We start from the raw sequence: 57,268 nt of genomic DNA, 5'->3' as shown, positions 1-57,268 counted from the left end.
ATGATTTCATCGGCATTGCCAATTATGTGCAGTTGCTCGCCGATCCGCCGTTCTGGAATGCCTGGTGGCATACGATCTGGTTCACCGTCGCCTCGACCACGCTCGAAACCCTGATCGGCCTCGCCATGGCACTGATCCTTTGCGAGGCCTTCGCCGGCCGTGGCGTCATCCGTGCTGCGATGCTAGTTCCCTGGGCGATGCCGACGGTGGTCACCTCGAAAATGTTCGGCTGGCTGTTTGACGGCCAGCACGGCATCATCAATTTCATCCTGCTCCATCTCGGGCTGATTGATCAGAACGTAAACTGGTACGGCTCGCCCGATACGGCGCTGACGACGATCATTCTCGCCGATGTCTGGAAGACGACGCCCTTCATGGCGCTGCTGCTGCTGACCGGCCTTCAGACTGTGCCGAAATCATTGATCGAGGCCGCGCGTATGGACGGCGCCAGGGCCTGGACGATCTTCTGGAACATTCGCCTGCCGCTACTGCTGCCGACATTGCTAATCGCCGGCCTCTTCCGGGCGCTGGACGCCTTCCGCGTTTTCGATCTGGTCTATGTGCTGACCGGCGGCGGGCCGGCCGATTCCACGGAAACGCTGTCGACGCTGTCCTACAAGGTTCTCTTCTCAACATTGCAGTTCGGCTACGGTTCGGCCGTTTCGACCGCAATGTTCATCACCGAAGGGCTGATCGCCGTGGTGTTCTGCCTCTTCCTCATCCGTCAGATCAGGAAGACGACATGAACGACACCCGCTCCCCTTTTCAAAGCGTGATGATCTATCTCGGCGCGCTACTTATTCTCATCTGGTCGGCCGGCCCGTTCCTCTGGCAGTTCTCGACATCGTTCCAGCTCGACAGAGCACTGACGGAGGGAACGCCGTCTTTGGTCCCGAGCCCGTTCACGCTGGAGCATTACTACAATGCCTTCGTGGAAAAGGGCCTGCATCATTATCTATGGAATTCGCTGGTCGTCTCGCTGGCGACCACGGCCCTTTGCCTGATCGTCGGTTCGCTCGCCGCCTTTGCGCTGTCGCGCCTTGATGTGAAGGGACGCTTCGGGATCCTGACGGTGATCCTCTCGGTCTCGATGTTCCCGCAGATCGCGCTCGTCGGCCCACTCTATCTGCTCGCGTCCGACCTCGGCCTTCTGGACACCTATACGGCACTCATCATCACCTATCTGGCGCTCGGGCTGCCGCTGGTGACCTGGGTTCTGTTCGGCTATTTCGAGACGCTGCCGCGCGAGATCGATGAAGCCGCGCGCATGGATGGCGTCGGCGTTATCGGCCTGCTCTGGCACATCATCTTGCCAATGTCGCTGCCGAGCCTGGTCACGACGGGTCTCCTCGCCTTCATCACCGCCTGGAACGAGTTTCTGTTCGCGCTCGCATTCACATCGGATAGCGGCACCCAGACCATACCGGTCGGCATCGCCAATTTTACCAACCAATATTACGTGCCCTGGGGAGACATCGCCGCAGCCTCGGCTGTCGTCACCGTGCCGCTGATCGTGTTGGTCCTCTTCTTCCAACGACACATTATCGAAGGCCTGACACAGGGCGGAATCAAGGAATAGTGACATGACTAGCGATCTGAAGGTCGGCTGCCAGACGTTTACATGGGAAATGCTCGGCAAGGCCTGGACCGGAACACCCGACGACCTGCTTTCGGCAATTTCCGCCGGCGGTTATTCGGGCATCGAAATCACCGACACGATGATCAGCCACTACGCGGCAAAGCCAGGTGACTTCGCCAAGGCCCTCAAGGATAACGGCTTGCAGCTGGTCTCCTTCGCCTTCGGCTCGAAGAGCGGCTTTACGGTTGCCGAGGCGATCACCGATGACCTAGCGACGACGCAGCGCTGGATCGACTATGCCGCACAGTTTCCCCGCGCGCTCGTCTCTATCGGATCGGCAACGGTTGTCTCGGAAGGGCCACGCGCCGATAAGTTCGCCATTGCGGCCGAGTTCTACAATCGCGCCGGCGCGCTCGGCAAGGCGTCCGGCGTCGATGTCGCCGTTCATCCAAGCTCGCACCACAACACCCTGCTCTTCGACCGCGCCGACTACGACCGGATCTTCGCGCTTCTCGATCCCGCGCTCGTCGGTTGGGTGCCCGATACCGGCCATATCCTGCGCGGGCACGAGGACATCCTCGACACCATGCATACCTATCAGGATCGCATTCGCTACCTCCACGTCAAGGACGTCGATGCGAACGACCGCTGGGCAATGCTCGGCAAGGGCGTCCTCGATACGCCGGCGGTGATCAATCTCGTCGCGAAGGCACCGCGTTTCAATGGCTGGCTGGTGCTGGAAGAGGAATCCGAGACGGCCGGGGAAAATCCCGCTGCCGCGGTGAAGACCAATCGCGACACCATGCGCAGCTACGGAGCCTGAGGAAGAAGACCATGATCCAGAAGGAAAATCGCCGTCTTCGCGTTGGTGTGCTCGGTTGCGGGCCGATAGCCCAGTTCGCGCATCTGGAATCCTGCGTGAAAGCACGGAATGCCGATCTCTACGCAATCTGCGACGCAGCACCCGATCTGCTGGCGCGCATGGGTGCCACCTACGAGCCGCAGAAGATGTTCAGCGACTATGACGCCATGCTGGCCGACCCCGAGCTGGAAGCCGTGATCGTCGCCACTTCCGACGCCTATCATGTGCCGATGTCGATCAAGGCGCTTGAAGCCGGCAAGCATGTGCTCTGCGAAAAGCCGATCGGCGTATCCGTCGAGGAAGGACAGCAGCTTGCCGATGCCGTCAAGCGCTCCGGCAAGATCCTGCAAGTCGGGCATATGAAGCGCTTCGACCCGACGCTGGAAGCCGCACGCGATTTCGTGCGCGACGATATCGGTGAGATTTTCGCGCTGAAGGCATGGTATTGCGACTCCACACACCGCTACACCAACACCGACGCAGTACAGCCGCTGCCAATCACCAGCAAGCTTGCGCGCAAGCCGGGCGGCAATCCGAAGGCCGATCTCAGGCAATATTTCATGCTGGCGCATGGTTCGCATCTGGTCGACACCGCCCGCTTCTTCTGCGGCGATATTGTTGCGGTACGCGCGCGCCTGCTGGAGCGTGCCGGTGCCTATTGCTGGTTCGTGGAAACCGAATTTACCAATGGCGCCCTCGGCCATCTCGATCTCACCGTTGCCGTCCGAATGGATTGGCACGAGGGCTTCCAGCTCTATGGCGAAAACGGCTCCGTACTCGCGAAAACCTTCAATCCCTGGTACTTCCGCTCCAGCGAAGTCGAGATCTTCCATGAGAAAGATGCGACGAGCCGGAAGCCGCTCGGCGCCGACGGGCACTTCTTCCGCCGGCAGCTTGAGGGTCTCGCCGATACAGCGCTGAACGGCGCACCGATGCGCGGCGCGAATGTCGAGGACGGCATCGCTTCCATCCGCGCCATGGTCGCAATCGCACGATCGGTGGAGACTGGCGAGCGGGTCGAGCTTGCATCCGTGACGGGGGCCGTTTGATGCAGCTCGGGATCTTCGCCAAGACCTTTCCGGGGACAGATCCCCTGAGCGTGCTGTCAGCGGTGCGCGACAGCGGCTATGCGGCCACCCAGTTCAACCTCGCCTGCTGCGGGTTGCCGTCCATGCCCGACGTGGTGCCTGGCTCTGTCGTAACGGCGATCCAGACAGCAGCGGAAACCACCAATGTTTCGTTGGTCGCCCTTTCCGGAACCTACAATATGGCCCATCCGGACATTTCGGTGCGGCAAACGGGTTTGCGCCAGCTTGCCGTCGTGATCGAGACGGCGGTGGCCCTTTCCATTCCGCTCGTCACGCTCTGCACGGGTACGCGCGACCCAAAAGACCAATGGGCGCATCACCCTGACAATACCGACCCCTTAGCCTGGGCCGACATGGCAACGGAGATGTCGAAAGCCCTGGCGCTAGCGGAAAAGCACGGCGTCGATCTCGGCATCGAACCCGAACAAGCCAACATCGTCACCTCAGCCGAGGACGCCAAGCGGCTGATCGTCGAGATGGGATCGAAAAGACTGCGGATTGTCCTCGACCCGGCCAATCTTTTCGAAAGCGCAACGCCGCCGGAAGCCCGAGATATCGTCGAGCGCGCGGTCGAAACGGCGGCTGGGCATATCGCCATGGCACACGCCAAGGATCGCTATGCCGACGGACGTTTTGCAACTGCCGGTCAGGGCATTGTGGATTTTCCCGATTTCATCGCACGACTGAAAGCCGTCAGCTTCGATGGTCCGCTCGTCACCCACGGACTGTCTGCAGCCGAAGCGCCCGCCGTCGCCGCCTTTCTCAGGGACTTGGTCTGATGGGCGGAACGGCAACTCTCATCCGCGACGATGCCAGCCTGTCCGTCTTCGACGGCGGGCAAGGGCTGCCAGTCGCCTTTCAGCACGGCCTTGGTGGGGATGAGGCACAGGTTGCGCAAACCTTTCCACCAGCCGACAGCGTTCGGCGGGTCACGGTGGAATGCCGCGGACATGGCGCGTCGTCGCTTGGCTCAGCGCGGCCCTTTTCACTGCAAATGTTCGCCGAGGATGTGTTGGCTGCGGCGAGCGAGCGCGGATTTGATCGCTTTGTCGTCGGCGGCATCTCCATGGGCGCGGCACTTGCCCTGCATCTCGCTCATCATCATCCGGAGCGCATAACCGCACTCGTTCTCGTCCGCCCCGCCTGGACCTTTGCCGCATCGCCCGACAATCTCGAGCCGATCCGCGCCGTTGCGGCTTTGCTTCGCTCACATCCGATCGATGAGGCACGGGCGCTGTTTGCCGGCTCCAAAATCGGCAAGCGGATCAAGTCGGATGCGCCCGATAATTTCGCGTCCCTGCTCGGCTATTTCGACCGGCCGGATGCAGTCACTTTCGCGTCCGTGCTGGCCGACATCGCGGCCGATGGACCTGACGTGTCGCAGACGGCCGCAGCGGCTATTGCCGTCCCCACCCTCGTCATTGGGAACCAGCAGGACGCGATCCATCCGCTTTCCTGCGCACAGGTGCTCGCCGACATCATACCCGGCGCAAGCTTTGTCGAAGTCACCCCAAAGGCTGCCGACAAGCTGCGCCATTTTGCCGAAGTCCAAGACGCCATCACTCATTTCCTCGCATCCAAGACAATCCGGAGCCTCGTGCCATCATGACGTCCAAAACCCTTTCCGGCCCGGCGGCCATCGCCGCCCTGCCCCGCAACCGGCTGCTGGGCGAATTCTCCCTCTGGTCGGCTGATCTCGCCAATATGGAAACCGACCTCAAGCGCATCGAGCCCTATGTCGACCTGCATCATATCGATGTCGCCGATGCGCGTTTTACGCCGGGCTTCCTGTTCTTTCCGGATTTCGTCGCGCGCATCGCCAAATCGACCGCCAAGCCGATCCATGTCCATCTGATGGTCGAAGCCGAAATCGTCGAGGAGCAGACGCGCCAGTTCATCGAAGCGGGTGCCGACCTGATCAGCGTTCACGCCGAAAATGGCGAAGCCGGTTTGCGTGCGGTTGCGCTTGCAAAGAAGCTCGGCGCTGAAGCCGGCGTGGTGCTGCGGCTGGAAACGCCCGTATCGGCGATCAAGCCGTTCATCGACCATGTTGCCTTCGTGACCCTGCTTGGCACCTCGATCGGCGTCAAAGGACAAAGCCTTTCCGAAAAGGCATGCGGCAGGCTGATCGAGGCGCGGGCGTTGTTGAAGCAGGCGAGCCGGGAGGATCAGGTGATCCTGGCAGCCGATGGCGGTATTCGCGAGCAGACCGTGCCGGACCTGCGTGCGGCTGGGGCACAGACGGTCGTTCTCGGGTCGCTGGCCTTCGGCGACAAGGACCTGGGCAAGCGGATGGAGTGGCTGCATGGACTGGAGAGCCGGCTTCCGTGAAAAAAGTCGCTCTTGCCTTCGATCTCGGCGGAACCGAGCTTCGCGCCGCATTGGTGGACGAGGAGGGAAACCTTCTGTCGTTTTCCGCCGTGCCGACGCGGGCGGCCGGAGGGCCGGATGCGGTGATCCGGCAGATCGAGTTGCTGGCGGCTACGGTTCTGGCAGAAACGCCTGATCTTCTGCCCATCGGCATCGGGATCGGTGCCCCCGGCCCTCTCGATCCGGAAGCCGGCGTCGTCATTGCGGCGCCGAGCCTGACCGGATGGAGCGAGGTTCCGCTGGCTGACATTCTCTCCAGCCGTTTCCAATTGCCGGTGCGGCTCGAAAACGATGCGAACGCGGCGGCGGTTGGCGAATGGCGATATGGCGCCGGCCGCGGCGCAAGGTCGATCGTGTTCGTCACAGTCTCGACCGGCATCGGCGGTGGGGTGATCGCCGATGGCCGAATCCTGCACGGCAGGCGTGGCCTGGCTGCCGAAATCGGCCACATGACGATTACCAACGAGGGCGAACGATGCTTTTGCGGCGCGGTCGGCTGCTTCGAAGCCGTCGCCTCCGGCACGGCTCTCGGCAGGCGAGCAACCGCTCACACCCGGCAATCCGACGGCTCGATGTTGCGCGCACTATCGGCTGACGCTGATGTGACCGGGCGGCACGTCGTCGATGCCGCACGAAACAGCGATGCCTTGGCGCTGGAACTGTTACATGCCGAGGCGCGATGGCTGGGGATCGGCTTCACCAACCTGCTCCACCTCTACTCACCCGATGTTCTAGTAATGGGCGGCGGCATATCGCACGGTTTCGATCTTCTCCACGACACCATCATGGCGACGGTTCACGACCGGGCCATGCCAGCCTATCGCGACGTGCCGATCGTTCCGGCACAGCTTGGACGACATGCGGGCCTGATTGGCGCGGCCAGCCTCATCCTCGGAAGCGAGGCGCAAGCCAGCTCCGAACCATCGAGCTTTCTGGGCTCGAACAACCTTGGCGCGGATACCTCCGCCGGCAAAAAGGAGGCCAGCAATGGCTAATCTCACGCTCCGCGACGCTCGTAAGACCTACGGCGCCCTCGAAGTGATCAAGGGCATCGATCTTGATGTGGACGACCGCGAATTCGTCGTCTTCGTCGGCCCTTCCGGCTGCGGCAAGTCCACGTTGCTGCGCATGATCGCCGGTCTGGAGAAGATCAACGGCGGCGATCTGGTGATTGACGGCACGCGGTCCAACGACATCGATCCATCGCAGCGTGGCCTGGCGATGGTGTTTCAGTCCTACGCGCTTTATCCCCATATGACGGTCGCCGATAATATGGGCTTCGCGCTCCGAATTGCCGGCGTCCCACTGGCCGAGCGCGAGCGGAAGGTCAAGGACGCCGCCCAGATTCTGGAACTGTCGCATCTGCTCGACCGCCGGCCGAAGGATCTGTCTGGCGGCCAGCGCCAGCGTGTCGCCATTGGCCGGGCGATCGTGCGCAATCCGAAAATCTTCCTGTTCGACGAGCCGCTTTCCAATCTCGATGCGGCGCTGCGCGTCAACATGCGGCTGGAGCTGATGCGCCTGCACGAAAGGCTGGCCGCAACGATGATTTACGTCACCCATGATCAGATCGAAGCCATGACCATGGCCGACAAGATTGTTGTCCTCAATAGCGGCCGCATCGAGCAGGTTGGCTCGCCGCTCGAGCTTTACAATCGCCCCGCAAACATCTTCGTCGCCGGTTTCATCGGCTCGCCAAAGATGAATCTTCTACCGGTAACCGTCGAGAAGACCGGCCCGAGCGGCACCTCGGTCGCTCTACCTGGCGGAAGCACGATTACCGTTCCGGTCGCCGCTGGTGCCGCAAAAGCCGGCTCGACGCTGACGCTGGGCATCCGCCCCGAGCATATCCGTATCAGCCAAGGCGGCCAGTTCACCGGGGAGGCGATCCTTGCCGAGCGGCTTGGCGGCCTAACAGTTCTTCACGTCGACATCGCATCCGACCAGTCTCTCGTCGTGCAGACGGAAGGCACCGATGCCACCCCGTTGCACACGCCGATTTCCCTCCAGATCGACCCGGCCGCCTGTCATCTCTTCGACCAAGAGGGAAGAACGCTTGCCAGGCTGAACTGATCGGTGAATTGTACGCGGGCGCGGACCGGCATGCTTCTTGCGTTTTAGTTCGCGTCCGTGATCGGCCGCCCCGACCGATCTGGAGCACAGGCAGACATTCCATGCAAAGGAAGGCTCCCCATGACGCAGATCGATGCCGCTCAACCCTCAAAGATCGAGGCCGTTCTCTCCGTCAAGAACCTGACGATCAGCCTACCCAGAGCCATGGAGCGCGCGCATGCGGTGAATGATGTCTCCTTCGATCTGATGGATGGCGAGATCCTTTGCATCATCGGGGAATCCGGTTCGGGAAAATCGGTGACCGCCAGCGCGGTCATGGGCCTGCTACCGTCGATTATCCAGGTGACGGCGGGCTCGATCTGGTTCCAAGGCGTGGACCTGGTGAGCGCGGACGACGTGACGCTTAGAGGTCTGAGGGGACGGGCCGTTTCGATCATCTTTCAGGACCCGCTGTCGGCGCTCAACCCGCTGATGACGATCGGCGACCAGATCATCGAGGTGCTGGATGCCCATAAAGTCGGCACACCGGAGAGCCGGCGGCAGAAAGTGAAGGAACTGCTTACGGAAGTCGGCCTGCCGGATCCCGATCTCCTGCAGCATCAATATCCCTTCCGGCTGTCCGGCGGGCAGCGGCAACGCGTGATGATCGCCATGGCCTTGGCACTCGATCCGGACGTGCTGATCGCCGACGAGCCGACCACCGCCCTGGACGTGACCACGCAGGCTCAGATCCTCGAGCTGATCCGCAAGATCCAAAGGCGCAAGAAGATGAGCGTCATGTTCATCACCCATGATTTCGGGGTGGTGGCAGAGATCGCCGACCGGGTGATCGTCATGGAAAAAGGCCATCTCGTTGAGCAGGGAACGGCAACACAGGTGCTGAATGCGCCCACCCATCCCTACACGCAGCGCCTGATTGCCGCTGTGCCGCGGATGACGACGAGGGATCGCGATGCCATCGCCGACACGCCCGTCGTGCTGGAAGTAGAGAAGCTCAACAAGACCTACCGCTCCGGCGGCGGCTTCCTGTCCAAGGGGCGGACGGTTCAAGCGGTGAACGATGTCAGCTTTTCGATCCGCAAGGGACGCACGCTCGGCGTCGTCGGCGAATCCGGTTCCGGCAAATCGTCCCTCGGCCGGGTGCTGCTGAAACTTCTGAAATCCGACAGCGGCAGGATCCTGTTCGATGGCCGCGACATCGCAGCCCTGACGGACGAACAGTTCCGGCCGCTGCGTCCCTATATCCAGATGATCTTCCAGGATCCGTTCGCCTCACTCAATCCACGCCACACGATCGGCCGGATCCTGACCGTCGGGCCGATCGCGCATGGCTTGCCGATGCATGAGGCAAAGGCCAAGGCGTTGCGGCTTCTGAAGCGCGTCGGGCTTGACGAAGGCGCCTTCGACCGCTTCCCGCATGAGTTTTCCGGAGGCCAGCGCCAGCGTGTCGGCATCGCCCGGGCCTTGATGTTCGACCCCGTGCTGTTGGTGGCGGACGAAGCAGTGTCCGCTCTCGACGTCTCCATCCAAGCCCAGATCCTCAAGCTTCTCGCGGAAATCCAACAAGACACGAAGGTGGCGATGATCTTCATCACCCACGACCTGCGCGTTGCAAGCCAGATCTGCGACGAGGTCGCGGTCATGTACAAGGGCGAGATCGTCGAATGCGGGCCGCCCTCGCAAATCTTCTGTGCCCCGGAGCACGCCTATACACAACGCCTGCTCGCTGCCATTCCCGGCAGCGATTGGGAGGCGACGGGCTGACCCGCAAAATCCGCCACCGGTTATGCGGATGATGCACAATTACTGTCGCCAATGCCTGCGTCGAGAGAGCTGCTTGTCTTAGAAATAGGCACCTTCTCTTCCTGCCTAAAAACTTATCGCGTCACGAAAGAAAATAGTTGCATTTGTCCACTATCCGTCCTTTCATACGATCATAAGTTCCTGCGACGATCCGCCGCCCACAATGAGGAGCCTGCTGCCCTGAAGGGCCTGCGGGAACGGTATTTTGTTGCCTGTTGAAGGTTCCGAGCCATGCCGCCGACCAAAGTCCCGCCGACTTCCGTGAAGGACATCGATATCGACGTCCTTGAGGATACGCTGAGCTTTTACATCCGCAGCATCAATCTGGCGGTTTCGCGCGATCTGGACGAAAAGCTCGAAGGCTTGGACGTTGCCCGTGGAACGGGCAAAATCACCACCCTTTTACTCGTCGACGGCAACCCCGGCATCCGGCCCTCCATCATCGCGAAGCTCATCATCAAGGACCGCTCCGCGACTGGCCGGCTGATCGACCAGATGGAGGAGCACGAGCTTCTTTTCCGCGAGACGTCGGCGGACGACAGCCGGGCGCAGGAACTCTACATCACCGAAAAAGGACACGAACTGGCCGAGCGCGTGCGTGGCATCGTCACCCGGCAATCGCGCGAGTTTTTTTCCGACATCAGCGACGAGGAACACAAGCTCCTCATCGACATCCTGCGCCGCACCTACCGGCGCATCGCTGCACAATCGTGAACGGCCTGGCCATGGAGAACGGGCATGAATGAAGAACGAGTTGCCATGATATCCGGAGCCAGCCGGGGGATCGGCGCAGCGCTCGCCGAGGAGCTTGCCGCCAGGGGCTGGCGCCTGTCACTCGGCATGCGCCAGCCGGTGATGCCCGCCTGGGCTGATCCCGACCGTGTCCGCGTCTTTGCCTATGATGCGATCGACGCAGATGCTTCGGTATCATGGACCGAAGAGACGCTCAGCGCCTTCGGCCGGATCGACGCGGTCGTCGCCAATGCCGGCATTATCGTCGCGAAAAACGTGATCGAGGCCGACGATACCGACCTGGACGATCTGCTTGAGGTGAACGTCAAGGCGCCGCGACGGCTTGCAAAGTCCGCGTGGAGCGCGCTTGCTTCAAGCGGCCGCGGCCGGGTCATCATTGTCGCCTCTCTCTCGGGAAAACGGGTGAAGTCCGCAAACTCCGGGCTCTATGCCATCTCCAAATTCGCAGCTGTCGCGCTCGCCCATGCAATACGCCACACTGGCTTCGATCTCGGCATTCGCGCTACCGCCATCTGCCCCGGTTTCGTCGCAACCGACATGGCGCGCGCCCTCACGAGCAAGGCCGACAGCGAGATGACCGATCCCCGCGATCTTGCCCGCGTCATTTCCATGCTGATCGAGCTGCCGAACGAGGCGAGCGTCGCGGAATTTTCTATCAATTGCCAGCTAGAGGAGTCTTTCTGACCATGCCCGGCCCCTATGTGGTCCCCGTTCACGGGGACGCTGAACTGCCCAAGGAAGTCGACGTCGTCGTTATCGGCGGCGGCATCATCGGCACGTCGACCGCCCTGGAACTCGCCGAGCAAGGCCTGCGCGTCGCATTATGCGAGAAAGGCGGCATCGGCCAGGAACAATCGAGCCGCAATTGGGGCTGGGTACGCATCTCCAGACGCGATCCGCGCGAAGTGCCGCTAATGGCGGAAGCCCTGCGCATCTGGAGCACGCTCGACACACGCATCGGCCGCGACACCGGCTACAAGCGCGCCGGCATCATCTTCACCTGCGCCAACGACAAGGAATATGCCGACCACGAACGCTGGAACCGCAATCTCGAGGGCTATCAGTTCGAAAGCCGCATGATCAGCGGTGCCGAGTTCAGGAACCTCGTTCCTGGCTCGCAGATGGATATCAAGGGCGCGCTCTATACCGCCGCAGACGGCCGCGCCGAACCGCAGCGCGCAGCGCCGGCGATTGCCGAAGCCGCCCGCGACAAGGGCGCCTCCATCCTCACCGAATGCGCCGTGCGCGGCATCGAGACGGCGGCTGGCCGGATCTCCGGCGTGATCACCGAGCGCGGCTCGATCGCCTGCAAGGCCGTCGTGCTTGCCGGCGGCGCCTGGTCGAGCCTGTTTGCCGGCATGTTCGGGCTCGACCTGCCGCAATTGAAGGTGATGAACTCCGTGCTGCGTACCAAGCCGCTGGAAGGCGGCCCCGAGCAGGCAATCTGGGCCAACGGCTTTGCCCTGCGCAAGCGCCAGGATGGCGGCTACACCATCGCTTCTGGCCACGAGAACATCGTCGACATCGTGCCGAAATCCTTCCGCTATGCCGGCAAATTCTTTCCGGCGCTGCAAAAGGAATGGCGCTCGCTGAATTTCCGCCTCTCCGGTCGCTTCTTCGATGAGATTCGCATTCCCGACCGCTGGGCGATGGATGAGGCCAGCCCCTTCGAATATTGCCGCGTTCTCGACCCGAAGCCGTCGACCAAGCTTTCCAATACGGCGCTCGTCAATCTCAAGAAAGCCTTCCCGGTGTTCGAAAAGGCCGAGATCGCCCAGCGCTGGGCCGGCTATATCGACGTCACGCCGGATGCCGTGCCGGTGATCGACGCGATCGACAGCATTCCAGGCTTCCACATCGCCACCGGCTTTTCCGGGCACGGTTTCGGCATCGGTCCGGCCGCCGGGCGGCTGATGGCCGATATCGTCACCGGCAAGCCGCCGATCGTCGACAGCAAAAACTTCCGTTTCTCCCGCTTCCACGACGGTTCGAAGATCGAACTGATCAGCGGTTTCTGACCTGCCCGCCAAAAGAAGGCAGTAAAAACAACAAGAGAGAAGAACAGCCAACGTCCTACCAACAAAAAGGGGAACCAACATGTCCGATGCAAACGACACTATCCTCCTGAAACCCACCCGCCGTCAGGCACTGACCATGATGGCGCTTGGCGCCTCCGGGCTGATCATGCCCAATATTCTTGGTCGCAGCGAAGCGTTCGCGGCACCGCCCGCCAAACCGACCGGCCAGCTCGTCATCGGTTTTTCGCAGGAGCCGACCGTCTTCAATCCGCACCTGATCCACATCGAAGTCGATGAGGGCATCCATTTCAGCGTCTTCGATCCGCTCTTCGTCGTCACCCCGGAGGGCAAGTTCTCGCCTTCCCTTGCAACCGAAGTCCCGACCGTCGAAAACGGCGGCATCTCGGCTGACGGCCTTCAGTGGAAGATCAAGCTGCGCGACGGCGTGAAATGGCATGACGGTACGCCGTTCACCGCCGAAGACGTCAAGTTCACCCTCGAACTCATGGTCGATCCGGATTTCCGCAGCTGGCGCAAGACGGGCCACGAACTGGTGCGTGACCTCACCGTGGTCTCGCCGACGGAAATCACCTGGCGGATGGAAAAGCCGTTTGCGCCCTACCCCTCGATCCTCGCCATGACCTTCATCGTGCCAAAGCATATCCTCGGCGCCGAGAAGGACAAAAACACCGCCCCCTTCAACAATGCGCCCATCGGCACCGGCCCGTTCAAATGGGTCGAGCGTATCCCCGGCGATCACATCACGCTTGCGGCCAATGCGGACTATTTCGGCGACGGCCCCTATCTCGAAACCCTGGTCTACAAATATGTTCCCGACCTGACGGTGCTTTATACGCAGTTCAAGACCGGAGATATCGACGTCGTCGGCCTGCAATGGATCACGCCGGATCACTACGAGGAGGCCAAGGCGCTGGACGGCAAGGCCGTTGCCGTCGTTCCCGCCGCCACTGTCGAATCCATTGGCTTCAACATGGAGCGACCGCAGTTCAAGGATCCGGCGGTGCGCGAGGCGCTCTACCACGCGATCGACAAGCAGACGATCATCGACGCGCTCTATTACGGCCTGCCGACGCCGACCGAGAGCTACATTCCGCAACAGTCTTTCTATTATAATCCGGACCTGCCGAAGCAGGAATTCAGCACCGACAAGGCCAAGAAGATCCTCGACGATGCTGGCTGGAAGCCCGGTGCCGACGGTATTCGCGCCAAGGATGGCGTCAGGCTTGCCTTCACGAACTCCACCACCGCCGGCAACCATATCCGCGAGCAGGTGCAGCAGTTCATGCAGCAGACCTTCAAGGATATCGGCGTGGAGCTCACCATCTCCAACCTGCCGCCGGCGGTCATGTGGGGCGACTATTGGACAATGTCGAAGTTCGATTCCGTCGTCGTCGGCATCAACTTCCAGACCGGTTCCGATCCCGACACATCGGATTATTTCCGCTCCACCGCGATCACCGCCAAGGGCGGAGCCGGTCAGAACTCCTGGCAATATGCCAATCCAGAAGTCGACAAACTCCTGGCTGAAGGCGGCCAGCTATTCGTGCCGGAGGAGCGCAAGAAGGTCTACCAGAAGATCCAGGAAATCATGCGCCACGACCTGCCCTTCCTGCCGCTGTTCCAATATGCGACCGTACGCGGCCACAAGGTCGGGGTAGAGAACGTCACCCCCAACATCAACGTGCGCATCGACACATGGAACGTCGGCACCTGGTATTGGGCTAAGGCCTGATCACCCCGTTCAGCCCTTCGATCCATGAGGGGTCGAAGGGCTGGCTGCTTCCCATCTCGCAACCATCGGAGACGAAAGCCATGTTGCGCTATCTCCTCAGTCGCCTGTGGCAGAGCCTGATACTGCTGCTGCTCGTATCGATGATCGGCTTTGCCGTTCTCACCCTCGCACCCGGCGGTCCGCTATCGCAATTTACGCTGACGCCGGGCATGACCAAGGAGGCGCTCGACCGGATCGCCGCGCAGATGGGCCTCGACCGGCCGCTACCCATCCAGTATCTCGACTGGCTGCGGCACATGCTGATGGGCGACTGGGGTCACTCCTATCGCGATAACCAGCCGGTGCTGTCGATCATTCTCGGCCACCTCTTCGCGACGCTGCTGCTGATGGGCACCTCGATGGTGATCGCGATCGCGGCCGGCACCTGGATCGGCATCAAGGGCGCGACCAAGCGCTATTCGATCTTCGACTACAGCGCCACCATCGGCGCCATGGTGGCGCTGTCGATCCCGACCTTCTGGTTCGGCCTTATCGCCATCTATATTTTCTCGCTGAAACTGAAGTGGCTACCAGCCGGCAACATGTACACGGTCGGCAACGGCTCGTTCAGCGACTATGCGATCCATCTGATCATGCCGAGCCTGGTGCTCGCTCTCGTCAACATCGCCGTGTGGAGCCGCTATATGCGCACCGCCACGCTCGATGTCATCAATCAGGATTTCGTCCGCACCGCCAAGGCCAAGGGCCTGTCGCCCCGGCGTGTCTTGATGCGGCACGTCGTCGGAAACGCGCTGCTGCCGATGATCACGCTTGCCGGCGTGCAATTGCCGACGATCCTCGGCGGCGCGCTGGTGGCCGAAACGGTCTTCACCTGGCCTGGAATGGGGCGGCTTTTTCTCGATAGCCTCGGCTACAGCGATTATCCCGTTGTCATGGGCCTCCTGATGTTCTCGGCGGTCTTCGCCCTGATTGGCAATCTGCTCGCGGATCTGCTGGTCGCCTTCGTCGATCCGCGCGTCCGGCTCGGTTAGGAGAAACACCATGTCTTCCTCTTCCCCCGCAACTCTCTCCCCGCCGGTCTTCGCGCATAACCGCTGGTGGCAGAACCGCACGCTGCGCCGGTTTGCCCGCCATAAGCTCGCCCTCCTCGGCGTTGCCATGATCACGACCATCATCCTTGCCTGCCTGATCGGGCCGTCGCTGCTTCCCTATGACGAGCTCTTCATCGACCTGCGCGCCCGTTTCGCGCCGCCCTTTACGGCCGGCTACCATATTTTCGGGACAGATCCGCTCGGGCGCGACGTTGCCGTGCGCCTGTTCATGGCGGGCCGCATCTCGCTTCTGGTCGGCTTCTTCGCCATGGTGCTCAGCACCTTGATCGGCACCACGATCGGTGTCGTCGCCGGCTATTATGGCGGCCGCGTCGGCATGCTTTTGATGCGCTTCGTGGATGCCTTTCTGTCCTTCCCCAGCATCTTCCTGCTGCTGGCGCTCGCCGCCTTCATCAAGCCGAGCCCTTTCATGATCACCGTGATCATCGCAGTGACGAGCTGGATGGAAACTGCGCGCATCGTCGAGGCCGAGGTGCGCTCGTTGCGTGAACGCGATTTCGTGCTCGCCGCACGTATGCTCGGGCTTACCAACAGATGGATCATGTTCCGCGAGCTGCTACCGAACGCCATCGGGCCGATCATCGTCGCCGCCACACTGACGGTTGCGCGCGCCATCCTGCTCGAGGCCTATGTCAGCTTTCTCGGCTACGGCATCCAGCCGCCGCTGCCGAGCTGGGGCAACATGCTGAACGGCGCGCAGCAATATCTGGCCAGCGCGCCATGGCTCGCCATCGTTCCCGGCGTCGCCATCACGCTTGCCGTCACCAGCTTCAACTTCATCGGCGACGGCCTGCGCGACGCGCTGGACGCGCGCAGCGACCTCAACTGAGAAAGGCGATGACGGTGCCGGTCTTTTCTCCTTTCGCAACGTCGCTCTGGTATGCGACTGCGACCGCAGCTCCGGTAACGACGGCGCTTGAGGGCCGCGTGGAGGCCGATGTCTGTGTGGTGGGCGGCGGCTATACCGGCCTCACCACCGCTCTCGCTTTGGCCAAAGACGGCGTGCGTGTCGTGCTGCTCGAGGCGCAGGAGATCGGTTTTGGCGGTTCTGGCCGCAATGCCGGCCACTGCACGCCGACCTTCACCCATTACAGCCTGCCGGAGCTTCGCCGCATGCTGGGCGAACCCTGGGCGGAACGGTTGATCGCCCGCCAGACAAGGGCCAACGATCAGGTCTCCGACATGATCCAGCGCTATCAGATCGAATGCGAGTGGCAGCAGAACGGCTATGTCATGGGCGCCCATACGCCCAGGGCTATCAAGACGCTCGAATCGAAAGCCCGTGACTATAATGCCGTCGGCGCCCGCACGCGGGTTGTCGACAAGGCAGAGGTAGAGGCGCTCACCGGCAGTCCGCGCTTTTACGGCGGTTGGCTTCACGAAGAGGGCGGCCACCTCAATCCGCTTGGTTACGCACGCGGACTGGCACGCGCCGTCATCCAGGAAGGCGGCCACGTCTATACGCGCTCGCCGGTCACCGATTGCGAACGCGAAGGTGCGGGCTGGACGGTGAAAACCGAAAAAGGCTCCGTGCTTGCCGACAAGGTTATCTTCGCCACAGGCGCCTACACCGTCGGCGGCTGGCCTAAGCTCGACCGCACCTTCAAGATCCAAAAGGTCTTCGTCGCGGCGACCCAGCCGCTTTCCGACGACGAACGGCTGAGCGTCCTGCCGCGAAACACCACGATCCATGACGGTCGTGGCGATATCTATGTCTACAAATACAATGCCGAAGGCAGGATCGTTGCCTCGATGTTTCCCATGGGCCGGCGCGGGCGCGATCTTGCCTATACCCATCAGGTGATGTCGGATCGGCTGCAATGGCTACACCCGCAGATCAAACGGGATATCCGATGGGAGTATCTCTGGTACGGCGAGTTGGACATGCAATACAGGACCGTGCCGCGACTTTACGGCCTGGCGCCGGGCGTCGTCGCGCTCACCGGCCTTTCCGGTCGCGGCGTGCCGACGGGCAGCATGCTCGGCGGCATTCTTGCCGAATGGGCCAAGGGTGTCCCCGACAAGGATCTCGCGCTGAAGATCGAGCCGCTCTCGGCGGCGCCCTCCTATATGGGTTTCGCGCCGCAGATGACGTTGCGCTATTACCGTGCTGCCGACTGGGTCAAAACGAAGCTCTCCGGCGCGGCATTGCCGCCGCACGCCTGATCCGGCACAACCGCATCATTCAGCGGATGCAGTATCGGCAAAGAGCGCCCGCACCTCTCTCTCGGCGCGCTGCAATCGTTCGAACGCCTCGTAGCGTTTCCCATGCAGAGAAGCCGTGGCACCGCCGGCAGGCTCGAAAACCTGCGAAAATCGCGACATAGCCCGCATGGCGGCATCCAGCGACTGGTAGCGCCCGGACGCAAGAGCGCCGAGCATCGCCGCGCCAAGAAGCACCGGCTCATCCGTATCGGTCACGGCAACCGGGATATGCGTTGTGTCGGCCAGAAGCTGGCGCACCAGATTGCTTTGCGCCGCCCCGCCGCTGGCGACGATGGTGTCGATGCGGATGCCGTTGGCGGCAAGCGTTTCGATGAGTTGCTTGAGGCCATAACCGATGCCGCAAAGGCCAGCGATATAGAGCGAGACGAGGTCAGAAATATCGTTCTCAAGGCCCTGACCGGCGATGACCGCGCGCGCATCCGGGTCGGCATGGGGAGACCGGTTGCCCAGAAACTCCGGGACGACATGGATCGATTTTGCAAGCGTCACCGCCTCTTTCGGATCGGGGCAGGCTTCGCTCGCCCGGCGATCGAGCCAGGCGACCAGCGACAGGCCGGCGGCCTCGGCCTTGGATTGCGCCTCGGCGGAAGCCGGGTGCATGGCGACGAGATGGTCGATGGCGGCACCGGCCGCGGATTGGCCTCCCTCGGTCAGCCACAGCCCCGGCACCATCGCCGAATAATAGGGTCCCCAGACGCCGTCGACGAAGATCGGCGCCTGGTTCGACGCCATCGAGCAGGCCGAGGTTCCGAAGATATAGGCAAGACGGCTTTCGAGATTGATTTTGCCGTCCGCGCCCTGAGCACCGAGCGTACCGATCCCGCCCGCATGGGCATCGATCAGTGATGCAGCGACCGGCGTGCCAGCGACGAGGCCGAGGTCACGGGCCGCATTTTCGATGAGGCCGCTGCCAAGGGCCGAGCCCGGATCGACAATGTCCGTGCCGATCCTTGAGAAGCCTTCGTCGGCAAGCTCGGACAGGCCGATATCCCGAAAATAGGCCGCATCCCAGCGCTTCTCATGCGCGAGATAGGTCCATTTGCAGGTGACGGTGCAGACCGAGCGGCTGAGAGAGCCCGTGGACCGCCATGTCAGATAGTCGGCCAGGTCGAAGAAATAGTCAGTGGCAGCGAAGGATTGTGGCAGGTTCCGCTTCAGCCAGAGAAGCTTCGGCGTCTCCATCTCCGGCGAGATACGACCGCCGACATAGCGCAGCACCTCATGATCGCCGCCATTGATCTCCGCCGCCTCTCTGGCGGCGCGATGGTCCATCCAGACGATGATGTTGCGGACGGAATCACCCGAGGGGCCGACAGCAACCGGCGATCCATCGGCCTTGACGGCGACCAGCGAGCATGTCGCATCAAAGCCGATACCCGCCACGTCGGAGGCTGTGATCCCGGCTTCAGCGACAGCATCGCGAACGCTGCCGCAGATGGCTTGCCATATCTGCTCGCTCGATTGCTCGACGATATGGCCGGCCTCGTGCCAGATGGTGATCGGCCGTTTTGCGGAACCGAGCAGCTTGCCGCTGCCATCGAAGACACCGGCCCTGGCGCTGCCGGTGCCTACGTCGATGCCGATAAAATACGATGTCATTGTCAAAGGTCCGTGCTGAGCGGCAGGATGACGAGGTCGCGGATCGTGATGTTACGCGGCCTCGACAGCATGAAGATCACCGCTTCGGCGACCTCCGTCGCCTCCATCAATCCACCAGCCGCGACGGCTTCGTCAAGCTTTGCCTGCGGCCAATCGCTGATGAGTGCGGTGACAACCGGCCCCGGCGCCACAGCGCCGACGCGAATGCCATGCTTGGCGACCTGGCGGCGCACCGTATGGGTGAATGCCTGCACGGCATGTTTCGAGGCAGTGTAGATCGGCTCCCAGACCACCGGCACCAGCCCGGCAACGGAGCTGGTCATGATGATATCCCCGGTCTGCCGCTCGACCATATGCGGCAGCACGGCCTGCACCGAGCGAAAGGCGGCATTGATATTGAGGTTCAGCATCCGGTCCCAGGCGTCCGGATCGCCTTCCACCACTTCGCCGCCGATATAGGAGCCGGCATTGGCGTGGAAGATATCCAGCTTGCCGAACTTGTCGAGGATCTGCGGCAGCATCGTTGCTACGCTGGCCGGATCAGTGAGGTCGATGACGACGGGAAATGCGCGTTGGCCCAATTCGGCGCAAAGTTCCTTCAGCCTGTCTTCTGCCCTGTCGACAAGGGCGACGCTTGCGCCCTCGTTCAGCAATGCCCTGGCGCATTCGAGCCCGATGCCGGAGGCGGCGCCGGTGATTGCCGCAACTTTACCGGAAAGATCCTGTCTCATGATGGTCCTACTTTATGCTCTTAGTTTAGGGGATATCAGGCTCGCCCGTGCGAGGCGCGGGAGCGGCGAGCAACGGAATCGACGATGACGGCGATGGCGAGAACCGCGCCGGTAATCATGTAGCGAAGGGCGGATGACAGATCCAACATGGTCAGCCCGCTTGCGATCGACTGGATGACGATGATACCGAGCAGCGAGGAATAGGCGCTGCCACGTCCGCCGAAGAGGCTGGTTCCGCCGATCACGGCGGCCGCGATCGCGTTCAGGTTGACGTCGCCGGTGCCCGCCTGCTGGCTTGCCGAGGCAAGACGCGCGGCGGCCATCACGCCCCCGAGTGCAGCAAACATCGCACAGAGGACGAAGGCACTCGTATAGATGCGCCGGACATTGATGCCCGCGCGCCGCGCCGCCTCACGGTTGCCGCCGACCGCGGCCATCGACCGGCCCCATTGGGTGCGGGTCAGCGCGTAGTTCATGATGATCACGAGCACGACGAAGAGCCCGAACATCCAGGGAATGCCGCGCTCCTGGTTGAGATAAAAGGCAACGAACTCCAAAGCCGCCGTCAGCGCGAGCGACCGCACGATCAGGCCACCGAGGGAACGCGCCGAGAGATTGGCCTTACGGCGCCGTTCTGCGTCGCGATAGCCCGTCCACAGCATTGCGATACCCGGAAGTAGCGCGAAGACATAGGCGAGCGGCTTCGGAATAACCAGCAACTGGCCGAAATTCACGACCGCCGAGCCGTAAGGCAGGTTGATGGAGCCGGTATTGCCGAGCAGATAGAGCTGCATGCCGAGCACCGCAAGCAGGCCCGCGAGCGTCGAGACGAAGCTCGGCATGCCCAGCCGGTTGAAGAGTAAGGCGTAGAGCGATCCGATGACGCCGCCGACAATCAGGGCAGCGAGGATGGCAGCGGCAACCGGCCAGCCCTCGTTGACCCAGAGTATACCGACCATGGCCGAGGCGAAACCGCTGATCGAGCCGACGGAAAGATCGATCTCGCCGAGCATCAGCACGCAGACGATGCCGAGCGAGATCACGCCGACGGTCGAAGCGTCGAAGAGCAGATTGGCGAGGTTGCTGCTGGAGAGGAACATCGGATTGAGCGTGCCGAAAACGGTCCAGATGATGACGAGACCGACGACCACCGGCAGCGATCCGAGATCGCCGGAGCGCACCTTGTCGATCGACGAACGGATCGTTGCCGCCAGGCCGGCATCGTGGTTGACGCGGATATCGCTGCGGTCGAGCAGTGTCGCGGTCTGTTTTGCATTGCCGGTCATATCTGGCCCTCCTGGCTGATGTGCTGCTGTGCCTGGCGGCGGCCGGCGCGGCGCGAAACGGCATTCTCCGTCGCACCGGTAATCGCGCTGACGAGTTCCTGGTTCGACGTGTCGGGGTAGAAGACGCCGTTGTTGCGCCCGAGCCGGAGCACGACGATGCGGTCTGCGACCGCGCGGACATCCTCCATGTTGTGGCTGATCATCACGACGCCGAGACCACGATCGCGCACCCGCTCGATGAGGTTCAGCACCTCGGCCGTCTGGGCGACGCCGAGTGCTGCTGTCGGCTCGTCGAGCAGGATGATCTTCGGCTCCAGCAGCAGAGAGCGCGCGATCGCCACGGTCTGGCGCTGACCGCCCGAAAGCGAGGCGATCGGGATACGGACGCTTGGAATGCGAGCCGAAAGCTCGTTCAGCAGCGTCCAGGCGCGAACCTCCATCGCCGTCTCGTCGAGCTTCAGCGGCACAAGCTCGCGGCCGAGAAAGATATTGGCGACGACATCGAGGTTCTCGCAGAGCGCCAGATCCTGAAACACGGTCGCGATCCCGAGCGACAGCGCGGCGCTCGGATCGTCAAGCGTGACTGTCTTGCCGCCGAAGGTGATCGTGCCCGCGCTCGGCTGGTGCACGCCGGCCAGAACCTTGACGAGCGTCGACTTGCCGGCGCCGTTGTCTCCGACCAGGGCGACGACTTCACCCGCATGGACGTCGAGGTCGATATCAGTGAGCGCGGAGACCGCGCCGAAATGTTTGGAGATGCCCTTGAGGCTGAGAATGAGCTCGCCTGCCGGGGTGATCTGATCGCTAGCGCCAGTCATGTGTCGCGAGCCTTTCCTTGATTGGGCCTGCTTCCGTGAGCGGTTCCCCGGCCGCCGCGCTGGGCGGCCGGGGCTTTGGCTTGGGAGGGTGTTACTTGATGATCCCGAGCGTCTTGCATCCTTCGGCGTAGCGATCGCCGCACAGTTGCTCCGGCGTCTGGATCGGCTTGCCGTTGACCTGCTTGTCGATGATCTCGGCCTTCAGATTTTCCGCCGTCACCAGCGCTGGGGTGAAGAGCTGCGTCGGCGTGTCGAAGAGCTTGGTATCGGCCTTCGGCGTTTCACCCGATAGCAGCTGGATGGCGACGTTGGCCGCAGCAGCAGCCACGATTTCGCTAGGCTTGGAAATCGTGTTGTACTGATCGCCGGCGATGATCAATTGCAGGCCCGCGATCGTCGCGTCATTGCCGGTTACCGGCGGAACCGGGTCGACGCCGGCGGCCTTGAAGGCTGCGACGGCAGCACCGCCCGTGCCGTCATTGGCCGCAACGACGCCGAGGATCTTCTTGCCGAAACGGGTAATCTGGCCGCTTGCCCATTGCTGGGCCTTCGGCGGCGCCCAATCCGGCGTATCGAATTCGGCAAGTACGGGATAGCCACCATCGGCAAGACCGGCGTGAATGCCCTTCTTGATGAGACCAGCAGCGGCATCGGTCGGAGAGCCGTTGATTTCGAGAAGGCCGCCATCACCTGCCTTCACCCCCTTCGATTTCAGATGATCGACGAGCGACTTGGCGATCGCCTTGCCGATTTCCTCGTTGTTGAAGGACACATAGTAATCGGCGGGGACCGAGGGGATCGGCCGGTCATAGGCAATGACCTTGACGCCCTGGCTCTGTGCGAGCTTGACGAGCGATGCGGCAGCCGTGGAATCGACCGGGTCGAGCACGATTGCCTTAGCGCCTTGCGAGATCACCGAGTTGAACTGCTGCTGCTGACGCGAGGCATCGCCATTGGCATTCTGGTAGATCACCTTGCAGCCGGCGCAGAGCTTCTTCATCTCAGCCTGGAAGCCCGGATAATCATGCTCTTCGTAACGGGTCGAGCCCTGGTCGGGCATCAGGAAAGCAACGGTCGCGTCCGTCACCTTCGCCGATTGCGCGAAGGCGGAAGCGCCGCTCAGAAGGCCAGCGGCAAGCACCGCGGCACCTGTTAGTCTCCATGCGAATTTGGTCATTAGATATCTCCGTCCCTAGTGGTAAAGTTTTCGATGAAGCCTCAAGCTCGCTAATCGAGCCCGAGGCCTTGCGTGTGTCTCGACCTAAGGCGGGCTCTGCGGCCGGCGCCCAAGGGCTTATTTTCGGACAAGACGTCTCCTTCGGGCGCCTGGCTGGTCGCCCGTCTCATCCTGCCCGGATTGTTGGTTTCTCCTCCCTGTCCTCCCCCTTTTTAGGCGGCCTCCACCGCTCCTATGTTCTGCGCCAGCAATGCTCTGAACCGCGAGGGCGCCATGCCCTTCTGCTCCAGAAAGCGGCGGTTGAAATTCGAGATATTGTTGAAGCCGGTCGCAAAGCAGATGTCGGTGATCGACATATCCGACTGGCTCATCAGCAAATGGCAGGCAAAATTGACGCGCAGGCGATTGACATACTGCACCAGCGCCATGCCGGTATGCCGGCGGAAGCTGCGGGAAAACGAGCTTGGGCTTTGCCCGGTAAGCTCGGCCAGATCGCTTTCGCTGAACGGTTCCGTCAGATGCGTGTTGATATAGGAAAGCGCCTTGTTGACGCCCGCCGACATGAAGCCGGACGGATCGGGATGATAAAGCGCACTCGCAAGCGTCCGGGTGCCCTGCGCCGAACTCAGCGCATTCAGCACGTTCATGAAGAGCTCGATGCGACGGATACCCTGCGCCTCGACCAGATCACCCAGGATCGGGCCGACGACGGCGGCGGTCTCGGGCGTGAAGAGCGCGCCGCGGCGGCTCATCTCGAGGATGCCGGCGCAGGCGGAAAGCTCCGGAAATATCTTGGTCGCGTCCGCCAGGAAGAATTCGGAAAACTGTAGCACGCGGCAGCGCAGCGGCAGGCAAGTGCCGGGTGGCACGTCGCTAACCCAATTATGCGGCAGGTTCGGTCCCGTCAGGATCAGATTGCCGGGTTCAAATTCGCCAATGAAATCACCAACGAAATATTGCCCCGTGGTGGCGACCACATGATGGATCTCGTATTCGGGATGAAAATGCCAGCGCACCGTGCGGTAGGGATAGCCATGCTCCCAGGCCTTGAAGGATTCACCGCTGCCGATGGCGACCACTTCCAAATCGGGGTTCATCCTGCACACCTCCCTTCGCCTTCGATCATTGTCTCGTCGCACCTCCTCCCAGAGACGCTGCCCGATCTGATAATCAGAGGTTACGCGTGGATGTCATGAACCGCTACTACGCCCTGCACCAAGAACTGATACTTTTTTGACATTTGAAGGTGCTTTTGGGGCCGCAGCCTCCATATCAAAGGGTGATATGAAGGCTGCGGCCGGATCATTGCTTTTCGCCGTAAGGCGCCTCAGCCATACAGCCGGGCAGTTCCGTACCTCGCCTTGACCGCGCGATCCGGAGCTGCCAATCGGCTTTCGGTCGCCCGTAGCGCTGCCACCTGGTTCTGGTGTGCGGTGCCATTTTCCAGCATGAACTGAGCCACGAGGCTACGAAGATTGACCGCCTCCGCAGCCAGGGTTGCACTTGCGGCCGTCGTCTCTTCCACCATCGCCGCGTTCTGCTGCGTGACCTGATCCATCTGATTGACGGCGATGTTGACCTCCGAAAGGCCGATCGACTGTTCCTTGGCGGAAATGGCGATCGCTTCCATATGCCGGTTTATGGTCTCGACATGCACCTCGATGATCCGGAGCGCGTCGCCGGTCTCGCTGACGAGGCGAACGCCGCCTGCAACCTCGACCGAGGACGAGCGGATCAGGGCCTTGATCTCCTTGGCCGCCTGAGCCGAGCGTTGCGCCAGTTCGCGTACTTCCTGGGCGACGACAGCGAAACCCTTGCCGGCATCGCCAGCTCGGGCTGCCTCGACGCCGGCATTGAGCGCCAGGAGATTGGTCTGGAAGGCAATTTCATCGATGACGCCGATGATGTTGGAGATCTGATTTGACGATTGTTCGATACGGCTCATGGCATCGACAGCGTTGGCCACCACCTCTCCCGATCGCTTCGCGCTGACATTGGCCTCGTTAGCGACCGCGCGTGCTTCGTCGGCTCGGTGGGCGGAGTTGCCGACATTGTTCGTGATCTGGTCGAGCGCCGCCGCCGTTTCCTCGAGCGAGGCGGCCTGCTGTTCCGTGCGTCTGGACAGATCGCTCGCTCCCTGGCTGATCTCCAGCGAATTGCCGTCGATCGTTGCCGTTGCCTGCGAAATCGCTGTGAGCGTCTCATTCAATTGCCGAACCGACGCATTGAAATCATGCCTCAAAGCCTCGAAGTCGGGCGCGAACGCATCGGCAAGCTGGAAGGCGAGGTCGCCGGCTGCAAGACGCTTCAATCCTGCGGCAAGGCCAGACGTCGCGACTTTGAGCCGCGCGGCGGCGTCCGCCTCTGCGATCTCCTGCGCGGAAATTCGATCCTGTTCCGCACGTCGACGGTTTGCCTCGGCCTCTTCTTCAAGCCGCTTGTTTTCGATTGCCGCCTGACGAAACACCTCGATGGCGCCGGCCATCTCGCCGATCTCATCCAACCGGTCACGATCCGGCACGACGTCCGCCGTATTGCCGTTGCTAAGCCGGTTCATATAGCCGGTGATCCGGGCAAGAGGCGAAATCACGCGCCGCAATGTCAGGATCATGGCACCGACCGCACCGACAATGGCAATGCAAAGGGCGATGTAGGCAGCACTCAGGCTTGATGCGACAGCAGCATTCGTCGTGTCGAGATTACCGTTATTGTCAGCAACGTTCTGGTCCACGTCCTCCTGGATCGCATCGCCAGCCTTGTCATACGCCTTCTTGCCCTCACCCAGCAGCAGAGCACTGGCCCCCTCGTCATTCCCGTTGTCCTTCAGGGCCTTGGCTTGCTCCCAGATCCGCTGATACTCCGTATCCGCATCCAGGAACTTCTGATAGATGGCACGCTCCTTGTCACCAGCAATCATGGGCAGATAAACCTTGATGTCCTTGGCAATTTCCGCCTTCGTCTCCGCCATCGCCGCGAGAACGGACTGCCGGTCATCAGCGCGCGCGAGCAGATAACCCTCATGGGCGACGCGTAAATCGCCGTAGTCCGTATTCAGCTGGCCAAGCACCAGCACGGAGGGGACCGTATTATCGGCTATCGAACGGGTTGCTTCGCTGATCAGGGACAATCTGTTCACAGAGACCAAACCCTGCACAACGGAAATTGTGGCAAGGACTCCAAACAGACTAAGAAGGGTAGCTTTAATCGTAAGTCGCATCGGAAAATACCTTTATGAAATTGCAGCCAGAACAATAACGCGCTGGAATAGCTGGGTAATCAGATGCGATATGGCTAAGAATTATTTAAGACCGTGTTCCGCCACGCCAAGATCGCGATTTTGCATTCGCGTTCAGGATGCAAATGACGCCATATGGATAAAGCAAACTGCGCGACGAACGCTTGATCTTCTCTTCATAGCTCGCGACGCCGGGCGCGCGGCGGGGTGTTCGCCGGTCTTATGAAACCTGGAAGAATTCGGCTTTGCGAACCATCAACGGTCGTTGAACACGGAAGACGACAGCCTGAAAAACAAATCCCGCCCATCGAAGTTGGGGTGTCGACGGGCGGGTGATGCTGTCGTCGGGAGCAGTCGCTACCGACGACAGCATCCACTGCATAGATTGGGCAATGCGTGTCAGACTTCAATGCAATCATGGGACCACAACTCGCTGCGGTCCTCTTTCCTGCGTGTTCGGTACAAAATCTGCGCTTCTTGAATATTACCTTGGCGTTTCAACCCGGCGATCATGTCTCCACGGCATCGCTGCCCGCTGTGCGTTACTGACTCCCGCTCTTTCCCATCTTAGCCGTGTTCGACGGCATTTCGCCGAAGGATTGGTGATAGAGCGCTGCGAAACGTCCCATATGGGAAAATCCCCAATTGCGGGCGATTTCGGCGACTGGCAGGGCAATGGCCGGGTCCATGAGAGTCTTGCGGGCGCCCTCCAGACGGATCGTCCGCAGATAATTCAGCGGCGTTGTGTCCTTGAACTGCTGGAAGGCAGCCTGCAATGCGCGCACACTCGTGCCGGCTTCCCGCGCGATATCGGCGACACCCATCGGCGACGAAATGTTGGCGTGCATATATTCGATCGCCCTCTTCAAGCGCTTCGGGATTGCCGGGGAGATTGGCTTGATCAGCCGCGCCGAATAATTGTTGGGGACTGTTTCCAGCAATGCGATCATCATCGCCTGCAAAAGACGCTCGACGAACACCGACGAGGGCTGCTCGGCCTCCTCGACGCTCAGACAGTTCCAGACAAGATGACTGAGTGCCGCTACCCGCGCACCTTTTGCCGTTGTCAGGTCGATCGTGTCGGCAAAATCGATGCCGCCGATGACGGGGGCATCCAGCAATTCGCTCAATTGCTGGATCATTGCGGACTTTTCGAAGGCCACGCCCATATGGCTGCGTCCCTCGTGGAGCGTCAGCTTCTCAAAACGTGACATGTCACCGAGAAGAGCGGTGGTCGGCTCGGAAAGGAACCGCTTGCTACCCATGTCCACCTCCATCAACCCGGAGGATGGCAAGTAGAGAGCATAGGCATCCGGCGCCTGCGAAAGCGTCACCCGCATTCCGGATTGGCATTTTCCGTTCCAGATGCTGTAGCGTCCGACTGAAAAATGGCGATCCTCCACCGAGATCAGCGAATGTTGCCGAAAGGGCTCCACCTTCGCGGGCGATAAGGTCCTCGCATAGTGTTCCGACATTTCATCGGCATCGGCTTGCACAATCTTGAAAACGGATTGAGTAACGTACCTCATTAAAGCTCCCGAACAGGCAATCCTCTGGAAAACATCCAGGGGTGCCACCCAAACCACAGAAAAACAGACCACAGATCGCAATTACCGCAGCAAATAATACTAGATCATAGGTAGCGAGAATGCACGGTCGATCTAAACATTATCCAATGCGCAGCAGTATCGGCCACAATGAGGCGCCAACTCCTAAAAACTCATTCAGGAATTTTTCGAAAATTCGACAGGTAAAAGTCACCCGTTTGTCGTTGATTCTGATTTCGGATGGCAAAATCGCGGTAAATCCATTCATAATATGTAAGAATTATCTATTTAATGCGCGGAATTGCTTTAAGCTCAAAGTATATCTATCCTCCTAGATTGAATTATGTTTCGTGAATTTCAATCGTAAGTCAGCCCCATCTCGAGCGGCCTACCGCATGGCAACAATGGCGGTAGCGGAGCTATGCTGCTCCAGGGCTGCGTTGTTGACCGGGCCTCTTGACGGAATGTTATCGATAACATAGCCTCCCCTCATTGAAGCTTTGGGAGGAGCGGGATGGACGACGGAAAGCTGCTCGAGTTTTGCGACATCACCAAGGAATTTGGTGGAACGCGCGCCCTGTCGAACGTCTCGCTGGATCTGAAGCCCGGAGAGATTCTGGCGCTTCTCGGCGAGAACGGCGCGGGCAAATCCACCCTCATCAAGACGCTAGCAGGCATCTACAAGCCCGATGGCGGACAGATCCTGTTTCGCGGCAAGCCGTATCAGCACCGCCCGCCGAAGCCCAATCAGCGCCAGCCGGTCGCCTTCATCCATCAGGATCTCGGGCTGATCGAATGGATGACGGTGGGCGAGAACGTCGGTTTGGCGCAGGGCTATTCGCTACGCGGTAAGCTGATTGACTGGCGGGCGACCGAGCGCCGCACGGCGGAGGCCCTGAAGCTCGTCGGATGCGATTTCGATCCGTCGACACGGGTCCAGGAGCTGACGCGAACCGAAAAATCCCTGGTGGCGATCGCCCGCGCGCTCGCCGTCGAAGCGGACGTTCTCGTTCTCGACGAACCGACGGCAAGCCTGCCCGCCGATGAGGTCGAGAAGCTGTTTGCCGCCATTCGTCCCCTCAAGGAGCGTGGCGTGGCGATGATCTATGTATCGCACCGGCTGGACGAAATCTTCAGGATAGCCGACCGCGTCGCTGTACTGCGCGACGGGCAACTCGTAGGACAGAAGCCGGTCTCCGATACGACGCCGGACGAGCTGATCCGGATGATCGTCGGACGCAAGGCCGACCAGCTCTTCGTCAAGGCGGAACGAACCGCCGGCCCCGCCATCGTCACTGTCAAGGATCTCGCCTGCCGTGGCGCAGGTCCGGTGTCCTTCGACATCCGCCAAGGTGAGCTGCTCGGCCTCGTTGGGCTCAGGGGTGCAGGCCAGGAATTGATCGGACGCGCGCTGTTCGGCTGCGAACCATCGAGCGGAACCGTTCGATTGAACGGCGCGGCGCCCGATCTTTCCAGCCCCGTCGCCGCCATGGCTGCGGGCATCGGCCTGATCGCAAGAGACCGGACGGAGGAGTCGGTCGCCATGTCGCTCAGCCTCAGGGAAAACACCTTCCTCAATCCCGGCGCCTCCGGGCGGGGCATGCTATCCTTCCTGCCGCCACAGCGCGAGGCTGAAATGGCCTATTCGCTCGGCAGCCGGGTCGGCCTTAGGCCCAATGATCAGGCGCTTGCGATCGAAGCCTTGTCCGGCGGCAATCAGCAAAAGGTTGTGGTCGGCCGATGGCTTGCCACGGGCCGCAAGCTGCTGATCGCCGAGGACCCGACAGCCGGCGTCGATGTCGGCGCCAAGGCTGATATCTACAAGCTGATCGCCGAGGCCGTGGAGGAAGGGCTTGCCGTGCTCGTCGTCTCCACCGACTTCGAGGAAATCGCCCATATCTGCCATCGCGCCCTGGTGTTCTCACGCGGTCAAATCGTGCGGGAACTGAGCGGCGCGGAACTGACAACACCGGCGGTCATCGCCGCCGCATCGGCATCCGAAGCGGCCTAAATCGGGGAGGACCCTCATGCAATCGATCGAATCCAACGCGCTCGAACCCACCCGGGCCGAACTGGCGGGAATGACCCTCGGCCAGAAAATCCAAAGGCTCTTGCCGGTCTACGGCCTCGTCATCCTGACCGCCTTCCTGATCCTGCTGTTTTCCATCCTGCTGCCGCAGACCTTTCCGACGCTGCTGAACCTGCGTTCGATCATCTCGGACAAGACCATCATCGCCATCCTGTCGCTGGCCGCGATGATCCCGATGGCGGCCGGACGCATCGACCTGACGATCGGCTATGGCATCGTGCTCTGGCATGTGCTGGCGATCAGTCTGCAGACAATGTTCGGCTTGCCATGGCCGATCGCCGTCCTGATCGTTCTTGCGCTCGGAGCTTTGACCGGCTTCCTGAACGGACTGCTGGTCGAGATCGCCAAGATCGACAGCTTCATCGCAACGCTCGGTACCGGCACCGTCCTTTACGCCATCGCCCTTTGGCACACCGGCGGACGACAGGTGGTCGGCATGCTGCCGCAGGGCTTCTACGCACTCAACGGAACCATGATCTTCGGCCTGCCGATCACCGGGCTCTACGTCCTGGTCCTGGCTTTCGTGATGTGGATCATACTCGAATACACGCCGATCGGCCGCTACGTCTACGCCATCGGTGCCAATCCGAAGGCTGCTGCCTTGAACGGCATCCCGGTTCGCCGCTTCGTCATCGGCGCATTCGTGACATCGGGCACGCTTGCCGCCGTGGCCGGCGTCTTGCTCGCCTCGAAGCTGCGCATCGGTCAGGCCAGCGTCGGGCTGGAATATCTTCTGCCGGCGCTCGTCGGAGCCTTCCTCGGCTCCACCACCATCAAGCCCGGCCGCGTCAATGTCTGGGGAACGATGATCGGCGTCATCATTCTGGCCGTCGGCATTGCCGGCATCCAACAGATCGGCGGCTCCTTCTATGTGGAACCGCTGTTCAACGGCGTGACCCTGCTCGTCGCCATCGGGATTGCTGGCTATGCCCAGCGCCGTCGCAGCCTTGCCGGCCGAATGGCGCCGGCGCAAAAGCCGCAACTGCCCGCCAAGGCAGCCGAATAGTGAAGATCATATTGTTTTGATTACCAAAGGGAGGAGACAGACAATGAAACGCAGATATTTCCTGCAGGCAACCACAGGCCTGTTGATGCTATGCACGACCCAGGCCTTTGCCGATCCGCTGGCCGACGCCAAGGCCGTCGTCGACAAATATGCGTCGCCGGTCACCAAATGGGACGGCCCCACCACCGGTCCGAAGGCGCAATCGGGCAAGACCATCGTCGTGCTGGCCGGCGACCTGAAGAACGGCGGCATTCTCGGCGTCAGTAACGGGGTCGAGGAAGCAGCCAAGGCGATTGGCTGGCAGGTCAAGGTTCTGGATGGCGCGGGCTCGATCGGGGGACGGACTGCGGCCTTCGGCCAGGCCATGGCTTTGAAGCCCGACGGCATCATCATCGACGGCTTCGACGCGGTCGAACAGGCGCCGGCGCTGGAGCAGGCAAAAGCGGCAAAGATCCCGCTGGTTGCCTGGCACGCAGGCCCGGTCATCGGCCCGGACGACAAGAACGGCCTGTTCGCCAATGTCAGCACCGATGCGATGGAAGTGTCGACGGCCGCCGCCGACTGGGCTTTCGTCGACGCCAAGGGCAAGCCCGGCGTGATCATCTTCACCGACTCGACCTATGCCATCGCCATTGCCAAGGCCGACAAGATGAAGGCCGAGATCGAGCGCCTTGGCGGCAAGGTGCTGGAATATGTCGATACGCCCATTGCCGAGACGTCACAGCGCATGCCGCAGCTCACCACTTCGCTTCTGCAGAAGTATGGCGATAGCTGGACCCATTCGCTGGCTATCAACGACCTCTATTTCGACTTCATGGGACCGTCGCTCGCATCCGCCGGCAAGGGCGGCACGGACGCGCCGATCAACGTGGCCGCCGGTGACGGTTCGGAATCCGCCTATGCACGCATCCGCGCCGGCCAATATCAGAAGGTGACGGTTGCCGAGCCCCTGAACCTGCAAGGCTGGCAGTTGGTCGACGAACTCAACCGGGCTTTTTCGGGAGAGAAATGGTCCGGCTATCTGTCGCCGCTGCATGTGGTGACGGCTGATAATGTGGAAACGGACGGAGGCCCGAAAAACACCTTCGATCCAGGCAACGGATACAAGGATCAGTACCAGAAGATCTGGGGCAAGTGATCCGATCTTGATATGAAAACGGCGCGGCCTTGGGGCCGCGCTTTTGCATTTGGCAAATAGGCAAAATCTAGCGGCTGCTGTCGCGCACGATCAGCTCCGGCGTAATCCTGACATCCTCGATAGCCGCCCCCTCATCCAGAATATCGAGGATCAGCCGGGCGGTCTTTTCGCCGATCTCGCGCGCAAAAGCGTTGATCGTTGTCAGCGTCGGCACGCAGACCTCGCCGATTTCATAATTGCCGAAGCCGCCGATCGCAAAACGCTCAGGCACGGGCACGCCAAGACGGCGACATTCGGTCAGCGCACCATAGGCCGCGAGATCCGACACGCAGACCACTGCCTGCGTGTCCGGATGGATTTCGATCAGCCTTGCCATCGCATTGGCGCCTTCGCGCATCGAAATCGGCGGCGCTCCGGCCGCGATCAACCGCGAGGCATCCAGCCCATGCGCCTCCATTGCGGCAATGAAGCCAGTCCGACGCTCGCTGCCACGCGTATCGCGTCCGACATCGCCACCGATGAAGGCAATGCGACGATGGCCGGCGCTGACGAAATGATCCACCATCTGGCGAACGGCGCCGGCATTGGAAAAGCCGACATAATGCCCGATCGGCTCGGCCGGAATATCCCAGGTCTCGATCACCGGGATATTGACCGTCTCCAGCAGGCGGCGCGCGCGTGGCGTATGCTTGCCACCGGTCACGACGATCGCCTGCGGCTTACGGCGCAGAAGCTGCTCGATGAGCCGCTCCTCCTCCTGCATATCGTAATTGGTGTAACCCAACAGGATCTGCATGTTGCGCGCGGCAAGCGTATCCGCAAGGCCGCCGACGGTATCGGCGAAATTGGCGTTGTTGATCGAGGGAATGGTGACGGCGACGAAATCCGACTTTTGCGAGCGGAAATTGGACGCCGTGCTGTCGAAGACATAGCCCAGATCCTCGGCAGCCTTGAGAATGGCCTCCCTCGTCTCCGCGCTAACCAGACTGTCCGCCTTGAATGCGCGCGACACGGTCATGGGGGAAACACCCATGACGCGGGCAATGTCAGCCATGGTCGGCGGCTTGCGGATATTGCTCATCGACAGCCTATGTTATCGTTACCACTAGAGTAGTATGCATCGCCTCTAAATGGCAAGTGCATGCCCTTTGCTTATCCTAAGACGAGAAGACGAGGTTTGACTCGTCCCATCGGACTGACGTCGCGGCAAGAGGCTTACAGCACGAATTCATTGGCCAGCGTTACGTGATGGTGGATGCGGCCCTCGAAGAACCGCGAGAGCACTGCCTCCGTTGCCGCACGCGCTTCGGTTCGCACCGGGCTAGCAAGAGCGGCCTCGACTGCGGCGGTATCCGGATAATTGATGGCAAGGATCATCGGATATTCCGGAGCGCCTTCGTCCCGAGCCTCGGCAAAGGACACCCGAACATCGAGAGCGCCGGGAAACTGCTTCCATTTCGGCAGAATGGTCTCCATGACCGCAGCACGAAACGCCTCCGTCTCGCCGTCTCTGACCTTGCCTTCGAATAGTGCGTATCGGGTAATCATCCGGCGATCTCCTTGTTCGGTCCCTTGAAGAATTCCATCAGCGCCGCCTGATCCTCGCCGCCGAGGCCGGCGGCGGTCAGCATGCGATGCACTTCGGCGCAGACGGCGGTCAATGGCATGGCGGTGTTGGTGCGCCGTGCAAGGTCCTGCGCGCCGTTCAGGTCCTTGACCATGTTGTCGATCCGGCCCGTGCGGCGATAATCCTTAGCCACGTAACGCGGCATATATTCCTGCAGCAGGGCGCTGTCGGCTCGTCCGCCCTTCAGCGCCTGCGGGATCTTGGCGGCATCCACGCCGGCGTCGAGCGCGAGCTGGGTCGCCTCCGCAACGGCAAGGAAATTCAGCGCACAGAGCACCTGATTGATCAGCTTCGTGGTCTGGCCTGCGCCCGACGGTCCCATATGGGTATAGTTCGAAGCGACATGCTTGAGCACCTGATGCGCATCCGCGACATCCTGCTCGCTGCCACCGGCCATCAGCGTCAACTGGCCAATCAGCGCCTTCGGAGCGCCACCGGACAGCGGGCTATCCACCCAGCGCAGCCCCTTTGCCGCTGCGTCCGCGGCCAGTGACTTGGTGGCATCGGGATCGATCGAGGACATGTCGATGATCAAGGTGCCGGGTCTGGCGCCTTCGGCGACACCGCCGGCGCCGAACACCGCAGCCCGTACGATGTTTGGGGAATTCAGGCTGAGAATGACATAATCCGATACGGCAGCCGCTTGCGCCGCGCTGGGCGCAGCGCTCGCGCCCTTGGCCGTCAACGCCGCCACCTTTTTCTTGTCGAGGTCAAAGACCGTCAGGCTATTGCCGGTCTCGGCGAGGCGCGTGCCGATGGCTCCGCCCATTGCACCCGCGCCAATCAGCGCCACCTTGTTGCTCATGGCTGCTCCTCCTCCAATGCCGCGACATCAGTCCGGCGCCCGTTACGAACGGTGATCCATATTCGTTGTCATAGCCTGCGCGTCCTCATCGCGCCGACCAGGAATTCGCTGCAGCCGAGACCGCCTGCGGCATCCCTTTAAAGCGATGCGGTGATCCCGCCGTCGACATAAAGCACATGCCCGTTGACGAAGGAGGAGGCATCGGAGGCCAGGAAGACGCAGGCGCCGACCAGTTCCTCGACACGTCCCCAGCGACCGGCCGGGGTGCGCTTCTCAAGCCATGCCGAGAAATCGGCGTCGGCAACCAGCGCAGCGTTCAGCGGCGTATCGAAATAGCCCGGCGCGATGGCATTGCATTGCAGCCCATACTTGGCCCAATCCGTCGCCATGCCCTTGGTGAGATTGCCGACGGCGCCCTTGGTTGCCGTGTAGGGAGCGATCGAGGGGCGTGCCAGTGCGGTCTGGACGCTGGCGATGTTGATAATCTTGCCGGCACCGCGCTTGATCATATGGCGGGCGGTGGCCTGACCGACGTTGAAGACGCTCGATATGTTGGTGCGAAGAAGCCGCTCGAAGGCATCGGCAGGAAACTCTTCCAGCGGCGAGCGGAACTGCATTCCGGCATTGTTGACGAGAATGTCGATGGCGCCGGTCCCGGCTTCGAACGCGTCGACGGCGTTGCGGGCCGCTTCATGATCGGTCGCGTCGAAAGGCAGCGTGTGAACCTTGCCCTCGAACAGGGCCGCGGTCCTCGCAAGCTTTTCCGCGTCACGGCCGTTGAGCACCAGTTCGGCGCCTGCTGCGGCCAATCCCTTGGCAAGCGCAAGCCCGATGCCCTGGGACGAACCCGTTACAAGAGCGCGCCGCCCTTTCAGATCGAAGAGGCCAAGAGACATCGTTTCCTCCGTTTTTTATCTCGACAAATGCTGTTCCCCTTGTTTATGTTATCGATAACATTCGATGTCAAGGGAGGATGCAAAAAGATGGACAAGCCGATAATTCTTCAGATCGGACCCTATCCACAATGGGATCAGGAACCTTTGGATGCGGCGTTTCGCGTTCATCGTTATTTCGAGTCCGAAGATAAGACGGCTCTTCTGGCGGACGTCGGACCATCGGTAAAGGCGATCGCCACACGCGGCGAACTCGGAGCCAATCGCGCGATGATCGAGGCCTGCCCCAAGCTGGAAGTGATCTCGGTCTACGGCGTCGGCTTCGACGCGGTCGATCTCCAGGCCTGCCGCGAACGGGGCATCCGCGTGACGAACACGCCCGACGTGCTCACCAATGATGTCGCCGATCTGGGTATTGCCATGATGCTCTGCCAGTCGCGCGGCATGCTCGGCGCCGAAACATGGGTGCGCGACGGCAGCTGGGCGGAAAAGGGCCTCTATCCGCTGAAGCGTCGCGTCTGGGGACGCCGCGCCGGCGTGCTCGGTCTTGGCCGCATTGGCTTCGAGGTTGCCAAGCGGCTAAAGGGTTTCGACATGAAGATCGGCTATTCCGATGTCGAGGCAAAGAGCTACGCGACCGACATGGAATTCGTGGCCGATCCGGTGAAGCTGGCGGAGCAATCCGATTTCCTGTTCGTGACGCTGGCGGCGTCTGCCGCGACCCGCCACATCGTCGGACAAGAGGTGATCGAAACGCTCGGACCGGAAGGCATGCTGATCAACATATCGCGCGCCTCCAACATTGATGAAGACGCACTGCTGGAAGCACTGGAAACCCGCAAGCTCGGCTCGGCGGCGCTCGATGTCTTCGAGGGCGAGCCGAAACTCAATGAGCGCTTCCTGGCGCTGGACAATGTTCTTTTGCAGCCCCACCACGCCTCGGGTACTATCGAGACCCGCAAGGCCATGGGACAGCTCGTCCGCGACAATCTCGCCGCCCATTTTGCCGGCCAGCCGTTGCTGACACCCGTTCTGTAAGGAGAATGACATGAAAGCCATCGTCGCTCACGCCGCCAAGGACTTGCGGATCGAGGACTATCCGGAGGAAGAGCCGGGTGCGGGAGAGGTCAAGCTGAAGCTCGCCACCGGCGGGGTCTGCGGCAGCGACCTGCACTATTACAATCACGGCGGCTTCGGCGCCGTTCGCCTGAAGCAGCCGATGATCCTCGGCCATGAAGTCAGCGCGACGGTTACGGCTCTCGGCCCCGGCGTCGAAGGGCTCGAGGTCGGTCAGCTCGTCGCCGTTTCGCCATCGCGCCCCTGCCGAACCTGCCGTTACTGCCAGCAAGGCCTGCACAATCAGTGCCTGAACATGCGCTTCTATGGCAGCGCCATGCCGTTTCCGCATATTCAGGGCGCATTCCGCGAAACGCTGGTCGCCGATGCCATTCAATGCGTCCCCGCCGACGGCCTGACGGCCGGTGAAGCCGCGATGGCCGAACCGCTCGCCGTCACCCTGCATGCGACGAAGCGCGCCGGCGAACTGCTCGGCAAGCGCGTCCTCGTCACCGGCTGCGGACCGATCGGCGTACTGTCGATCCTCGCCGCGCGCCGCGCCGGCGCCGTGGAAATCGTCGCGACCGACCTGTCGGATTTCACGCTTTCCCTTGCAAGACAAGCTGGCGCGGACAGGGTCATCAACACCAAGGAAGACCCCGAGGCACTCGCCGCCTATTCGGCCGACAAGGGCACCTTCGATGTGCTCTATGAATGCTCCGGCGCTGCCCCTGCCCTCGTTGGCGGCATCGCCGCGCTCCGGCCGCGCGGTATCATCGTGCAATTGGGCCTTGGCGGCGACATGACACTGCCGATGATGGCGATTACGGCGAAGGAACTGGATCTGCGCGGCTCGTTCCGCTTCCACGAGGAATTCGCCTTCGGCGTCGACCTGATGCGCAAGGGCCTGATCGACGTAAAGCCATTGATCACCCATTCCGTGCCGCTGAATGACGCGATCAGCGCCTTCGAGATCGCCTCGGACCGCAGCCGAGCCATGAAGGCGCAGATCGTCTTCGCCTGACGTATCAAATGAACAAGGCCTGCCGGCAAGGATGATTTGCTGGCGGGCGCCGTTCACAAATGATCAGGTTCTCTTGACGAAGCATGAAAGCCAGACTTTTGCGGCAGCCGGCACGAGAAGCGCGGCGTAGGAAGTTCTGGCTTATCGTAACGTGTGGCGATCCGATGAAATCATGTCATCACTTGACAAAGCCATCTCCTGAAAGACCGCTTTAAATAACGCTCTGCGCTATTCGGGAATCCAATTTGCCGAGGGAGCTTCGCGCGCGCCCTATTGCGCTCGCGATACAGAAAGTCGAGCCTGCTTGGCGCCGGCGGAACATGGGAGTCATTTCTGAGTTCCGACGACAGGTATTGCTTAATCTCCTGACCAAGAGAAGTATGTTCCACCTGCATGAAAAAATGGAGGATATGAATGCATGATCTGAAGGAGGATGGGGAACCTCGCCGAATGCATCCCGATCTTCGCGGAGCAATAGCTAGATTTTCCCTTTGGATTGCGAACGGTTCCGTCGGCTATCCGTTGCTTGAGGGCGTCGATTATTCAGAAGTGCTACATGAACCGAGCGCGATGGAAACACTTTTCACCGTTTTTACGAACAACATGGAGTTAAACGAGGAAGGTGCCCCTCTGAATTCGCGGTACTGTGAGGAGCGTGCCGCCCAATGGCTTCGCGAGTATTGTGACCCAGACTATGTAGTTGATCCACCATGGGCCGATCACGAGCATGAGCCGCATTGGCCACCCGTTTTAGAAAACGCGCCGGACTGGCAACCTCGGTAACTGCGATTCTCACAGCATCCTCAATCGAAAAACTCGCCCAGATGCACCTCACATGACCAGCTTGGGCGTGGTGCAGCCGTGACTTTGTCAACGCGGCCTGAGATTTTCAGTCCAGATCCGCCCCGATTGCTTTCAGCGCAACAAGGGCAACCACCTCATCCTGCTCTCCCGAGCCGGAGCCAACGCCAATCCCGCCGACAAGCACGCCGGCAATGCGGATGGGAAGACCGCCTCTGAGGCCGGTCGCCTCGCCTTGCGTGGCTGCCGCCAGCAGGAGCTTGGCATGCTCGGGAACGGAATGGCTCGGTGCGCCGATGGATGCCGCCGTCCGCGCCTTCGCAAGCGCGCTTTTCAACGACAAGAAGCGCGATCCGCGCATGCGGAAAGAGGCAAGCAACACCCCACTTGCATCGACGATGGCGATGCATTGCGGCTGCCCCATTGCGGTGGCTTCGCCGATCGCCGCGCTCAACAGCGTCATCACGCCTTCGTCGCTCAAGACACTCGACGCCACAATATGGCTCATGCATTATCCTCCCGCTTGCGGACGCATCCGATTATGTTATCGATAACAGAATGCAACATTATGGGAGGTAATGTCAAAAATGTCGTTCTTCGAAATCGTGGATCCGGCTTTCGGTCGGTTCGTTCTTGGCAACGCTCCCGTGAAACAGATTGCCACCGGCTTCGATTGGGTGGAGGGGCCTGTCTGGTTCGGCGACCAGAACTGCCTGCTGTTTTCCGACATCCCCAACAACCGCATCATGCGCTGGATACCGGGCCTCGGCACCAGCATCTTTCGCGAACCGTCGAACTTCTCCAACGGCCATACGCGCGACCGGCAGGGGCGCCTTGTGAGCTGTGAACATGGCGGCCGTCGCGTGACCCGGACGGAATATGATGGTTCGATCACGGTGATCGCCGACAGCTATCAGGGCAAGCGGCTGAATTCGCCCAACGATGTCATTGTCGCCTCGGATGGCGCCATCTGGTTCACCGACCCGCATTACGGCATCGCCACCGATTACGAAGGCTATAAAAGCGAGCAGGAATTACCCTGCAACGTCTATCGTGTCGATGCTTCAGGCTCGATGTCCACCGTGCTCACCGATTTCAATTGCCCGAACGGGCTAGCCTTCAGCCCCGACGAAAAGAAGCTCTATGTTGCCGATACCGGCCGCATGCATAGCAACGATCCCCAGCATATCCGCGTCTTCAATGTCGGCGAAAACTGGCGGCTGACCGGCGGCGAGGTCTTTCATGTGATCTCGCCGGGCTGCGCCGATGGCATGCGGCTGGACAGCGACGGCAATCTCTGGTCCTCCGCACGCGATGGCGTCCATTGCATCGCGCCGGATGGTCACCTCATGGGCAAGCTGCTGGTTCCAGAGACTGTGTCCAACCTCTGCTTCGGCGGACGCGGCAAGCACAAGCTCTTCATCACCGCGACCACGAGCGTCTACGCGATCTCGCTCAACAGGAGCGGAGCGCTTTAAGGCTTCGGCCGCTCACGCGGCCTCTGCCCATAGAACCTTTGCATTAACTTCAAGCTCAGACGCAGCGATAGCGGCCAGACAGCGCGTGGATGTGATCCACGCCGATGCCGCAGCAGCCGCCGATGATGCTGGCGCCGGAGGCGGCCCAGCGTCCGGCCCATTGGCCGTAGCTGTCAGGATCGAGATCGTTGCGGATTTCGGTCAGCGTGGCATTGGCCTCTTCGTCGTCCTGCTGCGACGGGAAGGCATTGGCATAAACGCCGACCTGGATGTCCGCACCCAAGGCGGCGAAGGTGGCGCGCGCCGTTTCGATGGCTGCCTCCATGACTTCCGGCATGCTGCAATTGAACAGCATCGCCTCGCCACCGAAGGAGGCAACGAGCTCGGCCGCGGCCTTAACGGTCTCGTTCGAGCGCAGCAGCGGTTCCGGCATGTCCGAAGGAGCGAGATCGTCGCGCAGGGTGAAGGAGACCCAGAGGGGCTTGCCGGTCGAAAGCGTCGCCTCGCGAGCGGCGCGCGCCTCGGCAAGACTGCTCTGGGTTTCGGCGAGCCACAAATCCACATAAGGCGTCATGCCGCCGACCAGCGTGTCGAGATAGTGCCCTGCCCGCTTGGGATCGAAAAGATCAGGCTGGTAGGAGCCGAATACCGGCGGTAGCGAGCCGGCAACGAGGATCTTGCGATCCGTCGATGCGTCCGCCGCTTCGCGCGCGATGCGGCCGGCGCGTGCGGCCAGAATAGCGCCATTAGCCTCGAAGCGCTCGTCGCCGATATGGAACGGTACGACAGCATAGCTGTTTGTGGTGATGACGTCGGCGCCGGCCTCGATGTAATTGTCATGGACCTTGCGGACGAATTCAGGCGCTTCCATCAAGGCCAGCGCCGACCATTCCGGCTGACGGAAAGGCGCGCCGATACGCTCGAGTTCGCGGCCGGTGCCGCCATCCAGAATAAGTCCGCGCTTTGTCATCGTGTCATTCCTTGTTTCTCTTATCTCGTAATTTCGGCAGCCGTCAGCGAGCAGCTTTTCCGGGCGTCCGCCTGGCAATTGCCTCGTCCAGCCAGCCGGGGCGCATCTCCGGGACCGATGCGATCAGCTTTTCCGTATAGGCGTCGAAGGGCGGCGCCAAAACATCGTCCTTTCGGCCATAGCGTACCACTTTACCATCGAGCATGACTGCAACCGTATCGGCTATGGCGCGCACGATGGCGAGATCGTGCGTGATGAACAGATAGGATGTGCCGCTCTCATTTTGTAGTCGCGTCAGAAGGCCGAGAATGCCTTCGGCCACCAGCGGGTCGAGCGCCGATGTCGGCTCGTCGCAGATGATCAGTTTGGGGGCCGCGGCCAGCGCGCGCGCAATGCAGATGCGCTGCTTCTGGCCGCCTGATAGTTCCGAGGGATAACGATCGCGCATAGTCTGCGCCAGCTCGACCTGATCGAGCAACGCAGTCACGCGGCGGTCGAGTTCCACGCCGCCAAGGCCGAAATAAAAGGCAAGCGGGCGAGCAAGGATCGCCTCGACGGTCTGGCGCGGATTGAGCGCCAGATCGGGGATCTGGTTGATGATCTGGATGTCGCGCAGGATGTCTCGTCCACGTGAGGCAAGATCGGTCGGCAGAGCCTGTCCCTCGAAGCGCAGGCTACCCTTGGCGGCCGGCAGCAGGCCTGTGACGACACGCGCCAGCGTCGATTTTCCCGAGCCGGATTCACCGACGACCGCCAGCGTTTCGCCGCGACCGATGTCCAGGCTGATGCCTTTCAGCACGGTCGTACCGGGCGTGTATCCCGCCTCTATGTCCTTGATACTAAGAAGGGCCTCCGCATCTGCCACCGGCTTGGCCGGCTTTTCGGACTGGCGCATGGCGACGAGCTGCTTGGTGTAGTCTTGCTGCGGCGCATTGAAGATGCGATCGACCGGCCCCTGCTCGACCATCCGGCCATGACGAAGCACCAGGATCTCGTCTGCCACCTGCGCCACCACGGCCAGGTCGTGTGAAATGTAGAGCGCGGAGGTCCCGGTCCTCTCGATCGCCTGCTTGATGGCGGCGAGGACTTCGATCTGGGTGGTCACATCGAGCGCGGTCGTCGGCTCGTCGAAGACGATCAGTTCGGGATGCGGGCAGAGCGCCATAGCCGTCATCGCGCGCTGCAACTGACCGCCAGACGCCTGATGCGGATAGCGATCGCCGAAATTCTGCGGATCGGGCAGGCCGAGCAGGGCAAAAAGCTCTTTTGCCCGCGCGATGGCATCGCTGCGGTTCATCAGGCCGTGCCAGAGCGTGGCTTCGATCACCTGCTCGATCAACGGATAGGCCGGATTGAAGGCTGCTGCGGCCGACTGGGCGACATAGGTGACCGCCGCGCCGCGCAGGCGCCTGGAATCGCGACCGCGCAAGGCCAGGATATCGGTGCCGTTCAGGTCGGCACGTCCGCCGATGATGCGCAAGCCGTCACGGCTATAGCCGAGCGAGGCGAGCCCGATCGTGGACTTCCCCGCCCCGGACTCACCGATCAGGCCGAGTACGCGCCCTTTTTCCAGCGTGAAGGACACCTTGTCGACGATGGTCTGATCGCCGGCCTTGATCTCCAGATCGATGACTTTGAGCAAGGTATCAGCCATGGCGGCCAACGCCTTTCAGGCTGGTCGTCTTCTGGAGCATCCAGTCCACGACGAGATTGACGCAGATGACGAGGATCGCGATTGCAGCACCCGGAATGAGGGCGGCAAAGACACCGAACACCAACCCGTCCTTGTTCTCCTTCACCAGGCTGCCCCAATCGGCAATGGGCGGCTGGACGCCGAGGCCGAGGAAGGAGAGCGTCGACAGGAAGAGAATGGCGAAGGCGAAGCGCAAGCCGAATTCGGCGAGCAGCGGCGACAACGCGTTCGGCAGGATTTCCCGGAAGATGATCCAGCTCCAGCCCTCGCCGCGAAGGCGCGCCACCTCGACATAATCCAGGGTGACCAGATCGCTGGCAAGAGCCCGGCTGACGCGGAACACCCGCGTCGCATCCAGCCCGGCCATGACGAGGATGAGCACGATCATGGTTTTCGGCAGAACGGCGAGCACGACCAGCGCGAGGATGAGGGTCGGGATCGCCATCGCCAGATCGTTCAGTCGCGACAGCACTTGGTCGATGATGCCGCGCCGGACGGCGGCGTAGAAGCCGAGCGATACGCCGGTGACGAAGGCAAGGAGGGTCGCAAGCGCCGCGATGACGAAGGTGATGCGCGCGCCCCAGAGCAGGCGCGAAAAGAGATCGCGGCCGATATTGTCCGTGCCGAGCAGCGCGTCGACGGACGGCATGTCCCAGACGCCGCCGACCACTTGCGAGACCGGGTGCGGTGCGACCCAGGGCGCCAGCATCGCCATGATGAGAAAGATAATGAGACCAGCAAGGCCGATCACCGCCAGGGGCGTCAAACGCGGCAGATTTCTCATCGCGGATGCCTCAATCGGGGATTGGCAAGGATCGCGACCATGTCGGCAACGATATTGAGCAGGATATAGACGGCGGCAAATATCAGGCCGGCGGCCTGCACGACCGGCACGTCGCGCTTGGCGACGTGGTCGACAAGATATTGACCCATGCCCGGATAGACGAAGATCACCTCGACCACGACGACGCCGACGATGAGATAGGCCAGGTTAAGTGCCACGACATTGACGATCGGCGAAACGGCATTCGGCAGCGCATGCCTCCAGACGATGCGCCAGCCGGGCAGCCCCTTCAGGAACGCCGTCTCGATATAGGGAGACGCCATGACGTTCAGAAGTGCCACCCGCGTCATCCGCATCATATGCCCGACGACGGCCAGAACCAGCGTCAGGCAGGGAAGCAGCATGGTAATGAGGCGTTGTCCAAGGGGCATTGCGTCCGAGACAGTGGCGCTGCTCGGAAGCCAGAAATGGCTGACCGAGAAATAGGCGATCAGCAGATAGCCCGCGAAGAACTCCGGCAGCGATATGGCGCTGAGCGTGACGATACCGATGGTCCGATCGACCCAGGTTCCGACGTAGAGCACGCAGAGGATTCCGAGAAGGATGGACAAAGGCACGGCAATGATCGCTGCCATCGCCGCCAGATAAAGCGTGTTCTTCAGGCGCGGGGCGATACTTTTGGCGATATCCTGGCGGTTGCTGTAGCTGCGCCCGAAATCGCCACGCACGGCGCCACCCAACCATTCGACATAACGCTGCGGTGCAGGCTTCTCGAGACCAAGCTCCTTGCGGATGCTGGCGACCGCTTCCGGCGTTGCCTGCTGGCCGAGCATAGCGGTTGCGACATCGCCGGGCAGGATCTGGGTTCCGGCAAAGATGACCAGCGACACCGCCCACAACAGCACCAGACCGAGAGCCAGACGCTTGATAAGCAGGCGCAAAAGATGACCGCCGGCCGATTTGCGTGCCGGTGGCATCACTGCCTGCGTTTCGAGCTGGATCTCCTCAGCCAGAGGCTGGTTGTTCATCTGTCTGTTCCGAAAAATTCCACGCATGGCCGCTATCGTGAATGACAGCGCAGCGCAACGGTTTAGCGGCCCTGGCGGGAAAAAAGAGCCCCCGGATGGCAATCCGGGGACCGATGGGCATTCTGTTGCGCGGTGTCTTAAGCCTTGAGCCAGGCGCGCTCGGCGATGCGGTAGCCGCTCAGATCGCCGCCGCCCGGCACCGGAACGTAGCCACCGACCTTGTCGCTGGCAGCCGCCAGATTGTCGACGAAGAGCGGGATGATCTCGCCACCCTCATCCACCAGCTTCACCTGCAGGTCATGATAGATCTGCTTGCGCTTGGTCTCGTCCAGCTCGACGCGCGCCGCCGCCAGCAGCTTGTCGAAGGCCTCGTCGCGCCAGGCGGTTTCGTTCCACGGCGCGTCTGACTGGAGGATCAGCGACAACATGGCGTCGGCCGTCGGGCGCACCGACCAGTTGGAGGCGACGAACGGCTTCTTCAGCCATACCTCGTCCCAATATCCGTCGGAGGGAACGCGGTCGACATCGATGGTGATCCCGGCCTTGGCGGCGGAAGCCTGATAAAGCTGTGCGGCGTCGACCGAGCCGGGGAAACCGTTGTCGGAGGCGCTGATCTGGATGCCGCTTGGCGAGCCCGCCTTCTTGAAGTGGAAGGAGGCCTTTTCGGGGTCATAAGCGCGCTGCGGAATATCCTTGGCGAAATAGGGGTTCCAGGAGGCGATTGGATTGTCGTTGCCGATAGCGCCGGTGCCGACGAGAAGGCTCTTCTGCAATTCCTCGCGGTCGATCGCATATTTCAGCGCCAGCCGCAGGTCGAGATTGTTGTAGGGAGCGGTGTCGACCCGCATCGGGAAGCAATACATGGTGTTTTCCTGCGAGCGCAGGATCTGCACGCCAGGGCGGGCAGTGAGCCGGCTGACGGATCGCGGTTCGACACGGTTGATGATATGCACCTGTCCGCTCAACAGCGCCGCCATGCGGGCGGTCGCATCGCTCATGGCGATGGTCTCTACGGAATCGACGAAGGCGCGATCCGAGGCCCAGTAGTTCGGGTTGCGCTTGGTGAGCGCGCGAACGCCCGGCTGGAAGTCTTCGAGGATGAAAGCACCTGTGCCGACACCCTTGTCGAAGTCGCCGCCATCGGGGCCGATGCCGAGATGGTAGTCAACGAGAGCGGCCGGGAAATCGGCATTGCCCGAATTCAGCGTTACGATCACTTCATGCGTGTCGGAGGCGCTGATGTCGGTAACCGCCAGAAGCTGGCCCTTGCCGCCCGAATTGCTCTTTTCGCCGCGATGATGATTGAGCGAATAGACGACGTCCTGGGCGGTCAGTTCTTTGCCATTGTGGAACTGGATGCCCTTCTTCAGCTTGAAAACCCACTTGCTGCCGTCGGGCGTTGCCGGTTCCCAGCTTTCGGCGAGCGCGCCGATCAGCTTGCCGTCCGGGCCGAGCTCGACAACGGTGTTGAAGAGCTGAAAGCCGACCGTGTACATGTAGGCTTCGGTATAGAAGGCTGGATCGAGCCTGTCCGAGCTCGACGCCGTATCCAGCCCCAGCACGAGATGTCCGCCCTTGACCGGTGTTTCCGCCTGCGCCGCAGCGCTGCCGGGAAGCAAAAGCCCGCCTGCCGAAAGCGTCGCCGACAGGGCGCCCGCTGTTTGCAGGAACCGGCGCCGTGTCGGCTGCAGGATGTTCGAAATCGTCTTTTCGCCCGGCATTACAATCTGTTCCTCTTCATCTGATGGCTTCCGGCTCCGCATTGCGATGGCCGCGTGGCACATTTCCTATGGTATCGGCTAACATCAAGCCCGCAATTTCCTCCTAAAAATCAACGATCCGGGAGAAACAAAATGCAAAATCGATTTGGCGACCGGTCCCGTGTCGTAAATGGAGGCTCCGCCGGCTATGCCAGGAGCTTTACGGCCGCCAGCGATAGCGCCACGACGCCGTTTGCAATGCAGCGCTCATCGGGCTGGTAGTCGGAATTGTGGACGCGGTCGTTGCGGCCTTCCTGGGAGGAGCCGACACCGAGCTGGAAGGCCGGAACCTTCGCGCCGACCAGAGCGAAGTCCTCCGCGCCGAGGCCCGCCTCGCGCTCCAGGACGACGTCGCCATAATGCTCGCGGATCGCCGACATGGTGGTCGTCAGAATATGCTCGTCATTGATCAGCGAGGGCACGCCGCGCACGTAGTTCACCTCGCAGCGAACGCGCATGGATGCCTCCAGCCCCTCGCAGACGCGGCGCATGGCAGCCTCGATCACGTCGCGGGATTCCGCGTCCTGGCAACGAACCGTTCCCATGATGGCAACGGAGTCCGGAATGATGTTGTGCGTGTTGCCGCCATGAATGGAGCCGACGGTCAGGACCGCCGGACGCATCGGGTCGACCTCGCGCGAAACAATCGCCTGCAATTGGGTGATCAGATGCGCCGTGGCAACGACCGGGTCGATCGCCGCATGCGGGCGCGCGGCATGGCCGGATTTGGCATGGATGGTGATGTCGAACTCGTCCGAAGAGCCGTTCGATATGCCCCGGATGAAACTAAAAGTCCCGACCGGCTCATCCGGATAATTGTGAAAACCGAGCGCATAGTCGACACCATCAAGCACGCCGTCGACGATCATGGCCGCCGCGCCGCTTTCCTGGGTTTCCTCGGCCGGCTGGAACATCAATTTCACGTTGCCACTCAGACGTGGAGCAATCTCCTTGAGGATCGCGCCGACGCCGATCAGCGTCGCCGTATGCAGGTCGTGGCCACAAGCATGCATCTTGCCTTCGATCTGGCTGGCAAATGGCAGGCCGGTCTGCTCCTGCATGGGCAGGGCATCCATGTCCGCCCGGATGAGCAGTGTCGGGCCGGGACGCCCGCCCTTGATAAAGCCGACGACGCCGGTACGGCCGATGCCGGTCTGATGCTCGATCCCGAGGTTTGCGAGCTCACGGGCGACCACGCCGCTCGTCCTGACGACATCGAAGCCGGTCTCGGGATGGGCGTGGATATCGCGGCGAACCTCGATCAAATGCTCCTCTTGCTGCGATGAAAGCTGCTGTACGAGCGCATTGAGATCATTGACGTGCGAATTCATCTTGCTGGTATCCCGGAGAGCCTGTGGAGAAGAACGCTTTGCCTTCATTCGATGCGGCAAGCGGCCTGACGGATATTGAGTACTCAATGGTTAGCGTTGAGCGGCTTGGAGAGCAACATTTCCAAGCCTTAGTCCGTCAATTCCCATCATCCGAGGATGCCGCAAGGTCAAGGCACCCGGATCTTCGCTCATTCCCCACTTTTTTCGCAGCCTTCACTCGCAAAAGCGATCAGTGACACTTCAAGAGTATCGCACAGCAGTAACGACGGACCATCAATTCACGGACTGCCAAGGACGGGGACACCCCTCCTAACGACGGCGCGGGCTCTCCGGACCTATTGGCGTATGGATCTCGGCCTCTCACGCACGAATACGCGCGCCGTCAGTTTTTGGAAGCTGGGCTTCAGTGAAAGCGATCATCAACGGCCACACGATTGATGTGGCCGCCACGCATCATTGCACGCCACGGTGGCCGCCGCGATCGGGTTCATGCCGCCCGGCAAGCCGATCTCCGCCTTGCCGCGCACTGTGTTCGCACTCTTCAGCCTATGCGCCGCATCCTGCAGCAGATTCGTCATTCCGGTCAGGGATACCTGATCCGCACGCATTACCTGCCTGATCAACGGATCGTTGAGAACATCGGCTATCGTCAATTCTTTATAAGTCATGGCTACCTCCTGTTCGCTAGACACAGAGATAACCGGTCTTGTTAGCGGCGTGATGTCAAAAGCCGGACCAAAACAAGGCAAGCGGTTCGTTTTTGTTACAGTTTGTCGCAAGCGATCTTCTTGGTGACACATCGATACATTCAGGCGACGGTTTGGCGTGCACCGTTCGTCAGCCGCTCAAGCCGGCAAACTACCCCGCATGACGCAACATATCCCAACAAATCAGAATAAAACTTTACAGCCAGTGCGTGTATCCTCGGAGGATCATCGGCTTTTCGCAAGCCCGTCCCATTCGTTCCCAACAATCGATCGTTCCATGTATTCAGATCACGCAACACGAGACCAGCGCCTATCATGGCATGCAGATCTTCTCAGCCAGCTTGCCAACCCGAGCAGGCTGCAGGTTTGCGTTCTCCTGTCGAACCGCGAGCAGGACGTAAACAGCCTCGCCAGAAGGATAGGCATATCTCAGCCGGCCCTGAGCCGGCATCTGGCGCGTCTTCATCGATCGGGAATCATAAAATTTCGCAGCCATGCGCAGTTCAGATATTATTCCTGCGATCATCCGGACGTGCTTCGGCTTCTCAAGGTTCTGACAGAGATTTTCGACGCCGATTGAGATCATGGCGCGCGCAGTCAAAGGCACCCGGCCAGCTTCGATAATGTCCGCCCTCGATCGAGCCGACAAGGGTCAAGGTTCACCCGATGAAAGTCGGGAAACGCAAAGCAGGATGCGTTTCCCGGCGCATATCAATAGTGCGTTTGCCTGTACCAGGGCCGATCGCTGTGCTGTCTACTGTAGCTGCTCGAGAAGCGCATCGGCACCCTTCTCGATCCCGATCTTGGAGCCCTTCAAGCGGGAAAAGGTCGCGCCAGCGTTCATTGCATTTGGATATTGCTTGGCGACATAGGCGGAGAGCAGGCGATTGCCCGGCGCATCATAGATTTCCACGGCATAGTTGACCGAGCCCGCCATCGTCCCTTCGCGACCGCGAACGGCCTGAACGGCGTTGATAGCGTTACCGCCGACATCGAGATGCGAGAACGGGCCAAGAACCGGTGTGGTATCCTTGGCGCCGGTGAGCGTCAGATGGAGCCGGAGCGTGCCAGGACCGGGATTGTTGACGACGGCGAAGCGCGTCCGCAGCTTTTGCGTGAATTGATCCTGCATGTAGCTGGCAAGGACCGATTTGTCTTCGCCGGCGATCTTCACGAACTGGTTGTCCGGACCGTTGTAGACAGTGACGGGATCAACGATGATCTTGTTGTACTGCCTCCAGTCGACATTGCCCTTGTACCGATAGGGTACGCGGCCGCCCTTGTCGTCCGGATTCGGTTGAAGCTGCGGTGCCGAAGCCAAGCCCGCGTAAACGGTGGGGTCTGCGGTGGTGCATCCGGCGACGGTCGCGCACAGCGCGATCAGCGCGACACTGATGGTGGGTGTTCTCAGCAAAGATTTGGCTCCTGGAAAATATGGCAGAGTGTTGCCGGAGCCAGTTCTATTGAATCGGCGTGTTGCGGTGTTTTCTTTAATATATGAAAATGTTCGCGAAGATGACGGCGGGATTTCAGAGTGTCTGTTACCGCCTGATGAGGAGCAGAAGAGTCACTGTGGCCGACCGAAGGTTGGGTAGCCATTCCATTATATGCAAAGAGCGGAAACTCAGCTCGCCGATGGAACCTTCTTTGGATCACCCGCAAGGCGCCCCATCGACTCATCCTGGATCGGCGGCAGGGTGATCTCGACGATCAGACCATTGGGCTTTCGGTCGAGCAGCTTGAGCGTCCCGCCATGCCCCTTTCTGACGATCCCTTCCGCAGTCGGAAGGCCAAGGCCGAAGCCGCCGCCCATTCCCGTCGTTCGGGCTTTGTCCGCCTTGAAAAAGGGTTCCAGAGCCCGCACTTTGAGCGCATCCGTCAAGCCGGGGCCATTGTCGCTCACCCTGATCAAAACCCCGCCATTGCTGGCGCTTTGCAACTCGATCTCGATCTCGGTCGCATAGCGAGAGGCGTTCTCGACGACATTGGTAATCGCTCTGGTGATGGCTTGCGGCTTGCAGATGCAGGTAAGCCGGCGGGGTCCTTTGAAACCCACCTCGATGCCGGTGTCCGAAAAGTCGGTCGCGATCGTCTGAAGCAGGCTTGAAATATCCACCTTGCGCGAAGGCACGCTGTGGGAGGCGTTCGTGAGGAATGTCAGGCTCTCGTCGATCATCGAGCCCAGGGTGGCGATATCGGCGAGCATCTGACGCTGAAGCTCGGGCTGCTCGCAGCGCTCGGCACGCATCCGCAGACGGGTCAGCGGTGTTCTGAGATCATGGCTGATGGAGCTGAGCATGCGCGTTCGACTGTCGACCATCTCCAGTATTCGGCTTCGCATCACGTTGAGTGAGGCGGCCAGGCTTCTCATTTCCGAAGCGCCCTCAGCCACGAACGGCTTTTCCAGACTGTCGTCCATGCTCGCTCGCTCGGCGGCGGCGGCAAACCGGACCACCGGTCGGGTAATAAGCCAGCTGCTGAAATAGGCCATGAGCGCCAGCGGAATAACGATCTTCAAAATTCCGCTCGCCATTGCCGGAAAAAGCCAGAGATAGTTGGGGAAGACAGGCAAGTGGAAAACCAGCGCACGATCGGCATCGACCTTGACGATCAGGATATTCCCTGCCGACCGATCAGCAAAGGCGTTCTCGATTGCCTTGAAAACGCCGATTTCGAGCACCGTTCTTACCCGCTCGATGATGTTGTCCGACGCAGCATCAGCTTGATCTTGTGATGGGATCTGACTCGCCGATATTTCGTCCGCTGAAATCCCTATTGTCGTGGCGAATTTTAAAGCGGCCTCCTCCTCTGCGGGCGAACTGGCGCGTCGATACTGGTCCAGCACTCTCTCAATTCGTCCCGACAGCAAGCCGATCGCGACACCCTTGTCATGCCGGCCATAGATAAATGGCTCGGAGAGCGTTGCCACGACGGAAACGAGGATGATGAGCAACGTCGCCAATACGAGTATCTGTGTCCGTATGGAGGCGGTGCGAAGGCCCTTCACGGCAGCCGCTCCACCTTGGAGGCGAACAGATAGCCTCCCAGACGCACCGTCTTGATAAAGGTCGGATCCTTGAGATTGGGCTCGATCTTCTGGCGGACGCGGCTAATATGGGCATCGATGCTGCGTTCGACCGGGCCGGCCGATCCGGCATGCGTCATGGACAGAAGCTGTTCACGCGTCAGCACCTTGTTGGGATTGCTGCAAAATGCCCACAGCAGGTCGAATTCGGCCGTCGTCATGGAAACCTCGGCACCTTCGGCGTCGAAGAGCTGCCGGCTTTTGGGATCGATGCGCCAGCCAGCAAACGTCATCGGCGCGACATCCTCCTCCGGCTGCTGGGAAAGCGATGCCCGTCGCAGGATGCTCTTGATGCGAGCCATGAGCTCACGGGAATTGAAAGGCTTGGTGACATAATCGTCGGCGCCGAGCTCGAGGCCCAGAATGCGGTCGACATCCTCCCGCAACGCGGTCAGCATCAGGATCGGAATCGATCGGGACGAGCGCAGCCGCCGGCAGATGCTGAAGCCGTCCTCGCCGGGAAGCATGCCGTCAAGGACGATCAGATCGAACTTGTGGCGCGCCAGCAAGCGATCCATCTCGCCGCCGTTTGCTGCCGACGTCGCCTCGAAGCCATTGTTCTTCACCAGTTCGACCAGCATATGCGCTATGTCGGTATCGTCTTCGACGATCAGAATATGAGGTTGGTCGAACATTGCCATTTCGGCAGCCGTTGCCTTCGTTTGAGTGCCCATCGCACGGTCTATCGCGCGCGAAATTATCTCACCTGGATACTGATATGTCACGCTGATGCTTCCATGACCTGTGCCGATCGAAAAGCAGCTACCGTCACCGCAAAGATAGCGTTGATAGTGGCGCTTGTATCTGCGCTGGGCAGGCGGGGCAGGACTTGGGTCCTGCCATCGAATTTTTGGGGCACTATCGTCTTCCAGAGATTGAGGCTCCCCCGAATAGCAAACATGCCTGTCATGCTGTGTTCGATAATGTTGAGATATATTGCGATGGCGGCCAGAACCTAGGTAGTAGCGATGAACTACCGAAATTTGCCGCGATTGACGAGTGCGGAGATATTTTCAACATCGATTTTGTGGCGTGTCGCCGCCGGCAGGTCGAGTGCGTCGAGCGCCTTGATCGTCTCGCGAACGAGATAGCTGCCGCCCTCGGCATCGAATGGAAAGTCGCTTGCAAACAGCACCTTGTCCGCACCGAAATAATCAAGCCCGCAACGGGTCGCTTCGACCGCGCCGGATAGGGCGGTATCGGCGAAAAACATCCGAAAATAATCCTCAGCCGGCTTTTGCAGCGGCCCCGGCAGCAGATCGGCATCTGCCGGCGGCGTCCTCGTTCCCATTTCAAGACCCCAGCCCTGTGCGATCCGACCAGCGAAATAGGGGATCATCGCTCCCATGTGATGAGTGATGATCCGCAGACCCGGATGGCGGTCGAACAATCCAGAGAATACCAGTCTGGCCATGGCGACGCTGCTGTCGTAGGGCCAGCCGAAGCACCACCAGATTTCATAGCGCGACTTTGTTTCAGTTGGATAATCCGGCTGTGGCCCTCGGACGGGATGCAGCCAGATTGCCATGTCGCGCTCGGCAAGTTCGTTGAACACCGGCTGGAAACGGGGATGATCGAGCGGCGTGCCACGCATATGAGTGCAGAGCTGGACGCCGGTCGCACCCATGGCGTCGACCCGCGCGATCTCGGCGACCGCTGCATCGACATCATGCAAGGACAAGCCCGCCGCGAACGCCGGAAAGCGATCGGGGTAACGCAGCACCAGATCCGCAAGACCATCGTTCATGAGGCGCATGAGATCGATGGCCAGCGCGCCGTCGGCCAAATCCTCGATGGGTGGCATGGAGGGGGTCAAGATCTGTCGATAGCCGGCAAAATCGTCCATCAGCCGGAAACGGTGTTCGAGATCGTAGAGTGACTTGAGTTCGAGCCACCGCCGCAAAGGTCCCGTAGCGGAAGCCATGGTTTGAAGCCGCGCAAAATAGGCTGGCGGGAAAATATGGGTCCAGGCGTCAATACGGTCAGACAAGAGCTGTTCTCCGGATGAGAGTAGAGGAATGGGTCAGGGCGACAGGGTTTCGAGGGGCTTGCCCGCCGTCTCGATCGCGAAGAACCATGTCACGATAGCGCCGAGCGCGAGTACGCAGCCAAACACGGCAAATACCGCTCCAATGCCGTGCGAACTGGATGCGAAGCCGACGATGAGCGGGCCTGCCGATGATCCGAGTCTCAGCCAAGCACTGCAGCAGCCGATACCGAAGGCGCGCAGCCGGGTCGGATAGAGTTCCGCCGAATAGAGATAGAGGGAGAAGGCGATTGTCTGGATAATGGCGTAGGCGAGCGAAACCAGCACCAGAACATGCAACACCGTATCGGCGCCGGATATGGCGAGTACACCGAGGGGAAGAACGCCCAAAGCGAAGGCGAGGCAGTACCAGTTCCTGCGACCGACCCGGTCGATCAGCAGAGCGCAGAGGATCGAAGCGACGACACCGCAGGCGGAGGTGATGAAGCCGTAAGCAAGGCTTGTCTGCAACGTCAGCTTGAAGACCTCACGATAGAGCGTCGGCATCCATGTGATCATACCGTTGACGACGAGGTAGACGCAGAACCAAAGGGCCCAGAGCATCAGCGTGCGGCCACGGTATATTCCACGGAACAATTCGCGCCAATCGCTGCGCGCCTTGTTGAGCTTCAGCGTCACAGACTTCGGTGCGGCGAGCACGAAGCCCTGGCGCTCCGCGGATCGCTCGAAATCGCTGACGATGGCGTCAGCTTCGATAAGCCGACCCCGGGCCGCCAGCCAGCGCGGCGATTCCGGCATCAGGAAGCGTAGCGGGATCATCACCACCGCCGGTATCAGGCCGACGATAAACATGGCCTTCCAGCCATAAACCGGCACCAGGAAATAGCCGACGATGCCGGCGAACATCAGTCCCACCGGGAAGATGACTTCGTAGAGCAGGAAGAAGCGGCCGCGCCGTTTGGCGCCGACCATCTCATTGACATAGGCGCTTGCCACCGGCACTTCGCCGCCGGTGCCTATCCCCTGAAGGAAGCGGCACAGGATCATCGAGACCGGACCGATCGCGAACAGGCAGGCTACATCCATGGCGACGAAAAGAGTGATGGTCAGCATCAGCACTTTCAGCCGGCCGATGCGTTCGGCCAGCCAGCCGAACAGCACGGCGCCCACGAGCTGGCCGAGATAGCCGAAGGACAGGATCATACCGACCTGGGCGGGCGTGAGGCCCCATTCGCGCACCAGCACCGGCATCGCAAAGGCGATGGCAAGCACGGTATAGGCATCGAAGAAAGTCGCGACACCGATCACCAGCCGGATTATCGCCAGTCGTCTTGTGACCGGCAGCCGCTCGAGACGAGCGCTGATAGATTCGGCGGAGTGCAATGCCTCCCTCTGCACAGATTGTTCCATGTACCCCTCCCTTGATGGACGCGCTGCTCCCCTCGGCCCTTACGAAGGGCCGTCTCCTCGGATCGCTGGTGTCGATTGACTTAGAAACTTGTGCCGATGCTGCCCGCCGCCGCCATGACGCGGGCGATATCCCTTGCCGCCGCTTTGGCCGGTTCCAACGCCAGCGCCGCAAACTCTTCATCCGAAATTCGCCCGATCGGCGAAGCAACACTGATCGCGCCTATGGCAAGACCATCGGCATCGCGGACCGGAACGGCCAGGATGCGCAATCCCTCACTCAGGGTCGAGGCACGCAACGCATAGCCGGCGCTGCGGATCGTTTCCAATGAGGGGCCTATGTCTTGCCATCCGATCGGCTGCAACGCCGCGAACGTCTGGCGTTGCGGCAACGCCGCAAGCCGCACCAGTTCACCTTCCGGCAGAAAGGCCAGGATGCTTTGGCCGATGACGCTCTGATGAGCTGGAACCGTGGTTCCAAGACGGATGTCTACGCCGAGGCGAGTGACGCCTGCTCGGACACGCTCGATATAGAGAACCTCGGCGCCGTCGAGCACGCCGAAGCTCACCGCCTCGCTCACATCGCCGACCAGCTTTCGCAGCACGGGGCGGACGGTCGAGCGCAGATCCTGATGGGCGATGGCGTGGAAGCCGAGATCCAGCACTTTCAAAGTCAGCCGAAAGCGCCGGCTGTCCGGGACACGGTCGACATAGCCGAGATCCATCAGCGTATTGAGCATTCGGTACGTGGTGCCCGGATCAAGACTCGCCTCGACTGCAATCTCGCTCAGCGTCAGCTCTTCATGATGCGGACCGAACACCTCCAGAATACGAAAACCCTTGGCAAGCGACTGCACCGTGCTCCGCATCGGGTCAGCCTCGCCGCCCTGTGCCGCTGAGCCGAGCGCCTGTTTCTGGTTCTCCCGTTTACTCCCGGTCGCGGTCATCTTTCTCTTCCTGTCATTTTTCGGATTGCGAAAAATTTTTCGTTATATTAAAAATATATCTCGCCGGACTCGAATGTCAATCGAGCAGCAGCGGAAAGGCGTGAGCTCTGGTAGGAACGGGTGGCGAAAGCTTGCGTAGACGTTTGCTCGCCGCTGTTAATGAGCTGTTGCGCTCAAATGCCACCTCCCCAATGTTTACCCGATGGGGGCAATCGGCCATGATCACCGTCATCGGGAGAAATCAGATTCGCTTATCCAGCGATCGGGAGGATAAAAAATGGCATTCCATGGAAGTTGTCACTGTGGGAAGGTAACGTTTACGGTCGACGCCGATCTGCCGGGTCAGGCCCTCAGCTGCAACTGCTCATATTGCCGCCGCAAGGGCATGCTGCTTGCCTTCTTCCCGACGGGGAAGTTCACGCTGGAGAGCGGCGAAGATTCACTTCGCAGCTATAAATTCAATACTCACAAGATCGATCATCAATTTTGCGTCGACTGCGGCACGCAGCCATTCTCGATGGCCACGAGCCCCGATGGCACGCCCACGCGGGCGGTCAACCTGCGCTGCGTCCCGGCTCTCGATTTGAACGCCCTGGAAATCCAGTACTATAACGGCGCCGACAGGTAAGCTGTCGGTTTCGGCGGCTGCCGCATATCTCCACCTTAAAGGAAGCTCGCCTCGAACAACTCGCGGGTATAGGCATCATGCGTTATGCCCGCTTGCAGATCCGATTTGGTCAGCTCGTCCACGAAGGTACCACCCTTCATGATCAGTACCCTGTCGCACATATGCGCGATGACAGCCAGATCGTGGCTGACGAGGACATAAGTCAGGGAGCGCTCGTCGCGCTGATCGGCTAGAAGATTGAGGATTTCGGCCTGGATCGAGACGTCGAGCGCCGAGGTCGGCTCGTCGAGCAACAGGATCGGCGGCGACAGGATCAGCGCGCGGGCGATCGCGACGCGCTGGCGCTGGCCGCCGGACAGCTCGTGCGGATAGCGGTTGGCGAAGGCCGGCGGCAGGCCGACCTGACGCAATGCCTTGTCCACCTTCGTCCAGATATCGTCATGCCCCATGGCCCGCAACGGCTCAGAGAGAGCGGTGCCGATGCGGTGGCGGGGATGCAGCGAGCCGTAGGGGTCCTGAAACACCATCTGGGCATGCCTAAGCTCATCCCGCGTCCGGATCTTGCCGACAGCTTTGCCGGCCAGCCCGATGTCGCCGGACCACCCTTTTTCCATGCCCGAGAGGCAACGCAGCACCGTCGACTTGCCACACCCGGACTCGCCGACGATCCCCAGTGTCTCGCCCTTGCCTACATCGAAGCTCACCCGCCGGACGACATGGTTTTCGGTGTTGCCGGAGGTAAAGACGACATCAAGATCACGCACGCTAATCATCGGTTCGTCTCCAGATCAAGCTTCGTCCTGTCGAGCACCGCCAGGCGGCGGACCGGCTTGTGCGGATCGGGAAGCGCGGACATCAGCCCGCGCGTATAGGGATGCTGGGCATCTTCCAGGCGCGTCAGGGTTTCGACGATCCGACCGGAATACATGACGATGATGCGTCCGCAGAAGGCCGCGACCATGCGGATATCATGGCTGATCAGCAGCAATCCGGA

Annotated in this window: 54 protein-coding genes (2 of these 54 cut by a window edge); 26 read left to right on the top strand and 28 right to left on the bottom strand. The window is 61.0% G+C overall.

The features are described from left to right. From AB6803_RS00765 to AB6803_RS00685, 17 genes are all read left to right on the top strand, one after another. Positions 1–746, top strand: the 3' portion of a protein-coding gene (locus AB6803_RS00765) for a carbohydrate ABC transporter permease (RefSeq protein WP_371107066.1). Its footprint begins 187 nt before the window's first position; the window shows 746 of its 933 coding nt (coding positions 188–933); its start codon lies beyond the left edge, outside the window; the stop codon is at positions 744–746. Next, positions 743–1,579 carry a carbohydrate ABC transporter permease gene (locus tag AB6803_RS00760; protein ID WP_371107065.1) on the top strand — a complete coding sequence of 279 codons (837 nt, stop codon included), beginning with the start codon at positions 743–745 and terminating at the stop codon, positions 1,577–1,579. Before AB6803_RS00765 ends, AB6803_RS00760 begins: the two co-directional genes overlap by 4 nt. Positions 1,580–1,583: 4 nt before the next feature. Further along, a complete protein-coding gene (locus tag AB6803_RS00755; RefSeq protein ID WP_371107064.1) occupies positions 1,584–2,402 on the top strand; it encodes a sugar phosphate isomerase/epimerase family protein in 819 nt (272 codons plus the stop codon). Between the two features lie 11 nt (positions 2,403–2,413). Then, entirely contained in the window at positions 2,414–3,490 is a 1,077-nt protein-coding gene (locus tag AB6803_RS00750) for a Gfo/Idh/MocA family protein (RefSeq protein WP_371107063.1), read from the top strand. After that, complete coding sequence (locus tag AB6803_RS00745; RefSeq protein WP_371107062.1) at positions 3,490–4,308, top strand: sugar phosphate isomerase/epimerase family protein; 819 nt, start codon at positions 3,490–3,492, stop codon at positions 4,306–4,308. The genes AB6803_RS00750 and AB6803_RS00745 overlap by 1 nt, the downstream gene beginning before the upstream one ends. After that, entirely contained in the window at positions 4,308–5,138 is an 831-nt protein-coding gene (locus tag AB6803_RS00740) for an alpha/beta fold hydrolase (RefSeq protein WP_371107061.1), read from the top strand. Before AB6803_RS00745 ends, AB6803_RS00740 begins: the two co-directional genes overlap by 1 nt. Further along, entirely contained in the window at positions 5,135–5,860 is a 726-nt protein-coding gene (locus AB6803_RS00735) for a ribulose-phosphate 3-epimerase (RefSeq protein WP_371107060.1), read from the top strand. The genes AB6803_RS00740 and AB6803_RS00735 overlap by 4 nt, the downstream gene beginning before the upstream one ends. After that, complete coding sequence (locus tag AB6803_RS00730; protein WP_371107059.1) at positions 5,857–6,894, top strand: ROK family protein; 1,038 nt, start codon at positions 5,857–5,859, stop codon at positions 6,892–6,894. The genes AB6803_RS00735 and AB6803_RS00730 overlap by 4 nt, the downstream gene beginning before the upstream one ends. Beyond that, positions 6,887–7,972 (top strand): ABC transporter ATP-binding protein, encoded by a 1,086-nt coding sequence (locus AB6803_RS00725; RefSeq protein ID WP_371107058.1) that lies wholly within the window; start codon positions 6,887–6,889, stop codon positions 7,970–7,972. The genes AB6803_RS00730 and AB6803_RS00725 overlap by 8 nt, the downstream gene beginning before the upstream one ends. Positions 7,973–8,092: 120 nt before the next feature. Beyond that, positions 8,093–9,736 carry an ABC transporter ATP-binding protein gene (locus AB6803_RS00720; protein WP_371107057.1) on the top strand — a complete coding sequence of 548 codons (1,644 nt, stop codon included), beginning with the start codon at positions 8,093–8,095 and terminating at the stop codon, positions 9,734–9,736. 270 nt (positions 9,737–10,006) lie between these two features. Further along, positions 10,007–10,489, top strand: coding sequence for a MarR family winged helix-turn-helix transcriptional regulator (locus AB6803_RS00715; protein WP_371107056.1), 483 nt, complete (start codon positions 10,007–10,009; stop codon positions 10,487–10,489). A gap of 24 nt (positions 10,490–10,513) precedes the next feature. Continuing rightward, positions 10,514–11,212 (top strand): SDR family NAD(P)-dependent oxidoreductase, encoded by a 699-nt coding sequence (locus AB6803_RS00710; RefSeq protein WP_371107055.1) that lies wholly within the window; start codon positions 10,514–10,516, stop codon positions 11,210–11,212. Positions 11,213–11,214: 2 nt separating this feature from the next. Continuing rightward, positions 11,215–12,546 carry an NAD(P)/FAD-dependent oxidoreductase gene (locus AB6803_RS00705; protein WP_371107054.1) on the top strand — a complete coding sequence of 444 codons (1,332 nt, stop codon included), beginning with the start codon at positions 11,215–11,217 and terminating at the stop codon, positions 12,544–12,546. Between the two features lie 79 nt (positions 12,547–12,625). Next, positions 12,626–14,299, top strand: a complete 1,674-nt coding sequence (locus tag AB6803_RS00700) for a peptide ABC transporter substrate-binding protein (protein WP_371107053.1) — start codon at positions 12,626–12,628, stop codon at positions 14,297–14,299. An 80-nt stretch (positions 14,300–14,379) separates the two neighbouring features. Next, positions 14,380–15,330 carry an ABC transporter permease gene (locus AB6803_RS00695; RefSeq protein WP_015917912.1) on the top strand — a complete coding sequence of 317 codons (951 nt, stop codon included), beginning with the start codon at positions 14,380–14,382 and terminating at the stop codon, positions 15,328–15,330. Positions 15,331–15,340: 10 nt separating this feature from the next. Continuing rightward, on the top strand, positions 15,341–16,240 hold the full coding sequence (locus tag AB6803_RS00690; RefSeq protein ID WP_371107052.1) for an ABC transporter permease: 900 nt from the start codon (positions 15,341–15,343) through the stop codon (positions 16,238–16,240). Positions 16,241–16,254: 14 nt separating this feature from the next. Further along, positions 16,255–17,577: an NAD(P)/FAD-dependent oxidoreductase gene (locus tag AB6803_RS00685; protein ID WP_371107680.1), complete on the top strand. Its 1,323-nt coding sequence runs from the start codon at positions 16,255–16,257 to the stop codon at positions 17,575–17,577. Positions 17,578–17,592: 15 nt separating this feature from the next. Here AB6803_RS00685 and AB6803_RS00680 read toward each other — a convergent pair whose 3' ends face one another. The 8 genes from AB6803_RS00680 to AB6803_RS00645 all read right to left on the bottom strand — a co-directional run bounded on the left by AB6803_RS00680 (position 17,593) and on the right by AB6803_RS00645 (position 28,012). Further along, a complete protein-coding gene (locus AB6803_RS00680; protein WP_371107051.1) occupies positions 17,593–19,236 on the bottom strand; it encodes an FGGY-family carbohydrate kinase in 1,644 nt (547 codons plus the stop codon). A gap of 2 nt (positions 19,237–19,238) precedes the next feature. Continuing rightward, positions 19,239–19,967, bottom strand: coding sequence for an SDR family oxidoreductase (locus AB6803_RS00675; protein ID WP_371107050.1), 729 nt, complete (start codon positions 19,965–19,967; stop codon positions 19,239–19,241). Positions 19,968–20,002: 35 nt separating this feature from the next. Further along, a complete protein-coding gene (locus tag AB6803_RS00670; protein ID WP_371107049.1) occupies positions 20,003–21,253 on the bottom strand; it encodes a sugar ABC transporter permease in 1,251 nt (416 codons plus the stop codon). Further along, positions 21,250–22,071 carry an ATP-binding cassette domain-containing protein gene (locus AB6803_RS00665; protein ID WP_371107048.1) on the bottom strand — a complete coding sequence of 274 codons (822 nt, stop codon included), beginning with the start codon at positions 22,069–22,071 and terminating at the stop codon, positions 21,250–21,252. The genes AB6803_RS00670 and AB6803_RS00665 overlap by 4 nt, the downstream gene beginning before the upstream one ends. 91 nt (positions 22,072–22,162) lie before the next feature. Beyond that, positions 22,163–23,248, bottom strand: coding sequence for a sugar ABC transporter substrate-binding protein (locus AB6803_RS00660; RefSeq protein ID WP_371107047.1), 1,086 nt, complete (start codon positions 23,246–23,248; stop codon positions 22,163–22,165). Between the two features lie 212 nt (positions 23,249–23,460). Next, a complete protein-coding gene (locus AB6803_RS00655; protein ID WP_153363675.1) occupies positions 23,461–24,345 on the bottom strand; it encodes an AraC family transcriptional regulator in 885 nt (294 codons plus the stop codon). 230 nt (positions 24,346–24,575) lie between these two features. Beyond that, positions 24,576–26,465, bottom strand: coding sequence for a methyl-accepting chemotaxis protein (locus AB6803_RS00650; RefSeq protein ID WP_371107046.1), 1,890 nt, complete (start codon positions 26,463–26,465; stop codon positions 24,576–24,578). A 560-nt stretch (positions 26,466–27,025) separates the two neighbouring features. Next, positions 27,026–28,012, bottom strand: coding sequence for an AraC family transcriptional regulator (locus AB6803_RS00645; protein WP_371107045.1), 987 nt, complete (start codon positions 28,010–28,012; stop codon positions 27,026–27,028). 532 nt (positions 28,013–28,544) lie between these two features. On the opposite strand from AB6803_RS00645, the gene AB6803_RS00640 reads away from it, so the two are divergent. The 3 genes from AB6803_RS00640 to AB6803_RS00630 are packed head-to-tail and all read left to right on the top strand — an operon-like array spanning position 28,545 to position 32,263. Next, the gene (locus AB6803_RS00640) at positions 28,545–30,041 is read left to right on the top strand and encodes a sugar ABC transporter ATP-binding protein (RefSeq protein ID WP_371107044.1); all 1,497 of its coding nucleotides are present in this window, start codon (positions 28,545–28,547) and stop codon (positions 30,039–30,041) included. A gap of 16 nt (positions 30,042–30,057) precedes the next feature. Beyond that, positions 30,058–31,125, top strand: coding sequence for an ABC transporter permease (locus AB6803_RS00635; RefSeq protein WP_371107043.1), 1,068 nt, complete (start codon positions 30,058–30,060; stop codon positions 31,123–31,125). Between the two features lie 43 nt (positions 31,126–31,168). Continuing rightward, positions 31,169–32,263, top strand: a complete 1,095-nt coding sequence (locus AB6803_RS00630; RefSeq protein ID WP_371107042.1) for a substrate-binding domain-containing protein — start codon at positions 31,169–31,171, stop codon at positions 32,261–32,263. A gap of 67 nt (positions 32,264–32,330) precedes the next feature. Here the strand turns inward: AB6803_RS00630 and AB6803_RS00625 are convergent, their stop codons facing one another. From AB6803_RS00625 to AB6803_RS00610, 4 genes are all read right to left on the bottom strand, one after another. Continuing rightward, on the bottom strand, positions 32,331–33,344 hold the full coding sequence (locus AB6803_RS00625; RefSeq protein WP_371107041.1) for a LacI family DNA-binding transcriptional regulator: 1,014 nt from the start codon (positions 33,342–33,344) through the stop codon (positions 32,331–32,333). Between the two features lie 134 nt (positions 33,345–33,478). Further along, positions 33,479–33,811: a hypothetical protein gene (locus tag AB6803_RS00620; RefSeq protein WP_371107040.1), complete on the bottom strand. Its 333-nt coding sequence runs from the start codon at positions 33,809–33,811 to the stop codon at positions 33,479–33,481. Further along, entirely contained in the window at positions 33,808–34,695 is an 888-nt protein-coding gene (locus AB6803_RS00615) for an NAD(P)-dependent oxidoreductase (RefSeq protein ID WP_371107039.1), read from the bottom strand. Before AB6803_RS00615 ends, AB6803_RS00620 begins: the two co-directional genes overlap by 4 nt. A 137-nt stretch (positions 34,696–34,832) precedes the next feature. Next, positions 34,833–35,591, bottom strand: a complete 759-nt coding sequence (locus AB6803_RS00610) for an SDR family oxidoreductase (protein ID WP_371107038.1) — start codon at positions 35,589–35,591, stop codon at positions 34,833–34,835. A gap of 87 nt (positions 35,592–35,678) precedes the next feature. On the opposite strand from AB6803_RS00610, the gene AB6803_RS00605 reads away from it, so the two are divergent. The 3 genes from AB6803_RS00605 (at position 35,679) to AB6803_RS00595 (ending at position 38,451) form a co-directional block, all read left to right on the top strand. Continuing rightward, positions 35,679–36,626 (top strand): 2-hydroxyacid dehydrogenase, encoded by a 948-nt coding sequence (locus tag AB6803_RS00605; protein WP_371107037.1) that lies wholly within the window; start codon positions 35,679–35,681, stop codon positions 36,624–36,626. Between the two features lie 10 nt (positions 36,627–36,636). Beyond that, on the top strand, positions 36,637–37,668 hold the full coding sequence (locus AB6803_RS00600; RefSeq protein WP_371107036.1) for an L-idonate 5-dehydrogenase: 1,032 nt from the start codon (positions 36,637–36,639) through the stop codon (positions 37,666–37,668). Between the two features lie 414 nt (positions 37,669–38,082). Beyond that, entirely contained in the window at positions 38,083–38,451 is a 369-nt protein-coding gene (locus AB6803_RS00595) for a hypothetical protein (protein ID WP_371107035.1), read from the top strand. Positions 38,452–38,557: 106 nt separating this feature from the next. Here the strand turns inward: AB6803_RS00595 and AB6803_RS00590 are convergent, their stop codons facing one another. Next, positions 38,558–38,977 carry a heme-binding protein gene (locus AB6803_RS00590; RefSeq protein ID WP_371107034.1) on the bottom strand — a complete coding sequence of 140 codons (420 nt, stop codon included), beginning with the start codon at positions 38,975–38,977 and terminating at the stop codon, positions 38,558–38,560. Between the two features lie 79 nt (positions 38,978–39,056). Here AB6803_RS00590 and AB6803_RS00585 point away from each other — a divergent pair, with 79 nt between their 5' ends. Continuing rightward, a complete protein-coding gene (locus tag AB6803_RS00585; protein ID WP_371107033.1) occupies positions 39,057–39,947 on the top strand; it encodes an SMP-30/gluconolactonase/LRE family protein in 891 nt (296 codons plus the stop codon). Positions 39,948–40,002: 55 nt separating this feature from the next. Here the strand turns inward: AB6803_RS00585 and AB6803_RS00580 are convergent, their stop codons facing one another. The 7 genes from AB6803_RS00580 to AB6803_RS00550 all read right to left on the bottom strand — a co-directional run bounded on the left by AB6803_RS00580 (position 40,003) and on the right by AB6803_RS00550 (position 48,181). After that, a complete protein-coding gene (locus AB6803_RS00580; protein WP_371107032.1) occupies positions 40,003–40,917 on the bottom strand; it encodes a homocysteine S-methyltransferase family protein in 915 nt (304 codons plus the stop codon). 43 nt (positions 40,918–40,960) lie between these two features. Beyond that, positions 40,961–42,571 (bottom strand): ABC transporter ATP-binding protein, encoded by a 1,611-nt coding sequence (locus tag AB6803_RS00575; RefSeq protein ID WP_371107031.1) that lies wholly within the window; start codon positions 42,569–42,571, stop codon positions 40,961–40,963. Then, entirely contained in the window at positions 42,564–43,394 is an 831-nt protein-coding gene (locus tag AB6803_RS00570) for an ABC transporter permease (RefSeq protein WP_371107030.1), read from the bottom strand. Before AB6803_RS00570 ends, AB6803_RS00575 begins: the two co-directional genes overlap by 8 nt. Then, a complete protein-coding gene (locus AB6803_RS00565; protein ID WP_371107679.1) occupies positions 43,391–44,371 on the bottom strand; it encodes an ABC transporter permease in 981 nt (326 codons plus the stop codon). The genes AB6803_RS00570 and AB6803_RS00565 overlap by 4 nt, the downstream gene beginning before the upstream one ends. A 188-nt stretch (positions 44,372–44,559) precedes the next feature. Further along, positions 44,560–46,143 carry an ABC transporter substrate-binding protein gene (locus tag AB6803_RS00560; protein ID WP_371107029.1) on the bottom strand — a complete coding sequence of 528 codons (1,584 nt, stop codon included), beginning with the start codon at positions 46,141–46,143 and terminating at the stop codon, positions 44,560–44,562. A gap of 185 nt (positions 46,144–46,328) precedes the next feature. Next, on the bottom strand, positions 46,329–47,513 hold the full coding sequence (locus AB6803_RS00555) for a M20 family metallopeptidase (RefSeq protein ID WP_371107028.1): 1,185 nt from the start codon (positions 47,511–47,513) through the stop codon (positions 46,329–46,331). Between the two features lie 419 nt (positions 47,514–47,932). Then, positions 47,933–48,181, bottom strand: coding sequence for a hypothetical protein (locus AB6803_RS00550; RefSeq protein WP_371107027.1), 249 nt, complete (start codon positions 48,179–48,181; stop codon positions 47,933–47,935). Between the two features lie 199 nt (positions 48,182–48,380). On the opposite strand from AB6803_RS00550, the gene AB6803_RS00545 reads away from it, so the two are divergent. Then, complete coding sequence (locus AB6803_RS00545; protein WP_371107026.1) at positions 48,381–48,800, top strand: ArsR/SmtB family transcription factor; 420 nt, start codon at positions 48,381–48,383, stop codon at positions 48,798–48,800. A gap of 174 nt (positions 48,801–48,974) precedes the next feature. Here AB6803_RS00545 and AB6803_RS00540 read toward each other — a convergent pair whose 3' ends face one another. The 6 genes from AB6803_RS00540 to AB6803_RS00515 form a co-directional block, all read right to left on the bottom strand. Then, the gene (locus AB6803_RS00540) at positions 48,975–49,634 is read right to left on the bottom strand and encodes a DUF3313 domain-containing protein (RefSeq protein ID WP_371107025.1); all 660 of its coding nucleotides are present in this window, start codon (positions 49,632–49,634) and stop codon (positions 48,975–48,977) included. A 210-nt stretch (positions 49,635–49,844) separates the two neighbouring features. Then, positions 49,845–51,227, bottom strand: a complete 1,383-nt coding sequence (locus tag AB6803_RS00535) for an ATP-binding protein (protein WP_371107024.1) — start codon at positions 51,225–51,227, stop codon at positions 49,845–49,847. Continuing rightward, complete coding sequence (locus tag AB6803_RS00530) at positions 51,224–51,946, bottom strand: response regulator (protein ID WP_371107678.1); 723 nt, start codon at positions 51,944–51,946, stop codon at positions 51,224–51,226. Before AB6803_RS00530 ends, AB6803_RS00535 begins: the two co-directional genes overlap by 4 nt. Positions 51,947–52,278: 332 nt before the next feature. Continuing rightward, complete coding sequence (locus tag AB6803_RS00525) at positions 52,279–53,295, bottom strand: amidohydrolase family protein (RefSeq protein ID WP_371107023.1); 1,017 nt, start codon at positions 53,293–53,295, stop codon at positions 52,279–52,281. A gap of 33 nt (positions 53,296–53,328) precedes the next feature. Beyond that, entirely contained in the window at positions 53,329–54,702 is a 1,374-nt protein-coding gene (locus AB6803_RS00520) for an MFS transporter (RefSeq protein WP_371107022.1), read from the bottom strand. An 80-nt stretch (positions 54,703–54,782) separates the two neighbouring features. Beyond that, entirely contained in the window at positions 54,783–55,646 is an 864-nt protein-coding gene (locus AB6803_RS00515; protein ID WP_371107021.1) for an IclR family transcriptional regulator, read from the bottom strand. Between the two features lie 277 nt (positions 55,647–55,923). Between AB6803_RS00515 and AB6803_RS00510 the strand changes: the two genes are divergently transcribed. Beyond that, on the top strand, positions 55,924–56,274 hold the full coding sequence (locus tag AB6803_RS00510) for a GFA family protein (RefSeq protein ID WP_371107020.1): 351 nt from the start codon (positions 55,924–55,926) through the stop codon (positions 56,272–56,274). Between the two features lie 35 nt (positions 56,275–56,309). On the opposite strand, the gene AB6803_RS00505 is transcribed toward AB6803_RS00510, so the two are convergent. Together AB6803_RS00505 and AB6803_RS00500 are read right to left on the bottom strand one after the other, a co-directional pair. Next, the gene (locus tag AB6803_RS00505; protein ID WP_371107019.1) at positions 56,310–57,047 is read right to left on the bottom strand and encodes an ABC transporter ATP-binding protein; all 738 of its coding nucleotides are present in this window, start codon (positions 57,045–57,047) and stop codon (positions 56,310–56,312) included. After that, positions 57,044–57,268 carry the 3' end of an ABC transporter ATP-binding protein gene (locus AB6803_RS00500; RefSeq protein ID WP_371107018.1) on the bottom strand. Its footprint extends 621 nt past the window's final position, so the window shows 225 of its 846 coding nt (coding positions 622–846); its start codon lies off the right edge, out of view; its stop codon occupies positions 57,044–57,046. Before AB6803_RS00500 ends, AB6803_RS00505 begins: the two co-directional genes overlap by 4 nt.

Source organism: Rhizobium sp. RCC_161_2 (genome assembly GCF_041355235.1).
Lineage (GTDB): Bacteria > Pseudomonadota > Alphaproteobacteria > Rhizobiales > Rhizobiaceae > Rhizobium.
The sequence above is the reverse complement of the archived record's forward strand: the minus strand, read 5'-3'. Positions and strand labels throughout refer to the sequence as shown.

Excerpts from the sequence above, each read along its gene's own strand:
- AB6803_RS00760 (WP_371107065.1), top strand. The coding sequence starts at position 743 with ATGAACGACACCCGCTCCCCTTTTCAAAGCGTGATGATCTATCTCGGC.
- AB6803_RS00755 (WP_371107064.1), top strand. The coding sequence starts at position 1,584 with ATGACTAGCGATCTGAAGGTCGGCTGCCAGACGTTTACATGGGAAATG.
- AB6803_RS00750 (WP_371107063.1), top strand. The coding sequence starts at position 2,414 with ATGATCCAGAAGGAAAATCGCCGTCTTCGCGTTGGTGTGCTCGGTTGC.
- AB6803_RS00745 (WP_371107062.1), top strand. The coding sequence starts at position 3,490 with ATGCAGCTCGGGATCTTCGCCAAGACCTTTCCGGGGACAGATCCCCTG.
- AB6803_RS00740 (WP_371107061.1), top strand. The coding sequence starts at position 4,308 with ATGGGCGGAACGGCAACTCTCATCCGCGACGATGCCAGCCTGTCCGTC.
- AB6803_RS00735 (WP_371107060.1), top strand. The coding sequence starts at position 5,135 with ATGACGTCCAAAACCCTTTCCGGCCCGGCGGCCATCGCCGCCCTGCCC.
- AB6803_RS00725 (WP_371107058.1), top strand. The coding sequence starts at position 6,887 with ATGGCTAATCTCACGCTCCGCGACGCTCGTAAGACCTACGGCGCCCTC.
- AB6803_RS00720 (WP_371107057.1), top strand. The coding sequence starts at position 8,093 with ATGACGCAGATCGATGCCGCTCAACCCTCAAAGATCGAGGCCGTTCTC.
- AB6803_RS00715 (WP_371107056.1), top strand. The coding sequence starts at position 10,007 with ATGCCGCCGACCAAAGTCCCGCCGACTTCCGTGAAGGACATCGATATC.
- AB6803_RS00710 (WP_371107055.1), top strand. The coding sequence starts at position 10,514 with ATGAATGAAGAACGAGTTGCCATGATATCCGGAGCCAGCCGGGGGATC.
- AB6803_RS00705 (WP_371107054.1), top strand. The coding sequence starts at position 11,215 with ATGCCCGGCCCCTATGTGGTCCCCGTTCACGGGGACGCTGAACTGCCC.
- AB6803_RS00700 (WP_371107053.1), top strand. The coding sequence starts at position 12,626 with ATGTCCGATGCAAACGACACTATCCTCCTGAAACCCACCCGCCGTCAG.
- AB6803_RS00695 (WP_015917912.1), top strand. The coding sequence starts at position 14,380 with ATGTTGCGCTATCTCCTCAGTCGCCTGTGGCAGAGCCTGATACTGCTG.
- AB6803_RS00690 (WP_371107052.1), top strand. The coding sequence starts at position 15,341 with ATGTCTTCCTCTTCCCCCGCAACTCTCTCCCCGCCGGTCTTCGCGCAT.
- AB6803_RS00680 (WP_371107051.1), bottom strand. The coding sequence starts at position 19,236 with ATGACATCGTATTTTATCGGCATCGACGTAGGCACCGGCAGCGCCAGG.
- AB6803_RS00675 (WP_371107050.1), bottom strand. The coding sequence starts at position 19,967 with ATGAGACAGGATCTTTCCGGTAAAGTTGCGGCAATCACCGGCGCCGCC.
- AB6803_RS00670 (WP_371107049.1), bottom strand. The coding sequence starts at position 21,253 with ATGACCGGCAATGCAAAACAGACCGCGACACTGCTCGACCGCAGCGAT.
- AB6803_RS00665 (WP_371107048.1), bottom strand. The coding sequence starts at position 22,071 with ATGACTGGCGCTAGCGATCAGATCACCCCGGCAGGCGAGCTCATTCTC.
- AB6803_RS00660 (WP_371107047.1), bottom strand. The coding sequence starts at position 23,248 with ATGACCAAATTCGCATGGAGACTAACAGGTGCCGCGGTGCTTGCCGCT.
- AB6803_RS00655 (WP_153363675.1), bottom strand. The coding sequence starts at position 24,345 with ATGAACCCCGATTTGGAAGTGGTCGCCATCGGCAGCGGTGAATCCTTC.
- AB6803_RS00650 (WP_371107046.1), bottom strand. The coding sequence starts at position 26,465 with ATGCGACTTACGATTAAAGCTACCCTTCTTAGTCTGTTTGGAGTCCTT.
- AB6803_RS00645 (WP_371107045.1), bottom strand. The coding sequence starts at position 28,012 with ATGAGGTACGTTACTCAATCCGTTTTCAAGATTGTGCAAGCCGATGCC.
- AB6803_RS00640 (WP_371107044.1), top strand. The coding sequence starts at position 28,545 with ATGGACGACGGAAAGCTGCTCGAGTTTTGCGACATCACCAAGGAATTT.
- AB6803_RS00635 (WP_371107043.1), top strand. The coding sequence starts at position 30,058 with ATGCAATCGATCGAATCCAACGCGCTCGAACCCACCCGGGCCGAACTG.
- AB6803_RS00630 (WP_371107042.1), top strand. The coding sequence starts at position 31,169 with ATGAAACGCAGATATTTCCTGCAGGCAACCACAGGCCTGTTGATGCTA.
- AB6803_RS00625 (WP_371107041.1), bottom strand. The coding sequence starts at position 33,344 with ATGAGCAATATCCGCAAGCCGCCGACCATGGCTGACATTGCCCGCGTC.
- AB6803_RS00620 (WP_371107040.1), bottom strand. The coding sequence starts at position 33,811 with ATGATTACCCGATACGCACTATTCGAAGGCAAGGTCAGAGACGGCGAG.
- AB6803_RS00615 (WP_371107039.1), bottom strand. The coding sequence starts at position 34,695 with ATGAGCAACAAGGTGGCGCTGATTGGCGCGGGTGCAATGGGCGGAGCC.
- AB6803_RS00610 (WP_371107038.1), bottom strand. The coding sequence starts at position 35,591 with ATGTCTCTTGGCCTCTTCGATCTGAAAGGGCGGCGCGCTCTTGTAACG.
- AB6803_RS00605 (WP_371107037.1), top strand. The coding sequence starts at position 35,679 with ATGGACAAGCCGATAATTCTTCAGATCGGACCCTATCCACAATGGGAT.
- AB6803_RS00600 (WP_371107036.1), top strand. The coding sequence starts at position 36,637 with ATGAAAGCCATCGTCGCTCACGCCGCCAAGGACTTGCGGATCGAGGAC.
- AB6803_RS00595 (WP_371107035.1), top strand. The coding sequence starts at position 38,083 with ATGCATGATCTGAAGGAGGATGGGGAACCTCGCCGAATGCATCCCGAT.
- AB6803_RS00590 (WP_371107034.1), bottom strand. The coding sequence starts at position 38,977 with ATGAGCCATATTGTGGCGTCGAGTGTCTTGAGCGACGAAGGCGTGATG.
- AB6803_RS00585 (WP_371107033.1), top strand. The coding sequence starts at position 39,057 with ATGTCGTTCTTCGAAATCGTGGATCCGGCTTTCGGTCGGTTCGTTCTT.
- AB6803_RS00580 (WP_371107032.1), bottom strand. The coding sequence starts at position 40,917 with ATGACAAAGCGCGGACTTATTCTGGATGGCGGCACCGGCCGCGAACTC.
- AB6803_RS00575 (WP_371107031.1), bottom strand. The coding sequence starts at position 42,571 with ATGGCTGATACCTTGCTCAAAGTCATCGATCTGGAGATCAAGGCCGGC.
- AB6803_RS00570 (WP_371107030.1), bottom strand. The coding sequence starts at position 43,394 with ATGAGAAATCTGCCGCGTTTGACGCCCCTGGCGGTGATCGGCCTTGCT.
- AB6803_RS00565 (WP_371107679.1), bottom strand. The coding sequence starts at position 44,371 with ATGCCACCGGCACGCAAATCGGCCGGCGGTCATCTTTTGCGCCTGCTT.
- AB6803_RS00560 (WP_371107029.1), bottom strand. The coding sequence starts at position 46,143 with ATGCCGGGCGAAAAGACGATTTCGAACATCCTGCAGCCGACACGGCGC.
- AB6803_RS00555 (WP_371107028.1), bottom strand. The coding sequence starts at position 47,513 with ATGAATTCGCACGTCAATGATCTCAATGCGCTCGTACAGCAGCTTTCA.
- AB6803_RS00550 (WP_371107027.1), bottom strand. The coding sequence starts at position 48,181 with ATGACTTATAAAGAATTGACGATAGCCGATGTTCTCAACGATCCGTTG.
- AB6803_RS00545 (WP_371107026.1), top strand. The coding sequence starts at position 48,381 with ATGACGCAACATATCCCAACAAATCAGAATAAAACTTTACAGCCAGTG.
- AB6803_RS00530 (WP_371107678.1), bottom strand. The coding sequence starts at position 51,946 with ATGGCAATGTTCGACCAACCTCATATTCTGATCGTCGAAGACGATACC.
- AB6803_RS00520 (WP_371107022.1), bottom strand. The coding sequence starts at position 54,702 with ATGGAACAATCTGTGCAGAGGGAGGCATTGCACTCCGCCGAATCTATC.
- AB6803_RS00515 (WP_371107021.1), bottom strand. The coding sequence starts at position 55,646 with ATGACCGCGACCGGGAGTAAACGGGAGAACCAGAAACAGGCGCTCGGC.
- AB6803_RS00510 (WP_371107020.1), top strand. The coding sequence starts at position 55,924 with ATGGCATTCCATGGAAGTTGTCACTGTGGGAAGGTAACGTTTACGGTC.
- AB6803_RS00505 (WP_371107019.1), bottom strand. The coding sequence starts at position 57,047 with ATGATTAGCGTGCGTGATCTTGATGTCGTCTTTACCTCCGGCAACACC.